At 33.9% G+C, this 50,948-nt stretch carries 55 protein-coding genes; 27 read left to right on the top strand and 28 right to left on the bottom strand.

Going from position 1 to position 50,948, the window contains the following annotated elements; genetic code table 11:
- Positions 1 to 566 precede the first annotated feature (566 nt).
- Together iscB and Q4Q55_RS03090 are read left to right on the top strand one after the other, a co-directional pair.
- Positions 567 to 1,826 carry an RNA-guided endonuclease IscB gene (gene iscB / locus Q4Q55_RS03095; RefSeq protein WP_303371356.1) on the top strand — a complete coding sequence of 420 codons (1,260 nt, stop codon included), beginning with the start codon at positions 567 to 569 and terminating at the stop codon, positions 1,824 to 1,826.
- Positions 1,827 to 2,056: 230 nt separating this feature from the next.
- Positions 2,057 to 2,191 carry a hypothetical protein gene (locus tag Q4Q55_RS03090; protein ID WP_303371355.1) on the top strand — a complete coding sequence of 45 codons (135 nt, stop codon included), beginning with the start codon at positions 2,057 to 2,059 and terminating at the stop codon, positions 2,189 to 2,191.
- 716 nt (positions 2,192 to 2,907) lie between these two features.
- Here Q4Q55_RS03090 and Q4Q55_RS03085 read toward each other — a convergent pair.
- On the bottom strand, positions 2,908 to 3,786 hold the full coding sequence (locus tag Q4Q55_RS03085; protein ID WP_303371354.1) for an ROK family protein: 879 nt from the start codon (positions 3,784 to 3,786) through the stop codon (positions 2,908 to 2,910).
- A 469-nt stretch (positions 3,787 to 4,255) separates the two neighbouring features.
- Between Q4Q55_RS03085 and Q4Q55_RS03080 the strand changes: the two genes are divergently transcribed.
- A complete protein-coding gene (locus Q4Q55_RS03080; RefSeq protein ID WP_303371353.1) occupies positions 4,256 to 5,815 on the top strand; it encodes a hypothetical protein in 1,560 nt (519 codons plus the stop codon).
- Between the two features lie 49 nt (positions 5,816 to 5,864).
- On the opposite strand, the gene Q4Q55_RS03075 is transcribed toward Q4Q55_RS03080, so the two are convergent.
- Entirely contained in the window at positions 5,865 to 6,380 is a 516-nt protein-coding gene (locus Q4Q55_RS03075; protein WP_303371352.1) for a flavodoxin family protein, read from the bottom strand.
- The gene (locus Q4Q55_RS03070; RefSeq protein ID WP_303371351.1) at positions 6,377 to 6,835 is read right to left on the bottom strand and encodes a flavodoxin; all 459 of its coding nucleotides are present in this window, start codon (positions 6,833 to 6,835) and stop codon (positions 6,377 to 6,379) included. The genes Q4Q55_RS03075 and Q4Q55_RS03070 overlap by 4 nt, the downstream gene beginning before the upstream one ends.
- 218 nt (positions 6,836 to 7,053) lie before the next feature.
- Between Q4Q55_RS03070 and Q4Q55_RS03065 the strand changes: the two genes are divergently transcribed.
- From Q4Q55_RS03065 to Q4Q55_RS03040, 6 genes are read left to right on the top strand one after another with little or no spacing between them, the layout of a single operon-like run.
- Positions 7,054 to 7,824, top strand: coding sequence for a uroporphyrinogen-III synthase (locus Q4Q55_RS03065; protein ID WP_303371350.1), 771 nt, complete (start codon positions 7,054 to 7,056; stop codon positions 7,822 to 7,824).
- Entirely contained in the window at positions 7,817 to 8,920 is a 1,104-nt protein-coding gene (locus Q4Q55_RS03060) for a glycosyltransferase (protein WP_303371349.1), read from the top strand. The genes Q4Q55_RS03065 and Q4Q55_RS03060 overlap by 8 nt, the downstream gene beginning before the upstream one ends.
- 4 nt (positions 8,921 to 8,924) lie before the next feature.
- Positions 8,925 to 10,019, top strand: a complete 1,095-nt coding sequence (glf, locus tag Q4Q55_RS03055) for a UDP-galactopyranose mutase (RefSeq protein ID WP_303371348.1) — start codon at positions 8,925 to 8,927, stop codon at positions 10,017 to 10,019.
- Between the two features lie 8 nt (positions 10,020 to 10,027).
- Positions 10,028 to 10,297 (top strand): signal recognition particle subunit SRP19/SEC65 family protein, encoded by a 270-nt coding sequence (locus tag Q4Q55_RS03050; RefSeq protein ID WP_303371347.1) that lies wholly within the window; start codon positions 10,028 to 10,030, stop codon positions 10,295 to 10,297.
- Positions 10,298 to 10,299: 2 nt separating this feature from the next.
- The gene (recJ, locus tag Q4Q55_RS03045) at positions 10,300 to 11,709 is read left to right on the top strand and encodes a single-stranded-DNA-specific exonuclease RecJ (RefSeq protein WP_303371358.1); all 1,410 of its coding nucleotides are present in this window, start codon (positions 10,300 to 10,302) and stop codon (positions 11,707 to 11,709) included.
- A gap of 60 nt (positions 11,710 to 11,769) precedes the next feature.
- Complete coding sequence (locus Q4Q55_RS03040) at positions 11,770 to 12,573, top strand: winged helix-turn-helix transcriptional regulator (protein WP_303371346.1); 804 nt, start codon at positions 11,770 to 11,772, stop codon at positions 12,571 to 12,573.
- Here Q4Q55_RS03040 and Q4Q55_RS03035 read toward each other — a convergent pair whose 3' ends face one another.
- Both Q4Q55_RS03035 and Q4Q55_RS03030 read right to left on the bottom strand, forming a co-directional pair.
- The gene (locus tag Q4Q55_RS03035; RefSeq protein WP_303371345.1) at positions 12,574 to 13,854 is read right to left on the bottom strand and encodes a DEAD/DEAH box helicase; all 1,281 of its coding nucleotides are present in this window, start codon (positions 13,852 to 13,854) and stop codon (positions 12,574 to 12,576) included.
- A gap of 28 nt (positions 13,855 to 13,882) precedes the next feature.
- Entirely contained in the window at positions 13,883 to 14,743 is an 861-nt protein-coding gene (locus Q4Q55_RS03030) for a radical SAM protein (RefSeq protein WP_303371344.1), read from the bottom strand.
- 85 nt (positions 14,744 to 14,828) lie between these two features.
- Between Q4Q55_RS03030 and cas4 the strand changes: the two genes are divergently transcribed.
- Entirely contained in the window at positions 14,829 to 15,521 is a 693-nt protein-coding gene (gene cas4 / locus Q4Q55_RS03025; protein WP_303371357.1) for a CRISPR-associated protein Cas4, read from the top strand.
- 2 nt (positions 15,522 to 15,523) lie between these two features.
- Positions 15,524 to 15,991 carry a thermonuclease family protein gene (locus Q4Q55_RS03020; RefSeq protein ID WP_303371343.1) on the top strand — a complete coding sequence of 156 codons (468 nt, stop codon included), beginning with the start codon at positions 15,524 to 15,526 and terminating at the stop codon, positions 15,989 to 15,991.
- On the opposite strand, the gene Q4Q55_RS03015 is transcribed toward Q4Q55_RS03020, so the two are convergent.
- The 7 genes from Q4Q55_RS03015 to Q4Q55_RS02985 form a co-directional block, all read right to left on the bottom strand.
- Positions 15,992 to 16,630, bottom strand: a complete 639-nt coding sequence (locus Q4Q55_RS03015) for a hypothetical protein (RefSeq protein WP_303371342.1) — start codon at positions 16,628 to 16,630, stop codon at positions 15,992 to 15,994.
- Between the two features lie 35 nt (positions 16,631 to 16,665).
- Complete coding sequence (locus Q4Q55_RS03010; RefSeq protein ID WP_303371341.1) at positions 16,666 to 17,064, bottom strand: RDD family protein; 399 nt, start codon at positions 17,062 to 17,064, stop codon at positions 16,666 to 16,668.
- 9 nt (positions 17,065 to 17,073) lie between these two features.
- The gene (hypE, locus tag Q4Q55_RS03005; protein ID WP_303371340.1) at positions 17,074 to 18,093 is read right to left on the bottom strand and encodes a hydrogenase expression/formation protein HypE; all 1,020 of its coding nucleotides are present in this window, start codon (positions 18,091 to 18,093) and stop codon (positions 17,074 to 17,076) included.
- Between the two features lie 102 nt (positions 18,094 to 18,195).
- On the bottom strand, positions 18,196 to 18,570 hold the full coding sequence (locus Q4Q55_RS03000; RefSeq protein ID WP_292745829.1) for a 30S ribosomal protein S8e: 375 nt from the start codon (positions 18,568 to 18,570) through the stop codon (positions 18,196 to 18,198).
- Positions 18,571 to 18,761: 191 nt separating this feature from the next.
- The gene (locus tag Q4Q55_RS02995) at positions 18,762 to 19,001 is read right to left on the bottom strand and encodes a hypothetical protein (protein ID WP_303371339.1); all 240 of its coding nucleotides are present in this window, start codon (positions 18,999 to 19,001) and stop codon (positions 18,762 to 18,764) included.
- Complete coding sequence (locus Q4Q55_RS02990) at positions 19,001 to 19,441, bottom strand: hypothetical protein (protein ID WP_303371338.1); 441 nt, start codon at positions 19,439 to 19,441, stop codon at positions 19,001 to 19,003. The genes Q4Q55_RS02995 and Q4Q55_RS02990 overlap by 1 nt, the downstream gene beginning before the upstream one ends.
- 128 nt (positions 19,442 to 19,569) lie before the next feature.
- Positions 19,570 to 19,914, bottom strand: a complete 345-nt coding sequence (locus tag Q4Q55_RS02985) for a hypothetical protein (RefSeq protein WP_303371337.1) — start codon at positions 19,912 to 19,914, stop codon at positions 19,570 to 19,572.
- Positions 19,915 to 20,114: 200 nt separating this feature from the next.
- Between Q4Q55_RS02985 and Q4Q55_RS02980 the strand changes: the two genes are divergently transcribed.
- Together Q4Q55_RS02980 and Q4Q55_RS02975 are read left to right on the top strand one after the other, a co-directional pair.
- A complete protein-coding gene (locus Q4Q55_RS02980; RefSeq protein ID WP_303371336.1) occupies positions 20,115 to 20,798 on the top strand; it encodes a DNA polymerase domain-containing protein in 684 nt (227 codons plus the stop codon).
- A gap of 37 nt (positions 20,799 to 20,835) precedes the next feature.
- Positions 20,836 to 21,528, top strand: coding sequence for a TIGR02253 family HAD-type hydrolase (locus Q4Q55_RS02975; RefSeq protein WP_303371335.1), 693 nt, complete (start codon positions 20,836 to 20,838; stop codon positions 21,526 to 21,528).
- Positions 21,529 to 21,547: 19 nt separating this feature from the next.
- Here the strand turns inward: Q4Q55_RS02975 and Q4Q55_RS02970 are convergent, their stop codons facing one another.
- Together Q4Q55_RS02970 and Q4Q55_RS02965 are read right to left on the bottom strand one after the other, a co-directional pair.
- Positions 21,548 to 22,321, bottom strand: coding sequence for an exodeoxyribonuclease III (locus tag Q4Q55_RS02970; RefSeq protein WP_303371334.1), 774 nt, complete (start codon positions 22,319 to 22,321; stop codon positions 21,548 to 21,550).
- Positions 22,321 to 23,862 carry a phenylalanine--tRNA ligase subunit alpha gene (locus Q4Q55_RS02965; protein ID WP_303371333.1) on the bottom strand — a complete coding sequence of 514 codons (1,542 nt, stop codon included), beginning with the start codon at positions 23,860 to 23,862 and terminating at the stop codon, positions 22,321 to 22,323. The genes Q4Q55_RS02970 and Q4Q55_RS02965 overlap by 1 nt, the downstream gene beginning before the upstream one ends.
- A gap of 117 nt (positions 23,863 to 23,979) precedes the next feature.
- Here Q4Q55_RS02965 and Q4Q55_RS02960 point away from each other — a divergent pair, with 117 nt between their 5' ends.
- On the top strand, positions 23,980 to 24,393 hold the full coding sequence (locus tag Q4Q55_RS02960; protein ID WP_303371332.1) for a C-GCAxxG-C-C family protein: 414 nt from the start codon (positions 23,980 to 23,982) through the stop codon (positions 24,391 to 24,393).
- A gap of 9 nt (positions 24,394 to 24,402) precedes the next feature.
- Here Q4Q55_RS02960 and Q4Q55_RS02955 read toward each other — a convergent pair whose 3' ends face one another.
- Both Q4Q55_RS02955 and hemB read right to left on the bottom strand, forming a co-directional pair.
- Entirely contained in the window at positions 24,403 to 25,281 is an 879-nt protein-coding gene (locus Q4Q55_RS02955; protein ID WP_303371331.1) for a triphosphoribosyl-dephospho-CoA synthase, read from the bottom strand.
- On the bottom strand, positions 25,278 to 26,282 hold the full coding sequence (hemB, locus tag Q4Q55_RS02950; protein ID WP_303371330.1) for a porphobilinogen synthase: 1,005 nt from the start codon (positions 26,280 to 26,282) through the stop codon (positions 25,278 to 25,280). Before hemB ends, Q4Q55_RS02955 begins: the two co-directional genes overlap by 4 nt.
- A gap of 108 nt (positions 26,283 to 26,390) precedes the next feature.
- Between hemB and aroC the strand changes: the two genes are divergently transcribed.
- The gene (aroC, locus tag Q4Q55_RS02945; RefSeq protein WP_303371329.1) at positions 26,391 to 27,485 is read left to right on the top strand and encodes a chorismate synthase; all 1,095 of its coding nucleotides are present in this window, start codon (positions 26,391 to 26,393) and stop codon (positions 27,483 to 27,485) included.
- Here the strand turns inward: aroC and Q4Q55_RS02940 are convergent.
- Positions 27,482 to 28,411 (bottom strand): MBL fold metallo-hydrolase, encoded by a 930-nt coding sequence (locus Q4Q55_RS02940; protein ID WP_303371328.1) that lies wholly within the window; start codon positions 28,409 to 28,411, stop codon positions 27,482 to 27,484. The genes aroC and Q4Q55_RS02940 overlap by 4 nt on opposite strands.
- A gap of 10 nt (positions 28,412 to 28,421) precedes the next feature.
- Positions 28,422 to 29,342 carry a DUF2121 domain-containing protein gene (locus Q4Q55_RS02935; protein ID WP_303371327.1) on the bottom strand — a complete coding sequence of 307 codons (921 nt, stop codon included), beginning with the start codon at positions 29,340 to 29,342 and terminating at the stop codon, positions 28,422 to 28,424.
- Positions 29,343 to 29,695: 353 nt separating this feature from the next.
- Between Q4Q55_RS02935 and acs the strand changes: the two genes are divergently transcribed.
- From acs to Q4Q55_RS02920, 3 genes are read left to right on the top strand one after another with little or no spacing between them, the layout of a single operon-like run.
- Complete coding sequence (acs, locus tag Q4Q55_RS02930) at positions 29,696 to 31,792, top strand: acetate--CoA ligase alpha subunit (protein ID WP_303371326.1); 2,097 nt, start codon at positions 29,696 to 29,698, stop codon at positions 31,790 to 31,792.
- Between the two features lie 60 nt (positions 31,793 to 31,852).
- Complete coding sequence (locus tag Q4Q55_RS02925) at positions 31,853 to 32,203, top strand: hypothetical protein (RefSeq protein ID WP_303371325.1); 351 nt, start codon at positions 31,853 to 31,855, stop codon at positions 32,201 to 32,203.
- Entirely contained in the window at positions 32,200 to 32,826 is a 627-nt protein-coding gene (locus tag Q4Q55_RS02920; RefSeq protein WP_303371324.1) for a DUF447 domain-containing protein, read from the top strand. The genes Q4Q55_RS02925 and Q4Q55_RS02920 overlap by 4 nt, the downstream gene beginning before the upstream one ends.
- A gap of 21 nt (positions 32,827 to 32,847) precedes the next feature.
- Here the strand turns inward: Q4Q55_RS02920 and Q4Q55_RS02915 are convergent, their stop codons facing one another.
- From Q4Q55_RS02915 to Q4Q55_RS02895, 5 genes are all read right to left on the bottom strand, one after another.
- On the bottom strand, positions 32,848 to 33,819 hold the full coding sequence (locus tag Q4Q55_RS02915) for an ABC transporter substrate-binding protein (RefSeq protein WP_303371323.1): 972 nt from the start codon (positions 33,817 to 33,819) through the stop codon (positions 32,848 to 32,850).
- A gap of 170 nt (positions 33,820 to 33,989) precedes the next feature.
- On the bottom strand, positions 33,990 to 34,928 hold the full coding sequence (locus Q4Q55_RS02910) for an ABC transporter substrate-binding protein (RefSeq protein ID WP_303371322.1): 939 nt from the start codon (positions 34,926 to 34,928) through the stop codon (positions 33,990 to 33,992).
- A 41-nt stretch (positions 34,929 to 34,969) separates the two neighbouring features.
- Positions 34,970 to 35,077, bottom strand: coding sequence for a V4R domain-containing protein (locus Q4Q55_RS02905; protein ID WP_303371321.1), 108 nt, complete (start codon positions 35,075 to 35,077; stop codon positions 34,970 to 34,972).
- Between the two features lie 7 nt (positions 35,078 to 35,084).
- A complete protein-coding gene (locus Q4Q55_RS02900) occupies positions 35,085 to 35,318 on the bottom strand; it encodes a hypothetical protein (protein ID WP_303371320.1) in 234 nt (77 codons plus the stop codon).
- A 124-nt stretch (positions 35,319 to 35,442) separates the two neighbouring features.
- Positions 35,443 to 35,733 carry a transcriptional regulator gene (locus Q4Q55_RS02895; RefSeq protein WP_303371319.1) on the bottom strand — a complete coding sequence of 97 codons (291 nt, stop codon included), beginning with the start codon at positions 35,731 to 35,733 and terminating at the stop codon, positions 35,443 to 35,445.
- Positions 35,734 to 35,988: 255 nt separating this feature from the next.
- Here Q4Q55_RS02895 and Q4Q55_RS02890 point away from each other — a divergent pair, with 255 nt between their 5' ends.
- Positions 35,989 to 36,657 carry a class I SAM-dependent methyltransferase gene (locus Q4Q55_RS02890; RefSeq protein WP_303371318.1) on the top strand — a complete coding sequence of 223 codons (669 nt, stop codon included), beginning with the start codon at positions 35,989 to 35,991 and terminating at the stop codon, positions 36,655 to 36,657.
- Here the strand turns inward: Q4Q55_RS02890 and Q4Q55_RS02885 are convergent.
- Both Q4Q55_RS02885 and Q4Q55_RS02880 read right to left on the bottom strand, forming a co-directional pair.
- Positions 36,608 to 36,808, bottom strand: coding sequence for a MoaD/ThiS family protein (locus tag Q4Q55_RS02885; RefSeq protein ID WP_303371317.1), 201 nt, complete (start codon positions 36,806 to 36,808; stop codon positions 36,608 to 36,610). The two genes, Q4Q55_RS02890 and Q4Q55_RS02885, sit on opposite strands and share 50 nt — an antisense overlap.
- A 9-nt stretch (positions 36,809 to 36,817) precedes the next feature.
- On the bottom strand, positions 36,818 to 38,038 hold the full coding sequence (locus tag Q4Q55_RS02880; protein WP_303371316.1) for a GMC family oxidoreductase N-terminal domain-containing protein: 1,221 nt from the start codon (positions 38,036 to 38,038) through the stop codon (positions 36,818 to 36,820).
- Positions 38,039 to 38,478: 440 nt separating this feature from the next.
- Here Q4Q55_RS02880 and larE point away from each other — a divergent pair, with 440 nt between their 5' ends.
- Together larE and Q4Q55_RS02870 are read left to right on the top strand one after the other, a co-directional pair.
- Positions 38,479 to 39,486, top strand: a complete 1,008-nt coding sequence (gene larE / locus Q4Q55_RS02875; protein WP_303371315.1) for an ATP-dependent sacrificial sulfur transferase LarE — start codon at positions 38,479 to 38,481, stop codon at positions 39,484 to 39,486.
- An 8-nt stretch (positions 39,487 to 39,494) separates the two neighbouring features.
- A complete protein-coding gene (locus tag Q4Q55_RS02870) occupies positions 39,495 to 40,250 on the top strand; it encodes a HesA/MoeB/ThiF family protein (protein WP_303371314.1) in 756 nt (251 codons plus the stop codon).
- 5 nt (positions 40,251 to 40,255) lie between these two features.
- Here Q4Q55_RS02870 and fdhD read toward each other — a convergent pair whose 3' ends face one another.
- On the bottom strand, positions 40,256 to 41,086 hold the full coding sequence (gene fdhD / locus Q4Q55_RS02865) for a formate dehydrogenase accessory sulfurtransferase FdhD (protein WP_303371313.1): 831 nt from the start codon (positions 41,084 to 41,086) through the stop codon (positions 40,256 to 40,258).
- A 216-nt stretch (positions 41,087 to 41,302) separates the two neighbouring features.
- Between fdhD and Q4Q55_RS02860 the strand changes: the two genes are divergently transcribed.
- The gene (locus Q4Q55_RS02860; protein WP_303371312.1) at positions 41,303 to 41,734 is read left to right on the top strand and encodes a hypothetical protein; all 432 of its coding nucleotides are present in this window, start codon (positions 41,303 to 41,305) and stop codon (positions 41,732 to 41,734) included.
- Here the strand turns inward: Q4Q55_RS02860 and Q4Q55_RS02855 are convergent.
- Entirely contained in the window at positions 41,731 to 44,214 is a 2,484-nt protein-coding gene (locus Q4Q55_RS02855; RefSeq protein ID WP_303371311.1) for an ATP-binding cassette domain-containing protein, read from the bottom strand. The two genes, Q4Q55_RS02860 and Q4Q55_RS02855, sit on opposite strands and share 4 nt — an antisense overlap.
- Positions 44,215 to 44,266: 52 nt before the next feature.
- On the opposite strand from Q4Q55_RS02855, the gene Q4Q55_RS02850 reads away from it, so the two are divergent.
- A complete protein-coding gene (locus Q4Q55_RS02850; protein WP_303371310.1) occupies positions 44,267 to 44,836 on the top strand; it encodes a hypothetical protein in 570 nt (189 codons plus the stop codon).
- Positions 44,837 to 44,860: 24 nt separating this feature from the next.
- Here the strand turns inward: Q4Q55_RS02850 and Q4Q55_RS02845 are convergent, their stop codons facing one another.
- Positions 44,861 to 45,880 (bottom strand): adenylosuccinate synthetase, encoded by a 1,020-nt coding sequence (locus tag Q4Q55_RS02845; RefSeq protein ID WP_303371309.1) that lies wholly within the window; start codon positions 45,878 to 45,880, stop codon positions 44,861 to 44,863.
- 192 nt (positions 45,881 to 46,072) lie between these two features.
- Here Q4Q55_RS02845 and Q4Q55_RS02840 point away from each other — a divergent pair, with 192 nt between their 5' ends.
- The 4 genes from Q4Q55_RS02840 to Q4Q55_RS02825 all read left to right on the top strand — a co-directional run.
- Positions 46,073 to 47,986, top strand: coding sequence for a histidine kinase dimerization/phosphoacceptor domain -containing protein (locus Q4Q55_RS02840; RefSeq protein ID WP_303371308.1), 1,914 nt, complete (start codon positions 46,073 to 46,075; stop codon positions 47,984 to 47,986).
- Positions 47,976 to 49,844 carry a sensor histidine kinase gene (locus Q4Q55_RS02835; protein WP_303371307.1) on the top strand — a complete coding sequence of 623 codons (1,869 nt, stop codon included), beginning with the start codon at positions 47,976 to 47,978 and terminating at the stop codon, positions 49,842 to 49,844. Before Q4Q55_RS02840 ends, Q4Q55_RS02835 begins: the two co-directional genes overlap by 11 nt.
- 80 nt (positions 49,845 to 49,924) lie before the next feature.
- Positions 49,925 to 50,335, top strand: coding sequence for a response regulator (locus tag Q4Q55_RS02830; RefSeq protein ID WP_303371306.1), 411 nt, complete (start codon positions 49,925 to 49,927; stop codon positions 50,333 to 50,335).
- A gap of 10 nt (positions 50,336 to 50,345) precedes the next feature.
- Positions 50,346 to 50,948, top strand: a 603-nt coding sequence (locus Q4Q55_RS02825; protein WP_303371305.1) for a response regulator, incomplete at its 3' end; no start/stop codon positions are given.

The following is a 50,948-nucleotide window of genomic DNA, read 5'->3' as shown; positions in this document are numbered from 1 at the left end:
AAATTTACCTTAAAAAACCATCATATATAAGTTAATATAATTTAAATCTAATAGAAATGCAATTATATTCTAAAAAACATAAAAATGATTGGTTTTTAATATGACAGCGGAAATTCTTATAATGAAGAAATTTCAAAAGACAACTTAACAATTATCAATGAAACTTTTGAAAAATTTAAAATAACAAATAAATCTAGAGTAAATGATTTTATGAAAGGAATTCACGGATAGGAACAGGAAATATCAAAACCGATACTTAATTCTGTAGAATCTTTACCAAAAGAAGAATTAGCAAACATGTTTAAACTACCACGGCTTGTAGAAGCCGTGGATTTTCTAGAATTTTCTGGAAATCCACTAGTTTAATAGACAGCGGCCCATATGGTCTACGTTACTCAAGAATATATTATAGGTACCGTGGAATGTTTAATCCCAGTTCCACGCTCTACGGTGTAAGTGGTTAAACATGGTTCTGAGATGGTAGGAACTGTGCTGCTCACAAATTTTTAAACCTTGAGATAACATTGTCGAGGGATAAAATTACTCAGGAATAGGAGGTAAACTTTATGTTAGTTTACATACTAAACAAGAATGATAAGGCTTTGATGCCTTGTAAACCAAGAAAAGCAAGATTATTATTAAAAGAAGGTAAAGCAAAAGTAGTTAATCGCACACCTTTTATCATACAATTAAGGTATGGTAGTAGCGGTTATACACAACCGGTTAATCTGGGTGTGGATGCAGGAAGCAAATATATAGGATTGTCTGCAACAACAGAACAAAGAGAATTATTTAAAGCTACTGTGGAGTTGCGACAGGATATTCCTAAATTGTTGGAGTCTCGCAGAAGCCTGCGCAGAAGTCGCAGAACCCGAAAATTAAGGTATCGTCCTGCAAGATTCAATAACCGTGGAAAAAAAGGAAAATTGGCTCCCAGCATCCAGCATAAAATCAATAGCCATTTAACTATCATTAAAAAGGTCTGCGGCTTTATTCCGGTGACAAACACTATTGTTGAGACTGCTGAATTTGATCCACATAAACTTAAAAATCCAGACATTCAAGGTTCAGAGTATCAGGAGGGTGATGCTATGGGTTTTTATAATGTTAAAGTGGCAGTTTTAAGCAGAGACAATTATAACTGCCAAATATGCCAAGCACAAAATACCCAACTACAAGTTCATCACATACGATTTAAAAGCCACGGAGGCTCAGATAGCATGGAAAACCTCACAACACTATGCAAAGACTGCCACGAAAAAATACATAAAAACGAACTAAAATTCAACAAAAAAGTCAAATCATTTAAACATGCATCACACATGAACATCATGAGGAAAAGATTGGTGGAATTGCTTAAAAATGAGTTTGATAATGTTTATGAAACTTTCGGGTATCTGACTAAATACCATCGCGAAAAACTAGGCATTAGTAAGTCCCATTGCAATGATGCATATGTAATCAGCCATAATTTCAATGCAGAACAATCCAATGTCGAATTCCTATATCGCAAAGTCAGAAGACATAACCGCCAGATACATAAAGCTAAACCAGGGAAAGGAGGCATACGCCAACGCACTCAATCACCATACATCGTTAACGGATTCAGAAGATTCGATAAAGTAATGTATAATGGAATAGAATGCTTTATCACAGGCAAACGCAGCAGCGGTTACTTCCAACTGAAAAAATTTGACGGCACTGTGATTAGTCAAGGAGTCAGTAGCAAACGATTAAGATTATTGGAACCTATTAAAGGTTGGTTAGTAGATTGGAGGGCAGCAATTCCTCCTCGACCTAAAGAGGTCGAGGTATCCTTGCCGTAAGACAGGTGAATCTTTAATCCATATCACCTCCCTGAAAAGAAAAGTTTCATCTGACTTACAAACAGTTGGAGGAGATATTGATGTTGCTATAATATCAAAAGGGGATGGATTCATATGGAAAAAAGGAAACAATATTTTGATACCAATTTAAATCCCCAATTTTTCAATAAATATGATTGCAAAAACTATTAATAAATTAAATAATAAACATTAAATTAAGTGATAAAATCATGATTTTTAAATCAAAAAATCTTCATGATAATCAGATATATGATGAAGCATATTTTAGACAATTAGGTAAAGATTTAGCAAAAAAATCTATTTCAAATCTTAAAAAAGAACTTAAAGAAATATCAGATATTTAACATTATATGATTTTAAAATCAACCGTTACAACTGTTTTTATTAGAAAAAGACAAAATATTTTAAATCAGTTTAAACCTTCAATTTTTTTGAAATGAATATAAATGGTTATTTATAAAATATAATTAATTAATAAGATGAAATGATAAATATGATAATTAAATCAAAAAACACAGAGAATATGCTTCTACCTTCTAAATCATATCTCTTCAACCTTGCAACTAAATTAGCTAAAGAATCTGCAGTTAATTTTAGAAAAGAAATAGATTTAATGGATGATTAATTTAACACATCCCTTCTGATTTCCACCTTACCCGTACTGAATTTCAGACTAATAATATAAATTCAAATCCAAAAATAAAAACCATTTCTTAATATCCTCTTTTCAAAATTATATACTAATCAATAAACTACAATTCATAAATATTAAAAAAAATGAGAGGATTAACATGATTATTAAATCAAAAAATAATGGAGATGCGCTCTTACCTTCTATAGAAGACTTAACAATGTGGGCATTGCATCTGCTAGAGAATCCTTGGCAAATTTTAGAAAAGAAATCGATTTAATGGATGATTAAGTTTTTATAGATTTTTACAGAAAATAAATATTTAATTACTATTAACATTCTCTCGGCGGACAGAATTAACAGATACTAAACTATTTTTAAATTATTTAGGTTATATCATATGAATTTCATGTATTTCATTTACTAAACTTAAATTTCCCAGTACAAATCATCAACAATTCTCATGGCCCCATAAACAGCGGCTTTTTCTTTCATCTCAGATATGCAGATTTCACTATCTTTAAATGCAACTTCCATAAAACCTTCATTAATTGTATCCAAAAGCAAGTCTCCGGCATTTGAAACTCCGCCGGAAATTATTATGACTTCCGGATCAAATGCACTGCAGATTACTGCAAGCAGCTTTCCAAATTTGAAATATATCTCATGAATTATTTTCAAGGCCACTTCATCACCGATTCTTGCCTGTTCAAAAATATCTTTGGCAGTGAATGTTTCAAGATCTCTTAATGAAGAATAATCATTGTTTGATTTTAAATAGTTTTTTGCTGTTTGTACAAGTCCCACAGCCGATGCGTTTTCTTCGGGAGTTTTTGAATCAAGATAGATATGGCCAATTTCACCGGCAGCACCATTATGACCTTCCACTATGTGACCATTGACTATCAAAGCCGCACCTATTCCTGTTCCGATTGTAACTAAAAACAGGCTTGTGTAATCTTTAGACTCCCCGAGTGCCTGCAGGTTCACGTCATTTAAAACAATTACTTTAATGTTGACTCTAGACTGAAGTAGACCGCCAAAATCACATCCTGACAGATTCAGATTAATGGCCTTCTCTACAATGCCTTCTTTTACAATGCCTGCTATGCCTATTACAATAGCCTTAAAATCAGTACTTTTAAGCTTTAGCTTTGCAATTTCATTTTTGATTTCATTTTCAAGCATCTCCAGTATATTGTCTTTTGGAGTCGGAACCCACCATTCGGATATTATCTCATCTGAAATGAAAACAGAAAAATTTGTTGATGTTCCACCCAAATCAATTGAAAAGGCATAATTTCTCATATTTAATAGTTTAAAATAATATTTTATAAAAAATATTCTGTTTATTTAGAACCCTCTGCATGTTGGAAAGTTCAAATATTCCCACCACATGAATCTGCAGAAAACACTGCCAAACCAACCCCTAAAGATTATAAACATTCAATTACATTGTCCAATTTGAATACTGTCCAACAAATGTTATTTTTAGATTTTATCAAGAATTTTACAATTTTTAAATTCAATCTTCGCCAGTGCATGTAATTACAAATTCATTTAAAATTTCAATATCAAATAAGAAAAGACACATTCAAAAGAGGAATTGGTCAAATTAACCGTTGGAAATGGAGAACCATTTTCAAAGCGTTTTTTAAATATAACCATCATTTGAATTTTCAAACTGCATACCTGATATATAACTAACAAATATAATTAAACAAAGTCGTAATTCTTATTGAAAATACTTAAATATGACTTTAGAGTTACTATTTTTATGAACAAAAAATATCTGATTGCAGCAATTGCAATTGTAATTATAATAGGAGTAGGCGCATTTGCACTGACAAACACGAACACCTCTTCGGGAGGCACATCAGTCAATGTTGATGCAAGTGCACTTGAAGATATGGGAAATCTCGTAGTGAATGCCAGTGAAGAATCCAAAGAAAAAGGATTAATTTCAGCTAGCACAAGCGATTTAAACTCTATTTTAGTAACCAACAACGGTAAATTAACATTGAAAAATTCAATTGTAAACAAAACTGGAGATACAGCTACTTCAGGTGATGATGCTGACTTTTATGGTGTAAACTCCGCAGTTTTAGTTAACACAAACGGAACTTTGGACATTTCAAATGTTGAGATAAACACCAACTCAAAAGGATCCAACGGTATTTTTGTAACAAATGCTGAAGCTTCAAGCAGTGGAGATTCCAGCCAAGGCAGTTCAGGTGATGCAAGTCAACCTCCAGAAGCTACCGGAGGAGACGCAGGACAAGGCTCAAATGACGGAGGACAACCTCCAGAAGCTACCGGAGGAGACGCAGGACAAGGCTCAAATGACGGAGGACAACCTTCAGAAGCTACCGGAGGAGACGCAGGACAAGGTGGGGGAGATCCATCAGGAGCAAGTGATGTTTCAGGAACAACTGAAGCAACAATAAATAATGTCAAAATCACAACACATTCCGACAAATCAAGAGGACTTGATGCAACCTACAACGGTAAAATTACAGCCACCAATGTTGTAATTAATACTGACGGTCAAAGCTGTGCTGCTCTTGCAACAGACCGTGGAGAAGGCCAAGTCCATGTTACAAACTCTGAAATCAATACAGGAGTAAGCAAAAACAGCGGCAGAGGGTCACCTTTAATTTATTCAACCGGAAACATTACCGCCGAAAATAGTAAAGGTACATCTTATGTATCTCAAATTGCATGTATTGAAGGTAAAAACTCAATTGAACTTACAAATTGTGATTTAACCGGTTACGCAGAAGGAAACCGTCAAGACGGTGATGAATATGTTGATTTGGGTGGAGTATTTATCTATCAAAGTATGAGTGGAGATGCAGATGTTGGAACATCTCTATTTACAGCTGAAAACTCCAAACTGTCAATAGCTGAAGACTCTTCAGTATATAAAGAAGCACCAATGTTTCATGTTACAAACACTGCATGTGTTGTTGACTTGAAAAACACTGAATTAAGCTTCGGCAGTGGAACATTCCTGCAGATAGCTGGCCAAAACCAATGGGGAACTACAGGCTCCAACGGAGGAGTATGTGAACTCAACACAGACAACGAAAAAATAGACGGTAATGTTATTGTTGATTCCATCAGTTCTCTAAACTGGACCATGAAAAATACAGAATTTAAAGGAGCCATAAATTCAACCGGAAACACAACAGTTAGTGTGGCTGATGGTTCTACCTGGACATTAACCGGAGACAGTTCCGTTTCAAGTTTGGCGGTATCCGGTGAAATTGACTATGGCAGTTACACTTTAACAGTCAACGGTCAGAAATACTCAAGTTCAAATCCTTACAAATAGAAAATTAGAAAGTGGAGGATTTATCCTCCAATAACTTTTTTTAAAAATTTTAGCAGCCAAAACCTGCATCATACACTTCTTTTAAAAGTTCAGGTTGGGATTTAGCATCCCCGATTACAGTAAAGACAGCTTTTTCTGTCGGATTTTTGGAAAAACTGATGAAATCCCTGATTCCAGTCAGTGCATTTCCGTTTGATGCTCCGGCGGAAGTTATGATATAATAATCTTTGTCTTCCAATTGGTTGAATATCGGATAGCATCTGTCAAAGAATCTTTTTAGAGTTCCGCACATGGAATAATAGTAAATCGGAGTTGCATATACAATAACATCGGCCTCCATCATCTTATCTAAGACTTCGGCAAGTCCATCTTCCTGAAAACACTTCATTTCAGGAGTTTTGCATTTCATGCATGCCTTGCATGAATGGAATCTGATTTCTTCGAGATTATACTTTACGGCGGCATTGTCACCGTCAAGGGCACCTCTTACAAATTCATCACATAATGTATCTGAATTTCCACCGATTCTTGGTGAAGAACTGATTACAATGACTTTTTTATTCATTCAATCCACTCCTTAGCTTTTGAAACATCACCCATGAATCTCATTCCTTTTGCAAAGTCAAGATCAGGATATGCATTTTGAAGGTCACTTACACATTTGTCGATTCCAGATCCTCCGGATGTGCAGAATGCCTTGATTGTCTTACCTATCAAATCAACGCTTTCTATAAATGTGTTTATTATTGATGGTGCTGTATACCACCATACCGGGAAGCCTATTACAACTATATCATATGCTGAAACGTCACAGATTTCGGCAATAGGTGGTCTGAATGATTTGTCGTTCATTTCAATGGTTGACCTTGAATTTTTGTCTGTCCAGTCCAAATCTGCAGGAGTGTAGATTTCCACAGGTTTAATTTCGAAAATGTCATAATCGTTTTCACCTGCAATCTTTTCTGCTACGTTTTTTGTAACACCGCTTGCTGAGAAATATGCTACCAATACATTGCTCATATTATCACCTGTTTGTAATTATGATTTTCATATTATATAATTGTTAACATTCGCAACAATATATATTAAACCCCTTACGACTTCTCAAAATCAACCAAAAAATCCAAAACAAAACAATTTAACAAGTTAAATCAATATTAAAAATTTTTCAAATTAACAAACATTATAAACCAATAAAAACAAAATATAAAACATTATAAATTAATGAAGGTAATGAAATGTCAAAACCTGTTGTTGCAATAACAAGGCCAAAAGATAGGGCAAAAAAGGCTTGTGAGATTGTTGAAAAATTGGGAGGCAGTGCGATTCTAGCACCGACACTTGATTTGGAGCCGGTCAACAGCGAATCTTTGAAAAATCTTGTATCAAAAAAAGACGAACTTGACTGGATTATATTCACATCACCGACAACAATCGTTTCACTTAATAAATTCCATCCGGAATTTTTAAAAAGCCTAAATTGCAAATTGGCAGTTATTGGAAATAAGACTGGAAAATTAGCTGAAAAAAATGGATTAACAGTTGATTTAATGCCTCAGGACTTCACTGCCGAAGGGTTGATTGAAGAGTTCAAAAAACGCGAGATTACAAACCAAACCATTGGGATTCCAAGAACTGCTTCTGCAAGACCTATCTTGCCAGAAGAGCTTGAAAAGCTTGGAAATAAAGTGATTTTGGCCGAAGCATACAAATCCCTGTTTCCGATGGATGACAAAACTGTTAAAGAACTGATTGACATGATTGAAAATAAGGAAATTGATGCCATCACTTTTACAAGCCCGCTAACTGTCGAAAATTTCTTCAAAATAGCCGACAACAAACAGGAACTTGCAAAAATATTGAATGACAATCTGCTCACAGTCTGTATTGGACCAATCACTGCTAATGTTTTAGAGAAATATGATATTGCCTACATTTACCCTGACACTTACACAGTTCCGGATATGATGGAATTATTATTTAAGACTTGGAGAGAAGAAAATGAATGATAAAATAAGCATTATTTTACCAATTTTTAATGTCGGACCTCATCTTAGAGGAGGGATTGACTCTCTAATAAACCAAACTATTGGAAATGAAAATCTAGAAATTATCATGGTTAATGACTGTTCAACTGATGGATCCGATAAGATAATCGATGAATATGCTGAAAAGTATGACTGTTGCGTGGCAATACATCATGAAACCAACAGTGGCGGAGCTCACACTCCCCGCAACACAGGCATTGAAGCATCCACCGGAGACTACATCATGTTCCTGGATCCAGACGACAGGTACACTCCGGATGCATGTGAAAGACTGTACAGTGCAATCAAGGAATATGATGTCGATTTGGCATTTGCCCGTTTTAGAAGAATATTCGAATATGGTGGCTATGTTCAAAAGTCATATTCACCGTATCTGGATGATTTGGAAAGTGCCTATCCTGATGAAACTTTTGAGTCTGCAAACTTCCTCGATGTTCCGGACGTTATTTGGGACAATGTTATCGAAAGAGTTCTTTACGGTAAAACATTGGAAATAACATATCCCAGAGACAAACCAGTAGACATCATACATGTGGACAATATCGAACAGGAACCGGATTTATTGAAAATGCAACCGTCAGTATGGTGTAAAATTTACAAACGAGACCTGATAATGGACAACAATATTCGTTTTAAACCGTATGTGACCGGAGACGACATGGCATTTACCCTGGAGGCACTGTTAAATGCAAAAGGTATTGTATACCTGAATAACTTCATCTCCTATGATTACTACATCCGTGACCTGCCGGATGACAAATCCATCACAAATACTGTTAATGTGAGACTTTTAGATGAACTTATGGAAGCTTATATCTACTGCAGAAAGAAAACTGAAAACTTTTCAAAAAACGTGCAGACAGTATCACTTAATCCTCACCTGCTTCACTGGATGCATACCTGGAAAAACTCTCCATTTACAAAAGAAGAGAATAAATTACTATTAAGTAAAGTTAACAAACTTAAAAAGATTCATAAAAGTGATTTGAAATCAAGAATGTTGTTAACATCAATGACAACAGCAATAGAATCCAAAATACAAATTTCAAAGGAGTAAAACAATGACTGATTATAATTATGTAATTGTTGGTGCTGGTCTGTCCGGTCTTACAATAGCTGAGAGAATAGCTAATGAATTAGATGAAGAAGTACTGATTATCGAGAAAAGGGACCACATCGGTGGAAACGTATATGATTTTTATGATGATGGACTTTTAATTCAAAAATACGGGCCTCATATTTACCATACAAATGATAAAAAGGTTCATGATTATCTTTCACAGTTTACCGAATGGAACGATTACGTCCACAGGGTCTTAAGCTATGTTGACGGAAAGCTCGTTCCAATGCCTATTTGTATTGATACCCTGAATGCATTATATGATTTGGATTTGGATGAAAAGTCCATGCGCAAGTGGATTGATGAGCACAAAGAGGACATTGATGAGGTGAAATCCTCTGAGGATGTTGTTTTAAAAAATGCAGGACGTGACATTTACGAAAAACTATTTAAAAACTACACAGAAAAGCAATGGGGAACATCAGCTGCAAATCTAAGTTCCAGCGTCATTTCAAGAATTCCTTTCAGATTCAACCACGACGACAGATACTTTGCAGACACTTATCAGGGAATGCCAAAAGAGGGATTTACTAAAATGTGTGAAAACATGATTAAATCCGATAAGATTCATGTTGGTCTCAAATCAGACTACAAGGACTACATCGATAAAATTAACTATGAAACCCTTGTTTATACCGGTCCGATTGATTACTTTTATGATTATAAGTATGGGGAACTCCTGTACAGATGCTTGAACTTCGTGTATGAAATCATTGATGAAGATTCATATCAGGATGTTGCAGTGGTCAACTATCCGAATGACCCATACTTTACAAGAATTACCGAATTTAAAAAATTAACCTGGCAGGATGTGGAAGGAAAAACCGCTATCATGAGGGAATATCCCGGTTTTAATGGCGAGAAATGTTATCCTTATCCAACTCAGGAATACCTGGACAAATTCAAATTATACGAAACTGAAATGGAAAAAGAAGAAAATGTCATCTTTGCTGGAAGACTAGCCAAATACAAGTATTACAATATGGATTTGGTTGTAAAAGATGCATTAGATATTTTTGAAAATCAAATTAGATAGGTGTTACTATGATTACTGTATGGCCACAATATTTAAATAAAAATTTAAGTCTTTCCGAAGGTCGAAAAATCGCAAAAGAGTACTGCGTTAGAGATCCCACAATCAAAGATATTGAAACCGCCCTCAAAAGACTTAATCTGAAATATGAAGTGCAAAAAGAATTTTCATATCCTGGAAAATGGTATGAAAAATCTGGAAGAATACTTGTTGAATGGGATAAGACCAAATTGGAGCTTATCCGCGAAATTAGTTTAAAAATAAAAGAAATTAAAAAATGATTATTATGGAAATACCACAATCAATGTCTGAACAATACCAAAAAGCAAAGGAAATCATTGAAAGCTCTGAAGATATAAAAATCTACTCACATATCGATTGCGACGGCATCTGTTCAGGCGCAATATTATCAACCATCCTTGACAGACAGAATAAAGAACATGACATAGAATTTGTTAATCTGGACGTATTGGATGATATAAATCTGGACCATGAACTTACAATCTTTTCGGATTTAGGTTCAGGCCAGAGGATTGACACAAATGCCAGTGAAAATCAAAAAATAATCATCCTAGACCACCACCCCCCACTGAGAAGCCTTGACTATGCAGATGATAAAGATTATACCTATCTTGAAATTAATCCCCTTCATCATGGTATAGACGGGTCATATTATGTTTGCGGAGGAGGATTGTGTTACTTTTTGGCTCGTGAATTCGGATATAAAGATTTAAGCTGGATTGGAGTCCTATCTGCAATTGGAGATATGCAAAATACAAAAACAGGACACTTTGAAGGTTTGAATAAAATAATTCAAAAAGATGCAATTGATGAAGGATATCTTCAGCTGACCGAAAGTGACATTAACATTTATGGAAGGAATACGAGACCTCTATTTGTTGCCCTTTCCTATTTCAGTGACGTCAGGCTACCGATTACCAACAACACTACCGAAACAATGGCTGTTTTAGAAGAGCTTGGCATTGATGAAAAACACAACAGAAAAAAATTAAATGAACTTACAATGGAAGAAAAAGGAAAGCTATATCAAAAACTTGTTGAAATGATTTCAAAAGTTGTTCCGGGACGATATGTTAAATATATCCCACAACTGATTATTGGAGATTCCTATACATTTTTAAATGAGGACGAGGACAGTTTTCTAAGGGACGGCTCCGAATTTTCAACAGCTATGAATGCATGCGGAAGAAATCATGAAGAAAAAATAGCCATGGAAGTTCTTAAGGGCGATAGAATTGAAGCATTGGATCAGCTTGAAGCAATCAGCAAAACTCACCGATATAACCTGGCAACATCAATTTCACAGATTGCAGAAAGCGACGATACGAATATCATCGAACTGGAAAACCTCCAGTACTTTGATGGAACTGGAATTAAACCTGAAATAGTTGGAACCGTAACCGGAATGATTCTGGGATATTGCAACTGGAAAAAACCTGTAATCGGATTTACACAAACCGATGCTGACGGTCTTAAAATCTCACTTAGGTGTTCAAGATTATTGTCCTATGACGGAATACACTTCGGGAGCATTATACGTGAAATTGCAAGTCAAGTGGGTGGAACAGGCGGCGGACATGCAATGGCATGCGGTGCTTACATACCGATTGACAAAAAAAGCGAATTTATTGAACTGTTCAATGAAAAATTAACCGGCAGAATTACAAATTAATTTATATAATAATAACTGAATAAATAAATATATCATATTAATTTTATTGGGATGAGAAATATGAAGGCGTTTAAAAAAAGAGGTGCGCTTACTCACTTTCAGATTTTAAGTGAGATATCAAAGCAAGATCCTCACCTTAAACAAAAAGATTTGGCTAAAAGTTTAGGAATAACAATTCAGGCTGTTTCTGAAAATATTAAAACATTAATGGAATTAGGATATATTACTTCAAAAGATGGCAGATCACCTTATAAAATAACTCAAGCGGGTATCGATAAAGTAAAACGAGATGCCATCAGCTTAAGGAAGTATACCGATTCTGTTTTGGAAACTATGAACCATTATAAAACCATATGGCCGGCCATAGCAAAAGAAGATTTAAAAAAAGAAGATATTGTTGGACTCTATATGGAAAATGGTGTTTTATATGCTCATAAAAAAGAAGAAAATGCAACAGGTGTTGTTTTAGAAGATGCTGAAGCTAATTGTGATGTGTCTTTAACTAACTTAACAGGTATTATTGACATGAGCGTTGGTGAAGTCACTCTCATTAATGTTCCGACAATTAAAGATGGTGGATCCAAAGCCTGTGATTTGGATTTAATTAAAACAATCTATGAAAATGGAACAAACAGCGGTCATAAAATAGATAAAGTCGCTGTAGCAGGTACTGTTGCGCGTGCTGTTACAAATAAACTTGAAATACCAATAGATATTGAATTTGCTGCACCGCAAGCGGCAGCCAATGCTGCACGTAAAGGATTGAATGTTATTGCCATTTGTGTTGGAGACATGAGCAAAGCATTTATTCGTGAACTCGAAAATGAGAAAATTAAATTTAATATTATTGATGGTGGAAAATAATTAATTTTCCCTAACCATTTTTAATAGACACGCAGCTATTTCCTCGCTGCTGAGATTTTGTGAAGAACTTTTTTTGATTATTTTTAAATATTCCTCCAAATCATCATTTTTAACAGAATTTTTAACCTTATCCATAATTATTTTGTTTTTGATTTCTTCGATTTCACTTTCAGTAGGAATATTCTTTTGATAAATCTTCATTTTTGATTCTTTTTTAATTGTGTCGAATGAATGAGAATCATGTGGAGCAACTAAAGTAAAGGCATAGCCAATGTTTCCTGCCCTTGCAGTCCTTCCAATTCTATGGATATATCCATCAGTATTTTGGGGAACATCATAATTGATTATGAAGTCCAAATTTGAAATGTCCAAACCTCTTGATGCCACATCTGTTGCAACTAAAAAGCTGACATTGCCATTGCGAAATTTATTCATTACTTTATCCCTTGTTTTTTGAGTCATGTCCCCATGTAAAGCTTCACAGGAGTATTGTCTGCTTTTCAAATTTTTAAATACGAAATCAACACCCTTTTTAGTGTTGCAAAAAATTAATGCTGATTTTATGCTATAAGCATCAAACAGCTTACACAGATCATCGAATTTATATTTATGATTTGTTTTAAAAGAATACTGTGTGATTTTAGGTATATTCTCTGTCTTGTTTTCAATTTTGATAAATTTTGGATTTTTCTGGTAATCCTTAGCGATTTTTTTGATTTCAGAGGGTATTGTTGCTGAGAAAAGTAAAGTTTGCCTTTGGAGAGGAACATTTTTAAGAATCGTTTCAATATCTTCCCTAAAACCCATGTCCAACATTTCATCGGCTTCATCCAATACAACACTTTCAATTCCAATCAAATCCAAATTCCCCCGTTCGATATGGTCAATCACACGACCTGGAGTTCCAACAATGATATGGACTCTTTTTTTTAAAACCCTTGTCTGTTTTCCAATAGGCTGACCACCATAAACAGCCAAAACCTTAAGCTTCTTAATGTATTTACTGAGTTTAACTATCTCTCCAGCTACCTGAACGCATAATTCCCTAGTCGGACATAATATAATAGCCTGTGGTGATTTATCCGGAATAAAAATCTTTTCCAATATTGGAATTGAAAAGGCAAGTGTTTTTCCGCTTCCGGTTTGTGCCTGTGCTGTAACATCACGAAAATCAAGTGCGAGTGGAATCGCCATTTTTTGAATTGGAGTGGCTTTTTTAAATCCCATATCATCAATTGCTTTTAAGATATTATCTGAAATATCGAAATCAGTGAAATTCATCATTTATAATATATTAAAAAACAGATATTTAAATCAATTTGGTCTGATAGGATTTTTGAGGAAATTCATGCAAATACTGAAATATTTCATTAGGATTGTTTAGGATATCGTTTTCAGAGGTTCTCTTTTTAAAAATCTCCATCAGTTTCTTGTTGTTTGGACTTTGAATGGAATAGCTGTCCCCATATTCCTTCATGTACTTTTCTTTTAATCCTGGGAAATTTTCATCAAGCTTGGAATAAAAATACTCCCGATTGCCTTTTCTTAATGTTAACCCCATCCCATAGCATATTATACCTTTAACATTACAATCAATGCAATAATCCAAAATTGAATTGATATTATCCTCATTATCATTAATGTATGGAAGTATTGGACATAGCCACACAACAGTTGGAATATTATTTTCCTTCAATATATTAAGCACTTCAATGCGCCTTTGTGTTGTGCATACGTTCGGTTCTATTATCTGGCACAAATCATCATCTGCAGTAGTTAATGTCATCTGCACAACCGCTTTTGTTTTTTCATTAATCTTTTTGAGTAAATCCAGGTCGTTTAAAATAAGGTCTGATTTTGTAATGCAGGTGAATCCGAAACCGTAATCATAAATTAATTCCAAAGTTTTTTTAACATGTTTCAATTGTTTTTCCAAAGGAATATATGGATCAGTCATTGCCCCTGTTCCAATCATGGATTGCTGTCTTTTTTTAAGTTCTTTTTTGAGCAGTTCCAAATAGTTTTCCTTAACTTCAATATCCTCGAATCTGTGATTCATTCCATAGATTTCACTTCTTGAATCACAGTAAATGCATCCATGAGTACAACCCCTGTATAGATTCATTCCATTATTTTTAGACAGGATGCTTTTAGATGTTACATAATGCATGAAATTACTTTATCAGAATTGATATATAAAAAATTGCCGAGAGTGAATGAAAAGTATTACATGTCAAAAACCACATATTAAAATTATGGAACAAAAAAACATTACCGAATATGGAAAAGAATATGAAATTAAAGAGCATCCTTCGATAAAAGGCATCCAAATAATTGAAGGAAAAAACAATTTCCCAATTAGCTGGCTCAACCAACAGGGATATTGTGAATATCAGATATATCTCCAGTACATGAAAGGCATTGAAACACAACCTACCGCCGCAATGACACATGGAAGCGAAATTCACCAGCAGCTCGAAGACATTTTCAAACAGGATGCTACACCCACCACCTTTGAAGATGCAGTCGAAGCTTCAAAGGAAAACGCATCAATGTCAAGAGAATGCTTTGTAGTTGCACCGGAACTTGGAATCAGAGGATATATTGATGAGATATGGATGAAACCCGATGAAATTGTAATAATAGATGATAAACCTGGCCGCACACCATATCAATCAACGATGAATCAGGTAAGGGCATATTGCCTTGCATTTAAAGAAATGACAAATGACACCCGAAAAATAAAAGCTGCTTTAAGAGAACGAGGAACAAACAACCTATTTTGGATAGAAGTATTCACACCGGAGGTTGAAAGGGAAATCATATTCACAATAAATAGAATGCACGGACTATTTGATGGAACAAAACCCTTCGTGCCAACTAAAAATGCGAATAAATGCAGATCCTGCAGATATAAAAGATATTGCGAACATTACAAAAAAGATTAAAAATGAACAAACGGAAAATCTCATTAATTCTGCTGGCAATATTCATAATATCAATCGGTCTAACGCTAGTAAATAGCCTATTGGAAGATACCAACACATCTGAAAACAAAACAGGCACATTGACAATTGCCAACCAAACAATACACTATGAAAATTTAGGAAAATGCGTTGAAGTAATTGACGGAAACACAATACAGGTTTATGGAATTGGTAAAGTTCAGTTAATTCAGGTAAAAACTCCACAAATTAATGAATCAGGATTCAGTGATGCAAAAAGATTTGTAGAGGAAAGATGTCTTGGAAAAAATGTGTATCTGGATATTGACAATGAACAGCCAAAAGACAAATACGGGAGAACCTTGGCAATAGTCTATACTGATTCAGAAGACATAAACAAAGAATTAATTGACAGAAATCTTGCAAAAATATCTTATTTTGAACCAAGTGAGTTTAAGAAGGGTGAAATATAATTAAACTACCCTATTTAAACCTAAATATATTTTATTTTTATTATAAATTTTTTCCAGTATTTCATTCCATTCATCAACTGTGATATGTCCTTTATTTGGAATCAGACTATCCAGTGAAGATTCATTCAGGTTTAAAATGTCTGCCAGAATATGTGCGAGAGTTTTTCCGGTCAATGACAAATCATATGGATCATATCCGGTTACTGCCAAAACCCATAATTTCTCTCGGGTTAAAGTCTTATACTCTGTTTTAAGTGAATCGAACCAACTGACGATTTTGTTTTCATCATTTCCAATGCCCTGTCCAATGGAAACATAATAATCTTCACCAATGAATTCAATTGAATCCAGGGCCTTTGATATTTTAGCTTTAAGTTCCGGAGAATCCAGACTTAGTTCAAATTCATTATTTTCAACAAAATCGCGAACATACTTTTCAAGTTCCTTTTTATTTTTAAAATATCCAATCGGCTCCAGCCTGTCGGAGTCAATATCGCATAAATCATAGATTAAATCTTCATCAACATCACAGATTTCATATCCTTCAAGTTTATGTGACCTGTATTCCTTAAAATCAATGCAATAATTCTCCAAATCCTCTTTGTTTAGATACCATAAAACCTGAATCTTTTTAATCATAATAATCAAAAAAAATAAAAAAAAGCTGAGCTCATCTAAAGCTCATCAACAACTACAGTTTTTGTAATACTGCACAATATCCTATCTTTATTTAAGACTTTGCCAATAGCCCAATCGAATATTATTGGAACCCAGTATATTTTAGTTAAATTACGTACAATAGCCTGAGCCCAATTAATTCTTGCACCGTTTTTTGACCTTACTTCCAAATACATTAAAGCTTTACCAACGGTAGCGCCTTTGATTTTCTCACAGGAAATAAAGTATAGCAATATTAATACTGGCAATACAACAGGGAAATATTGATAAACACTATATGTATCATAAGGATTCATTAAGAAGTAACATAAATATGATACAATCCACATGAATGATGACACTACGAAAAAATCAAGAATATATGCTATAACTCTTCTTGTAAATATGCTTGCCATTTTATCACCTTAACAAACTCTTGGAACCGGATCTGCGATTGGTGCTTCAAGAATTCTTTCACCACCAATAGGAGTATTCACTATAACATAATCTCCTTCAACCACTTCACCTATAATCGCGGCATTTTCACCATATTTTTCACTTTTAATTGCTTCAAGAACCGCTTCAGCTTTATCTGCTTTAACACCCATGACAACTTTTCCTTCATTAGCTACTTCAAATGGATCGATACCCAACATTTCAGATACAGCATGAACCTCTTCCTTTATTGGAATTGCATCCTGCTCAAGAACAATACCATTTCCGGATTTTGAAGCCATTTCATTAATGGCATTTGCAAAACCTCCCCGAGTAGGATCTTTCATTGCTGTAACTCCACCAATTTCTAATGCTTTTTTAATAATATTCCACATAGGAGCAACATCAGATTTCAAATCGGTTTCAAATCCAAAACCTTCCCTAAAAGACATTAAACTCATTCCATGATCACCTAAGCTGCCTGTGACAATTATCTTGTCTCCCACTTCCAATGTTGAATCACGAATGACCTCACCTTTTTTGGCTATTCCTATTCCTGTTGTCACCATAACAATACCATCAAGCTTATCTTGAGGCATTACTTTTGTATCCCCAGTAATTACAGCAACATCAACTTCTTCACAGGTTTCATTTAAAGATTTCATTATCTTATCCAAATCTTCAATCGGGAATCCTTCCTGCATGATTATTGCATTGGAAATGGCCAACGGACGAGCTCCCATTACAGAAACATCATTGATAGTTCCTGCAGCTGAAATTCTACCAATATCTCCTCCAGGGAAAAATAACGGGTCTATAGTATGTCCATCAGTTGTTACAACAATTTCATAATCGCCTAATGGGATAGATGCACCATCATCCAAATCATCTAAACTAATACCATCATTAACACTCTTTTTTGTGATATTATCCAGAATTGTGCTAGATATCAAGTTAGCCATCACTTCTCCACCAGCACCATGATTCATATTAATTTTATCATCTGACATTTTATCTCCTAAAAAATAACATTATATTATAAAATATGTGAAAAGAAGTATATAATTATTAGTTAAAAATTTAAAAAAAAAAGAGAATTTAAAGAAAAATCTTTAAATTAAAATTCCGTTAATAACACCGTCTTGACCAGGTCTGGATGTTACTTTAGCATTACCTTCAGGAGTTTCTACGATAGCACCTTTAGTAATGATGTTCCTTCTTACATAGTTAGGGTTTGCGGTGTTTTCGATTACTCCAAGGATGTCTACAACTTGGGTTTTACCATTAGCATCAGTAACATTGATTTTATTACCTGTAGCTAATCTGAGTTTTTCGTTTCCACCACGAGTTCTAATTTTTCTTAATTTTTTTTCATCCAATCTAGTTTCAGCAGGATCTCTTCCTAATTCTGATTTTCTTTTTCCACGGTTTGCAACATTTCTTGCACCGGATGGACTTCTAGTTGATTTTCCTTGAGAAATTGCCATTATTTCACCTAATAAATATAATATATAAATAATAATCGCGTCAATAAGACTCTTAAAAATTAAAACTGTAAGCAAGAAAAAATAACAGTTCAATTGTGAGAGCAACAAAGAGCCCTAAAGAATAATGATAATTAAATATTAATTTATCATTATATATAAATGTTTTATTTTTAAGGGCATAATTATGAATTTTACTTTTTATTGTTTAGAATAAAATTATCAATTAATTTATCAAAATCTTCTTCACTAAGATTTTCATCAGAAGCGGCATCAAGAATTTTCTGGATTTCATCTTCTGAAACTGAATCACCTAAAAAATCAATCAATAACTCTCTTAAATCCTCATCATCAATGTATGCTTCATTATTAGATGTAATGCTTTGGGAATTTCCATCCTCATCCAATATATAATATGGAACTTCTTTATTCATTATTCATCCTCATCATTTACAAATTCATAATAAACTATGTCGTAAGGATCATCATCGAAAAACCATTCATTAGGCTCAACAATCTCATCCCCATCATCTATAAATTCATTATCTTCAAAATCGGCGCCTTCAACTTCAATGACGATATTAACATCCCCATCCAAGTTTTCAACATCGATTCCCAACTCATCCAAATCAATGACAATTTCATCCTCATCGATTCCCTCCGGCACCACAATAACAATTTCATCACCGGAGTTAACATTAATTTTATCGTTATTCAAGATATCACCTTCATTTTCAACAACAATAAGTTCTTCATTTCCATCAAATAACTCTACTGAATTATCTTCATCGTTATTGGAAAATGAATTACCTTTTTCAAAGAATTCTTCGATGTTCAAATTACATTCCGGACAAATAAATCTTCTTTCAGCCAATTCAATGCCACATGAAGGACAAAAATTTATCTTGACCGTTTTAATGAAACCTCGCAATTGATATTATTAATATTTTTTAACTCATATTTAAAAGTTGACTACAAAAAAAGAAAAAGAGGACAATAATTCTAATAATTACTATCCATAAGATAATTTAATTCAGGCATTCCAAATCTGTTTTCAGATTTTATAGAGCATATCTTTAAATCTTCAATAAACATGTTGAAAGATAAAAATAGACTATCACAATCAAGGACTATCTTTATATCGGAATTTTCCAACATGCTTTTTGATATATTGAATACATCCGATGCTCCCTCAACGAATATTGAACATGGGACCTTATTTTTATCAATTGCTAAAAAAATCCCTTCCGAAATGCTATAGTCCGCACAATATTTATTTTTTCCGCCAATTTTACCAACAAATATATCGTTTATTTCGTCATAACTTGAAATTAGTCTTTTTTTCATAATATCGACCTCACACATATTATATTCTTTATAACTTATAATCAATGCCCAAGAGCATTTGAAAACTAATATAAAAACTTAATAAATAAAATAAACCGATTTAAAAGCAATATTATTGAAATAAAATTAGAAAATTGATTTGGAAAAGTATTATTAACATCAAAAATATATTATACCATAATAACAAAAAGGTGTTCCAATTGATAAAAGAAACAAAAGAACAGCTAGCTCTTGAAGCCGAAATCAAAGCTCAAGCCCAAAAATTCATCACCTATCTTAATTCAACCCTTCCTGAGAGTATGGAACTTGAATATGAAGGATTTTACAGAAGAGGATTTTTTGTAAGCAAAAAGAGATATGCAGTAATTGAAGATGGAGAAATTATAGCTAAAGGATTAGAATTAGTTAGAAGAGACTGGGCCCCAATTGTTAAAAGTACTCAGGAATCTGTTTTAATGGCAATTTTAAAAGAAGGGGATTCCGATAAAGCCATTAAGGAAGTTAAAAAAGTATTCAAAAGAATCAAAAATGGCGATGTCGATAAAAAGGAACTAATCATACACACACAAATCACAAAGCCTCTTGACCAATACAAACAGGTCGGACCACATGTTGTTGCTGCAAGGAAAATAGAGGAACACGGCATTAAAGTCACACGAGGGACCATCGTACAGTATATAATCGTGAAAGGAAAAGGATCCATTAGCCAGAGAGCCATCCCATATGAATACAGTGAAGGATATGAATATGACAAGGATTACTATATCAATAATCAGATGATACCTGCAATTGAAAGAATCATGTACTCATTCGGATATTCTAAAAAAGACCTGGAAGACATGGCACGCGGTGAAGTCCAGCAAAGTTTGGATGCATTTTTCTAAAAAAATTTATATACATTATAACCAAAATTAAGATTATATGATTAATAATGATGAACGTGTTGTTTTCTTTGATGTAGACGGCACACTACTTGACACATCTGATTTTGCTGAAACAGCAAGAAAAGCAGCTATTGGGCAGATGGTTGATAATGGATTACCATTGGATAAAGATGAAGCATATGGTGTTTTAAAGACCATAATCAGAGAAAAAGGATCCAATTATGGAAAACACTTCAATGTTTTAACTCAAGTTGTTTTAGGCCATGAAGATCCAATGCTTGTAGCGCTTGGAATGATTACCTACCATAATGTTAAAATGGCACTTCTAAGACCATTTCCAGAGACAATCGATACATTAATATATCTTAAAAGTCAGGGATATCGCCTAGCGATTATTTCAAACGGAATCACCATCAAACAATGGGAAAAATTAGTTAGACTCAATGTGCACTCATTTTTTGATGCAGTCATTACTTCCGAAGAAGTGGGCAAAAATAAACCGCACAAATTAATTTACGATGTTTCACTAAGAAAAATGAACGGTAACCCGGAAAAATCAGTAATGATTGGCAATAAATTTAAAGAAGATGCATTAGGTGCTGTAAATGCAGGTATGAGTGCTATTCTTGTAAATTCAGATATTACTGAAGAAGATAGGGACTACATAAAAAAAGAGAAACTTGACATAACAATTATTGATGATATTGGTGATGTGAAAACAATACTGTAATCACCAAAACCAACTATTTTTAAAAATCAAGCTCTAAAGTTACAGGGCAATGGTCAGAACCGTAAATTTCATCTAAAATTTCAGCAGATTTCACTTTATCCTTGATTTCCTCATTCACATAAAAGTAATCAAGTCTCCATCCGGCATTCCTTTCACGTGCACGTGTTCTATAACTCCACCAAGTGAAATTATTTTCACCTTCGTCAAACATTCTGAACGTATCAATGAAACCAGCTTCCTCCAATTCATCAAGCCATGCTCTTTCTTCAGGAAGATATCCTGATTTTCCTTCGCAGTTTTTAGGATTATAAACATCGATTGGATTGTGTGCTATGTTATAATCACCTGTAATTATAATGTTTTTACCCTGGTTTTTTAAATCTACAATCTGCTTTAAAAGCGCATTACAGAAATCAACTTTAAAATCAAGTCTTTTTGCATTCATTCCACTATTCGGGAAGTAAATGTTGTATAAAATAAAGTCAGGATATTCAATTCTTAAAACCCTGCCTTCACCGTCAAGTTCTTCAATACCTAATCCTTTGGTAACCCCAGCAGCTTCGACTTTAGAGTATGTCCCAACTCCACTATATCCTTTTTTTTCGGCTTCATTATAGTACTTGTGGAACCCATCAAAATCAGCTAATCTCTTAGGAATCTTGTCTTCAGTTGCTCTTACCTCCTGAAAATTAATAATGTCTGCATCACTACTTTCAAACCAGTCCCAAAACTCATCTTTTTTAGAGACGGCTCTAATACCGTTTACATTCCAAGAAACCAACTTGATTGACATTATAATTCTACCCCGTTATCAAGAGGAACTTCACGAAGCCAATTAATATCACTTTTGTAAAGCATACGAATATCCTCTACATCATACCTAATCATTGCCAGTCTTTCAATACCTAAACCGAAAGCCAAAGCCGGTTGGTCTATGCCTAAAGGTCTCAATACTTCAGGTCTAAACATTCCCGCACCACCAAGCTCAATCCAGCTTTCTTTTTCCTCCAGATAAATTTCGGTTTCAGTGGACAGGTAAGTGTATGGGAAATATGCTGGCCTGAATCTTACTTCAAAACCTAATTTCTTATAAAACTCCTTTAAGACTCCCAAAAGATTTTGATAACTGATTCCTTCACCACATACAAGTCCTTCCACCTGATGGAATTCAGGCAGATGTTTGTAATCGAAAGTCTCTCTCCTAAATACTCTCCCTACAGAAAACATTTTAATAGGAGGTTCATGCTCAAAAAGGTGTTTAGTGGATATTCCAGTAGTGTGAGTTCTTAAAACACTTTGACGAGCAATATCTTCACTCCAATCATATTGCCAACCGATTGAACCTGTATCAGCACCTGTTTCATGAGTTTCAGCTGTAAGTTTTACTAAATCTCCTTCCGGCAAATCACAGGTCAAGGGATTTTTTAAATAGAAAGTGTCCTGCATTTCACGGGCAGCGTGATCTTGCGGTTGGAAAAGAGAGTCAAAGTTCCAGAATGCAGATTCAACATATTCCCCGTTATCCTCAACGAATCCCATGTCCAAAAAGATTTCCCTTATCTCATCAATGATTACTCTTAACGGGTGTTTTTTACCTGCAAAAATTACAGGAGCCTCTGCATTAATATCATAAGGACGGTACTGTAAGCTTTTCCATTCCCCATCCTTTAATTGTTGGTGTGTTAATTGAGTAGCTTGTTTTTGTATGGTGAACCCTTCTTTTAAAATCGCTTCACCTTTAGGTAGAATAATGAAGGAATGTGAGGTTTCCTTTTTAACATTTAAAATATTTTTCCTACCGGTGAGCTTTTTGACACCATTCATCAAATCATCAGTGAAAAGTTTAACTCCATCCGCATTTGCTTTAAGGTAATCAAGGGTTTTTTCATCCACATCCATTTTGGATACAAAATCCTTTCCGAAATCTGTTATGGTAACCATTCCCTTATCAATGTTTGCCCAGTTTTTACGGCGTAGCCAACCTATAGCAATATTAGTTTCTTTTTTATCGACGCCTGTTTCATCGGATAAGTCTTTCATGTGAATGTGGTCTTTACTGGCCAGAACATCCAATATCCTACGTTCAGGAAGCCCTTTTTCAGCATATTCAACACCATCATCAGTCAATGAATATATTTCTTCAACATCCTTGTGCACTTCAATAATGTCTTTTGAAGCCAAAGACCCCGCTGCACTCATGACTGATTTAATATCCATTTCTGCATTTTTAGCTATATCCTCTGGAGTAGCATTTGGATTATCTCCTAGTTCTTTTAAGAATTTCTTTTCGTAAATATGCAATTCACTAATGGTTTTTTTAATATCCTCACTCATTCAAACACCATAATTTAAGATTAATAATATAATAATATCTGTCAGAAAACATTTATAAATATAGTGCTGATATTAAAAAATAAGAAATTATTTAACAAAAAATACAAAAAATATATTATGACACAAATTAAAGAAGCAATACAATTATTTGAAAACGGTTATATGTGCTCTCAAGCAGTATTTGCAGCATTCAGTGAAAAATTAGGACTTGATAAACATTTGGCTTTAAAGATTGGAGCATGTTTTGGAAGTGGAATGCGTAAAGGAGAAGTTTGTGGAGCTTGCACTGGTGCGCTTATGGCTTTAGGCTTAAAATATGGTGAAAATAAAGCAAAAAGTGATGATGTTTGTGAAAAGTTTCTAGATAAATTCAGTGCTGAAAATGGCTCATACATATGCAATGAATTACTAAATTGTGATATTACAACCCCTGAAGGGGTAAAATTTGCAATTGAAAATAATCTTTTTAAGGAATTCTGTCCAAAAATGGTTGAATCTGCAGCTAAGATTACAAAAGAAATAATTGAATAATTGAAATAATTATTCAAAATTTGATTTCAGATAGCTTACAAAAATAGAAGCCGCAGTTAAATCAGCGGTTGTTCCAGGATTATACTTATTTTTAAATAAAAAGTCATCAAATTCCTTAAGCCTTTCATCAAAATCAACATCATCCTTTAAATTAAGCAAATCCCTTGTCATCATAGAAATCTTCAAGGCTTCATCAGAGCCGTATTTTCTTGAAATTAGAGTATCTGGAACCTGTGACAATATAGTCAGGAATGTCAATACGCAAGCATCGTTTTGAGATTTCTCCTCTTTTAGTTTATGATATGTCGGATAACCTATCTCAAAAACGGCAGGCATATCAGAGGTCATTTCACGAGCCAGCATATCCCATGGAGCTGATATTTTTAATACATCAAACATGGTTTGATTATTTTCTCTCAATTCGTTTTTAGCATTGTCACTTGCCACATCATATTCATCCTGGTCACCCATTCCGCCTGCATCTGCAATGTTGATTGCATCATACAAATCACATGCATCATCAACAGAAGTATTGGCCATTAAAACTTTAATATTTTCACGAATATCATCAAAATCATCACTAATAGCCGCTGCAACAGCAATAGGTGTTGTCATCATGACTATTCCCAAATTGGTGTTATTTTTAATCCACCTATCTGTTTCGGCTACAGCCTGCAAAATGTATTTTCCAAGAAGAGGGTTTTCAACATCCACATCAGTGCATGCCTCACGAATGGTATCGCCTATTACAATCCCACTTATTACAAAGTCTTCGAATACCATATCATCATAGTCACGAGTTCTATGAACATTTCCCGGTTTCGGATATCCGCTTACCTCTAAGGCAGATGCAATCTGCGCAATTTTTGCGATTTCTGAAGGATTCATTCTATCAACTCATTTAAAAGCAAATAAGGTGCAAAGTTAGTGATTATCAAGTCTGCTCCAGCCCTTTTAATTGAGAGAAGGGATTCTAAAATAGCTCTTTCAGTCAAATATCCTTTTTCAATTGCTGCCATAATCATTGAGTATTCCCCACTTACATTATATGCGACCAAGGGAAGCATGAATTCATCGCGAACCATACGGACAACGTCAAGATACGGAAGTGCAGGTTTTACCATCAGAAAATCTGTCCCTTCAATTACATCCAATTCACATTCACGGATTGCCTCAATAGCATTTCCAGGATCCATCTGATAGGATTTTCTATCCCCCAAATGCGGTGATGAACAGGCAGCAACTCTAAATGGTTCATAAAATGCAGATGCATATTTGGCTGAGTATGACATTATCATCACATTTGTGAATCCATTGTCATCCAACGCCTGTCTGATTGCTCCAACCCTTCCATCCATCATGTCTGAAGGTGCAACAATATCTGCTCCCGCTTCTGCATGGGACAGAGCAACTTTTGCAATATATGGGAGAGACTCATCATTCAATATTTCGATTCCATCATCAGTATCATCATTATCCCTTATCATCCCACAATGACCATGAGAAGTGTACTGGCATAAACAAACATCACTGATTATAACAAGGTCTGTTTCTTTTTTAAGTTTTCTGATGGCCTTTTGAACAATGCCAGTTGCTGAGTAATCAGGAGAAGCTATCTCATCTTTGGTATCCTCTTTTGGTATTCCAAATACAATTATTGATTTTAATCCTTTAGATTCAAGTTGTTTTGCAAATTCAACACCCGCATCAAGAGAATATCTGAATTCACCTGGAAGTGATGATATTTCTTCTTTTTGCAATCCCTGAAGCTCTTCTTTAAAATAAATCGGATAAATCAAGTCTTCTTTTTGAAGTTTAGTTTCACGAACAATATCTCTAATTTTTGCATTTTTTCTTAATCTTCTCATTCTTGTAGTTGGAAATTCCATAATAATCACTTAATTAAATATCTTAACTTAGAATTATTTAAAATTATTACCAAACAATAAATAATTAAAACGACAAATATTTCAATAATTATCACAAAGAGGCTGAAAATGTCAAATTCAATTGGAGAAAAATTTAAAGTGACAAGCTTTGGAGCTAGTCACGGTAAAGCTTTAGGAGCTATTGTTGACGGATGTCCTGCAAATCTTGAATTGAGCCAGGAAGATATTCAAAAGGAACTTGATAAAAGAAAACCTGGAACCAGCAGTGTTACAACACCTAGAAAGGAATCAGATGAAGTACAAATATTGTCTGGAATTTTTGAAGGTAAAACCGATGGAACACCAATTACAGGAGTTATCTTCAATAAAAATCAGCATTCCAAGGATTATTCCATGTTTAAAAATACCCCTCGCCCTTCTCATGGAGACTTCGGTTGGATGAGCAAATACGGAAACTATGACTATAACGGCGGAGGTCGTGGAAGTGGAAGAGTTACTGTCGGCCATGTAATCGGCGGGGCAATAGCTAAAAAACTCCTTAAAACACAGGATATTGAAATAATATCACACGTTACCCAAATTGGAAACATTAAAGCTGAGCCTCAGGAATTCAGTATAATCAGAGAAAATGTTGAAAAGAATCCTGTCCGTTGCGCAGACCTAAAAGCGGCCAGTGAAATGGAAAAATTAATTATTGATAAAAAAAGCGAAGGAGATTCTGTTGGAGGAATTGTAGAAACAATAGCTGTTGGCATCCCAGCAGGTCTTGGGGAACCTGTATTTGAAAGATTGGACGGGGATCTTGCAAGAATACTGATGAATATAGGTGCGGTTAAAGGAGTTGAAATCGGTCTGGGATTTGATGTGGCAAATCATACTGGCTCTGAAATAAATGACGAATATCATATTGAAAATGATAAGATAACTACTAAAACCAACAACTCCGGAGGAATAATTGGTGGAATGAGCAATGGAATGCCGATAATTTCAAGAATTGCTGTTAAACCTACCCCTTCAATTTCAAAATGCCAAAATTCCATTAATTTAGAAAAAAGAGAAAATGAAAAAATAGAAATTAAAGGAAGGCATGACCCCTGCATTTGCCCTAGAGTGACAATAGTGGCTGAGTCAAGCACTGCAATTATCTTAGCAGACCATATGATTCGCTCAGGATTCATCCATCCAGCAAATTTGGAACTTTAATTCTTATTTCTTTTTATTATTGAAAGCTCATCAAATTCATTATTTTTAATGGCAGTCTGATAAGAATTGCGCCTTTCACTATTATATAATGTATGACTGGTGCTATGGTTTTGAGATTCCACATCCTTAAGGGATATCAATCTGAATCTTTTAGGATTGTTGTAATTAACATTGAAGGACAATCCATCAAATGCGGCTATTACCTTAACGCCGGTTTCTTTTGAAATCTTTTTAGCTTCAGTGACCGGATTTGAGGAAATCATCTTAAGACCCAAATGAGTCATTACTGCAACTTTCGGTTGCAATTCATTAATCAAGTCAATGAAATTGCGGGAGCACATGTGCCCATGAATAGACCTGTTTCCCGGTCTCAATACACTTGATATCAAAATGTCCGCACCTTTATGATAATAAGGCAATTCATCAAAATATCCGGTATCTGAAGTATAAGAAATTTTAAAGCCGTTATAATCTATCTGAAAACCAACACCTGCAGGATCGCCGTGAAGGGTTTTTGTTCCTTTAACTTTAATGCCGTTTACTTCACTGACCTCATCAGGTTTCAAAACTATTGTATCCGATTTGGATTGATGGTAAGAAGAAATACATGGACCCCATTTTTCAAAACCGTTTAACACACTTGTACTTCCAAAAATGGTTCCATAACTTCTGGTCATCCCTCTGGTCATTGCCTCTATGAGAATTTCCGCATCATTATAATGATCAGTGTGTGCATGTGAAACAAAAATACCGCTTAAATTTCGAGGGTCAAAACCAAACTGATAAGTTCTTATGAGAGCTCCAGGCCCCGGGTCAATATGATAATTCTTTCCATTAAGATTATCAATCCTAAATCCCCCAGTCATTCGTCTCTGAGATATGGCAGAAAATCTGCCACCCCCACTTCCTAAAAAAGTTAATTTCATTTAAATCCCATCATAATGAACATAAAATAACGTCACATTTTAGAGGAGACTTATTCTTTTTAATGCATAACTCCTCATTATCAATTGTGACTTCATCCCCTATTTTAACATCACTACTTTCTGTAAACATTATTACATTTTGACCCGGTGCTGCCAATTGTTTCCAATTTCCGTCCAATGCCTGTGTTTTAGCATTTAGTTGAACATATAAAATATTTCCATCAATATTTACGATTTTACCCACATCACCTTTGTCGATAATTTTGCTAGCCATTTCTATTTCAATACTCTGTTGGACAATTTGTTCTGTTAGATTCTGTCTGAATTTAACTAACACCTTAACATCATTGTCAATTGTTATGTTCAAATGTTTTTGAGCTTGAGAAGAATTATAATGCGGACCCTGTTTCAATATATCGCAGTTAACACCCACAGTAGGGGTTTTTGATGAAACTTCCTTAATAACTTCTTCAAATACTTCGCCTTTGGATTTTAAACTTGAAGAAGGTTTGAATTTTCTTGAAATTAATGTCTCCGCCATTTTTTTAGCAAAATTATTACCGAAAATTACAATTCCGCTTTCACCGGCTTTACGTGAAGAGACCTCTGAACCCAATAGTTCAACTAATTGATAACCATTAGTAGTTCCGTAAATTCTTCTGCGTTTTGTTTCAAACGCCCCTTTAGTGCTTACTTCCCCCCTCACACAGTTGCCGACAATTTTTAATTTGCTAGCATCATCTGTAATTTTTACAGAAATACCAAGTTCACTAGCTCTTTTATTGAATTCATCATCAGAGCTAATTTCACCATTATACAATTCTTTTTCTAAAACTTCTAAATTTTCTTTATCACCGAAATAACCTATTTTTCTTTTATCTGCTGCCATTACACAGCCTTTCTTTCCAATGTAAGCAATTATTAAGCTCATATAATTCCCCTTAATTTCATATATTATAATATTTGAAATTATAATATCAAAAGTTTATTATTTATATATAATTATAATTATCCTACATTATAAAGTTTAAGCGAAAATATCCAATATCCCTAAAAAAATTTTAAATCTAAAATGTTTTATTTTTTTGAAAAAAGTTATTTATAAATTCAAAAATTAAAAAAACAATTACATATATTATCGTATCTTATTTTATACAGTCTTTAAGCGAATATTAAACAATATATTTAAATATCATATAACATATATTATAATTATAATAATTGTTAATTATTTATCATTATAAATTAATATAATGTTAACAAAAATTATTAGGAGAGAAACTTATGATCGATCTCAATAAGATGTTTAAACCTGAATCCGTGGCTGTTATTGGTGCTTCCAATACACCAGGAAAAGTAGGATACATCATTGTGGACAACCTAATCAATGATGGATTCGAAGGAGAAATATATCCGGTAAACCCAAAAGGCGGAGAGATTTTAGGTAAAAAAGCTTATGCAAACATTACCGATGTTCCGGGAGATGTTGACTTAGCAATTATAACAATCCCTTCCGTATTTGTAAACACTGCCGTTAAAGAATGTGGTGAAAAAGGCGTTGAAAATATGGTAGTTATTACTGCCGGATTTAAGGAAGTCGGTGGAGAAGGAGCTAAATTAGAAGCAGAATTAACAGCACTTGGTGAAGAATATGGAATAAACATTATTGGACCAAACAGTTTAGGAATCACTGATTCACACACACCATTAAACGGGTCATTTTCCCAAATGATGCCTCCGACAGGAAATATGGCATTTATTTCCCAAAGTGGAGCAATGATGGTGGCTATTATCGATTGGAGCGTAACTTCCGGAATCGGATTCAGTAAAGTAATCAGTTTAGGTAACAAAGCCGGAGTAAGTGAAATTGAATTATTGCAATATTTAGCGGAAGATGATGAAACTAAAGTAATCATTTGTTATCTTGAATCCATTTCTGATGATGAAGACTTTGTAAGAACAATGAGAGAAACTGCTCGTAAAAAACCTATTATTGTACTTAAATCCGGTTCAAGTTCAGCAGGAGCAGAAGCAGCATCCTCACACACAGGTGCGCTTGCAGGAAGTGACCTTGCATTTGATACCGCATTCAGACAATCAGGAATTATGCGTGTAGAAACAATGGCAGAATTATTTGATTTGGGATTAGCATTCTCCAAAGCCCCACTTCCAAAAGGGGACAATGTAGCTATCATCACCAATGCAGGTGGTGGAGGAGTACTTACAGTAGATGCTATGGAAAAAGTAGGTTTAAACCTCGTTAAATTCGATGAAGAAACCACTGCCAGATTAAAAGAATGTGTTACTGATGAAGGTAGTGCTAAAAACCCTATTGACGTATTAGGTGATGCCCCAGTTAGCAGATATAAAGAATCTTTAGAAATTGTATTGAGCCAGGATGAAGTTGACAGTCTAATTATCATGGTTTGTCCTACCGCATCAGCAGATCCTGATGGAATTGCAAATGCAATTTTAGAAGAGAGAAAAGAATTTGACAAACCGATTATTGTTGTTAACATGGGTGGACCATCATTTGAAGCTGCAAATGAAGCCTTAAGGGACAACGGAGTGCCAACATACGTATTCCCTGAAACTGCCGTAACTGCACTCGAAGCAATGACAAGATATGCTGAACTCGAAAATAAGGAATATGATGATGTCATTGAAAAAATCGATGATATGGACAAGGATGCAGTAAAAGCAATATTCGACAAAGTTAAAGCTGATGGAAGAGATACTCTACTTGGTAGTGAAGCATATGCAGTGGCTGAAGCATATGGAATTTCAGCAGCACCAATTAAATTATCAACAAGTGCTGATGAAGCAGCGACTTTAGCCGAAGAAATGGAATTCCCTGTTGTGCTTAAAATTGCATCAGATAAAATTTTACACAAATCAGATATTGGTGGTGTAAAAGTAGGAATTTCAACAGCAGAAGAAGCAAAAGCAACTTATGACGAAATTATTGCAAATGCAAAAGCTGCACACCCAGATATTGTTCCAGATGGCGTGGAAGTTCAAAAAATGATGGACTCCGGTGAAGAAGTGATTGTTGGTATGATTCGTGACAAACAATTCGGACCAATGATTGCATTCGGTATGGGTGGAATCTATGTAAACCTCATCGAAGATGTTTCATTCAACCTTGCAAAAGGAATGAGTTCTCAAGAAATTGAAGAACAAATCGCCTCAACCAAAGTATCCAAATTACTTGAAGGATACAGAGGTGAAGCACCTTGCGATGTTGAAGAAGTCAAAGAAGCTATTAAAAGAGTGGCCAGATTAACCTTAGACTTCCCAGAAATATCCGAGTTAGACATTAACCCAATCTTTGTTTACGAAGAAGGTTCATCTGCACTCGATATTAAAATCAAATTATAATTTCTCAAATTGAGAAATTTACTCTTTTTTTATTTCTTATTCAAAAATTTAGTGATTGCCATGAATGGTGAACTTGACTTAGAATTGTATACTATTTCTTTAATAGCATTAAATAATGCTTTAGAAAATTTAGAAACCCCTGAAATAAAAACAACTTTTGAAGAAATCTCTGGAAATTTCAAAGAATTATATGAAGACATCATCACCGATTTAAACCGGGAAGAAATTCAATTCAACGAATATTACTTATTCTTTGAAAATGGAAAAAATACATTTCCACAATATATTGAAACTCTAAAACAGATTAAAAATGATGAAATTAAAGGCAGCTTAGATTCATTAATTAATGTATTCGAAAATCTGAACAAAATCGCCAGTGCCTTTCCGGTACAACAGGAAATGATAAAATGAATGAAACTTTAGAAAAAATAGGAATAAACACAGATGAAAGATATGAATGCATTTATACCACAATTGATGGTGATGGCAATAAGAACTCCGCAGCCATTGGTTTAAAGTATTTTGGTGAAGATGACATTGGATGCAGGATATTTGAAGGTTCACAAACATTAAAAAACATTCAAGAAACTAAAAGATATGTTGTTAACATCACCCAAGATCCTATGATTTTTACTAAATCAACATTAGATAAACTTCCAAAGGAATATTTCACTGACGATGAGGATATTGCAATTCTAAAAGATGCAGGGTCATATATCATTGTTAATGTAGTTGACATTAACGAACAAAAAGCTGAAAATACACCAATTGACAATGACCAAAGCATTTTCATGATTAAAGGTAAAATCGAAAAAGTCGTTGTTAATGATGAAAGTATTAAAGCATTTAACAGAGCATTTTCAGGGATTATCGAATGTCTAGTTAATGTTTCAAGATATAAAATCGTTGATGATGAAAAAAGAGCCGAATATATGGGCAGAGTTATTGAAAATGACAGAATGATTTCAAGAATCGGGAACAAACAATCAAAAGAAGTCATGGAATTAATAAAAAAAGAATATGAAAAAAATTAAAATAAAAGCATAGTTATTTAACTATGCTTCCCAGTACAATTTGTCTTGAGATACAGTACTGTTTAGAATACCAATGTCCACTTCAAGTTTTTGGAATGCATCCACATCTGATTTGAAATCTTTATCAATACCTGAAATGAATGGGAAACTTTCAAGTGAAAGAGCTTCTAAATCAGAATCAGAAACAATATCTTTAGGTAATAATTTTACTACTTCAGAAGCATTACCTGCTTTAATATTGTCATTGATGAATTTAGTAGCGTTTTCATGAATAGCTATAATTTCTTTAGTTTCATTTTCATGGTTTTTAATGAAATCATCGGATGCAACTACAACACAGCATGGGTGGTCTGGTAAAATTCCAGAAGAGTTTTCTAACACAACATTATTTGTGTCATTTGCTGCGATACTTACATAAGGTTGGAAAGTAATAATTCCATCAATTTGTTTGGTTTTTAAAGCATCATTCATTGAAGGAACTTTCATAGCAGAAATATTCAAATCATCAGTAGATAAATTATTTTGTTTCAAGTAATATGAAAGTAATACATATTGAATGGAAGCTTCACCAGGAGTTGCAATTGATTTACCTTTTAAATCAGCAGCAGAAGTAATATTAGAATCTTTAGTTACAATAATTCCACTACCTTCAGTTTGAGCAGAAGAAATAACTTTAACAGGAACTCCTTTAGCTACAGAAGATAAAACAGGAGCAATCCCAACATATCCAACATCGACTTCACCACTAGCCATAGCAGTCATCAAGTCTCCACCATTGTTGAATTGAACAAGTTCGGTTGTAATATTCTTTTCAGCGTATTTACCTTGAGCGTCTGCAACGAAAAGTGCTGCATCGTGGTCGGAAGGTAAATAACCTATCTTTACAGTGTCGTCTCCTCCGCCTAAAAAGTCGAAGAGACCTGCACTAGCTGAGCCCATTACAAGGAATGCGGCAAGTGCCAACACTAAAACAAAAGTAATTTTTTTATTCATTTTTAATCTCCGTAAATTAAGTTAACTTATTTACAGTATTACTTTAAAGTGAATACTATATATAAATTGCCTCTTAATTTTATTAACAATTGTTATATTTTGAATCCCTATTTAAATAATTAACTTTAAATGATATAAATATTTTGTAAAAAAAAGAGGTCAAGGTAGAATTAACTACTTTCCCAGAAAATCTTATCTTCAGAAATTGGCTTTTTCAATACGCCCAAATCAACTTCCAGATTCATGAAGTCCATTACATCTTGTTTATAGTCGTCATCCAAACCTGAAATCAATGGGAAACCTGCCAATGCCTTTTTCTCCACTTCAACATCACTTACAATATCACTAGGCAATAGGCCTGCAGCTTCGTCAGTGTTATTGTTAATGAATTCTGTTGCATTCTTGTGGATTTCCAAAATTGTTTTTGTTTCATTTTCATGGTTTTTGATGAAGTCATCGGATGCTACAACAACACAACATGGATGATTTGGTAGAATTTCAGATGAATCAACCAATACTTCTGCACCGTTTTGCTCAGCAATTGACACATATGGCTCAAAGGTAATCATTGCATCAATCTTATTGGTTTTTAAAGCATCATTCATTGAAGGAACCTTCATGGCGGAAACCTTAACATCATTGATATCCATTCCGTTCTGGTCAAGATAGTATGTAAGAAGCATGTGCTGGATTGAAGCTTCACCCGGAGTGGCCACTTTTTTACCTTCCAGGTCATAAACTGAACTGATATCAGAGTTTTTTGCAACGACAATACCTGATCCTTCAGTTTGAGCTGCTGAAATCACTTTAACTGGAACTCCCTTTTCGATTGAAGAGAGAACAGGTGTAATTCCAACATATCCAACATCGACTTCACCACTGGCCATTGCAGTCATCAGGTCCCCACCATTGTTGAACTGAACCAGTTTTGTGTTGATTCCGTTTTCCTGAAACTTGCCTTGAGCGTCTGCAACGAACAACGCCGCATCATGGTCTGAAGGCAAATAACCGATTGTTACAGTATCGCTGCCACCACCCATCATGAAAAATACAGCTACAACAGCAATAACGATTACTGCTATCATAATTGCGATAATCTTATTATCCATTTTATCACCAAATTACTATTTGACTGAAAAAATATTTAACATTACGGTTCAACCTCAAACAGACAGAAATCATCACCCATAGAATAACATTTTGTCTCTACAATGTTAATGTAAAAGTCAAAAAAGTTATAGAATAATGATTCAAACATGCCAACCTCAAGATGGCACTCCGAAAAGACCTGTTTTTTCGAGTTTTACAGATTCGAATGAATGCATGCAGATTATTCGTAAGTTATTTTTAACTTCAAAAGTTAAAAAGCCCAAATTATTGTCCGCCCAGTATTTAGAAATATTATAGAGAAACTTCTCAAAATCCCTGTCATATACCTGCGTAAATATATAATCCCCAATATAATTTCCAATAGCTTTCATTATTGGATTAATCTCCATCCCATACTCCATCAAAATAGTTTTAAATGTATGCATCAACATTAAGTTGTATTCAATTTCTCCCTCACCAATAAATCTTTGAATTAACTTTTTTGTCCTGACCTTTGATTTGATATTATTTGAGTCAATCGAAGCCCAACATCTTCGAATTCGGGAAAAAAATTTTCTTTCTATTGTCACTCGGATCAGCTTTATAGCCGACAATACCTTCCTCTCTTAAATCTTTTAGATGCAATGAAACTACAGCTTTTGACTTTGAAGTGCTTTTAACAATCTCATCAAAGTTCATTTCGTTTTGCCGAAGCAAATTAAGTATTTCGTATTTCATCGGACTTTTGATAATGTCTATATTAACCATTTCTCGATTTTTAACACTTTCATTAATTAGTATCTGAATTGGGTTAGACGTTGTCATTAAGCCAACCTCCGCATGGATTTAGTAAACTTATATAATTACTTTAATATTATATAAACCTTTGTTTTTTGCTTTAAAATTAGTTTTAACTATTATTGACAATCAATTTTTTAAAAAACAAGTTTTAAAATAATTAAAAAAAGAAATTAATTAATATTGATAAGAAAAAAATAAGTAATTATCAATCACCGACAATTATATTATAACTTTCATCACAAATATCCAATTATACAAAAATTATTAAATGTTTTGATTATGGTAGCTGAAAAAATTGATCAGTGCATGAAGCCCCATGGTGATGAGGGCATCGAAACAATAAATAGAATGAATGAAAATCACGCAGACATCTCTGAATTTGCATTCGAATGCGTTAATGTTGAAGAAAATGATAGCATTTTAGATATTGGCTGCGGTGGCGGAGTAAACATTGAAAAGTTCCTTAAACTGACATCAGAAAACGTTGACGGGCTTGACTATTCAGACATTTCAGTGGCCGAATCCATTAAGAGAAATCATAAAGCTGTTGATTTGAGAAAATGCAAAGTTATTGAAGCAAACGTTTGTGACATGCCAATTGATGATGAAAGCTACGATTTGATTTCTGCTTTTGAGACAATTTACTTCTGGCCAGATATTGAAAATACATTTAAGGAAGTTTTAAGAATCCTTAAACCAAAAGGACAGTTCATGATTGCTCAGGGAACTGACGGTAATCATCCTGATGATGAACTCTGGTTAAATACAGTTGAAGGAATGAGCCTATATACCGCTCCAGAATTAGAGAAATATTTGCTTGATGCTGGTTTTAGTAATGTTAAAGTCTTTAAAAAAGAAAATGATTATATTTTAGTGGTTATTGCAGAAAAAATAGCAATTAACCACCATAGATTATTTGAACCAAATGAATCTCATCACCATCATTGATTAGACTTTCTTCAATTGTCAAATCACCGTTTTGCTTTGCAACGACTGTTTGAGCAGACAAGCCCAATTCACCCAATAAATCATTAATTGTAAAATTTTCTTTCAATTCTCTTGTCTCATCAATATCTTTAAATTTCAAATTGAATTCCATCATATCACCTTAAATATTTTGATTAACTATTTTTGCCACTTTTTTAGCTATTGCAACGATTGTTAATATCGGAGGCCTTCCTGGAGCTTCAGGTATCACGCTAGCATCCGCAACATACAGCCCTCTGATTTCACTTTCGAAGTTGTTGTCCAAAACTTCACCTACTGCAACAGTTCCTCCAGGATGCGCACCCTTAAGGGATGTTGCGACAATTGAATCTTTTAGAACTCCCATTTTCAATAATATTTTTATTGCCTTTTCATAACCTTCTTTTATCAAATCAACGTCAACCTTTGTTAGCATCTTTTCAATATTTCCATCAATATCTATTGTTCCAATGCATGTATCAGCAAATTTGAGCATCAATCCCACCACATCTTTGTCATGGGCATCAATCCCTTTCTGCTCCATTAACGGAAGTAATTGCATGGAATAGTGAGGTGACAAAAAGTACGGGCCAAATTCTGCCTTAATTCCCATCAGCAATTCATTTTTTAGATTTGCATCCTTCAAATATCCCCCTATTGTCGTGAAAATATCAAAAAATATTTGGCCACCCACATTGGCAATACCTGAATTTTTTAAAATTATCGGACTGTTCAGGGCACCAGCTGCAAGAACTACTTTTTTTGCTCTGAAAATCTGTTTTTCGTTGTTTTTATTGATTCCAACAACACCCACAACTTCATTGTTTTCATGCAATATTTCAAACACATTGAAATCGCAAATCAAATCGGCACCATACTCCAGTGCCTCTTTGACAAAGTAAGTGGCATCCCATTTTGCATCAAATACACAACCGTTTACGCACTTACCGCATAATTTACATTTTTCAAAATTAATAAATTTTGGCATTGGTTCAACAACATATCCCAATTCCTCACCAGCATTAGAAATCAGCTGTGTTGAATGGCCCCATAGCTTTTTTGGAAAATATGTGACATTCAATTCACCGCTGGCTTCGAGAAGCTCTTCAAAGATATCTAAATTTTTGTCTTCAAACTGCTGTATTATTGAGTTGGAATAGCATCCGCTGCATGAAAAACATGCATTTCCTATGGAGGATGTTGTTGTTCCACCAATTTCTTCAATGTTTGTCAGTTCCAAAGGATATGTTAGGAATTCATAGTTTTTCTTGTCTTCATCTGAAAGATTATTCTTTAGTTGAATTTTTTTGGTTTTCATGTGAGCTACATAGCTTCCCTGCTTATGATTTGAGCCCCTTTCCAAAATAAGAACTTTTCTTCCGATAATTGATAAATCCTTGGCTATTGTTGATCCTCCAGCACCTGTTCCTATTACAATAACATCGTAAATTTCAATACCTCCAAATTATATTAACAATTGTTATATTATCTTATCCCAATATAAGTTTTTCTAAAGAACATCAAATGAAATGTAAAACTGTTCAAATAGGAAAATAGTGACTATTCCAATTACAAAACATTTAAATATCAAAATTACACAATTCATATTTATGGAAAAAATAACTATTGTTATATAGTTAAAATTTTCGAAGGGATTCAATGTTTTTCCATAAGCTCGGGTGAAAATCTTTCAATTGTTTTATAATCTCCAAAACAAAATATTAAAATAGATTATAAAAACTCCTTTACAAAGAACATAAAAGAGCATCAAAAGATGCTCTTAAATTTTTAAAAGATGATAAAATGAGCTTAGAAAATAAAATTAATGTTGTTTGCAATATTTTGAAAGATAAAAAGGTCGCAATTGGTTTTTCAGGCGGTGCAGATTCCACTTTAATAGCTTACCTATCTTCCAAAGTCGCAGCGGACACATTAGCGATTACTATCGATAATCATTTGCTTCCGACAGGTTTTGTTGAACACACCAAAAAAACAGCAGAATCATTTGGAATAAGGCATGTAATAGTCGACATTGACTTTTATAAACATGAGAACTTCCTGGAAAATGATTCAAAAAGGTGTTATAACTGCAGAAACATGATGTATTCAAAAATCGAAGAAGTGGCTCTTGAAAATGGCTTTGATTACATTTGTGATGGAAACAACATCAGCGATCTGGTTATTGATAGACCGGGAATACTGATTACCTACAAAATGAACTTCAATACCCCATTCATTGAAGCAAAACTTACTTCAAAGGAAATTCACAAATATTTGAATGACAATAACATTCCATATTCAAGATCAACAACCTGTCTTGCAACAAGACTTCCAACAAATACACGAACCACTCATGAAAAAATCGAGAAAATCAGATATTGCGAAGATTATATTTTGGCAAACACGGATTGTGAAATCGTCAAAGTTAGGGCTTTGGGTGAAGTTGGTATTATTGAAGTGGATGACATTAATCAATTATTAAGTGAGGATAAATTTATTAACATTAACGATGAATTAAAAAGCAAAGGATTTAAAAAAGTTGCACTAAATTTATCACAAATCGATGATGATGAATACATTGACATTGACTATGGAGAAAGTTCATTTTCATATCAGCTTCCGTTTACAGTAAACCTTGAAAATACAAAAAAGCAACTTGACGAAGTCATCATTGCAAATGAGGAAAAAATTGAAGTCGAAAATATTGAAATTTTTGAAAATGGACTGATAAAAGGTCATGACCTGGAAAGTCATGAAATCGCATTAGACAGATTTATGGAAATATTGCAAAAATTAAGAAGAAACGTTTAGGTGAAAAAATGCCAACAAGATATATAGGTGATGGATACTGGGAAATTGCTTCCCGTCAGATGAGTATAGTAACAAGAAGCGAACAGGAAAGATTTAAAGATGCTAAAATCACAGTCATCGGCTGTGGAGGAATAGGTGGAGAGACCATTGAAATGCTTGCAAGAATGGGTATCGGCGAACTTGTCCTTGTTGATAAAGATGCATTTGACCTGTCCAATTTAAACAGACAGACTTTAGCCACACTTACTGATTTGGGCCTTGATAAAAGTGCCGTTGCCGGTGAAAAAGTCAGACTGATAAACCCTTATGTTAAAGTCACCATATTTAACGAACATGTTGACCAGACAAATATTGACAAAATTATTGGCGATTCAGATATAGTAATCGATGCACTCGATAATGTTCTGACAAGAGTAATCGTATCAAGAACCGCTAAAGAAAAGGGAATCCCATATATCCATGGTGCAATTCACGGAACAATGGGTCAGATTACAGTATTTTTACCTAACAGCGATAAAAGCTATGAAGAAATGTTTAACTTGCCTTCAATCGGAAAGGAATTAAATGATGAAACAATTGACGCTTTAAAAAATGTAACTTCAGGAGTTCCGCCTGTTATCGGACCTACACCAAACTTAATAGGATGTCTTGAAGCATTTGAAGCTTATAAGATAATAACCGGAGTCGGTAAAGTCACCGTCGCTCCGAAAATATTAACATTTGATTTACTGGATTTAGGTTCATTTTCACTGGATGAACTTTAAATCATCTATTTTTCCAGATTTACCCTTTCAGGGGCAGTGAATATTGTAAACCTATTGTCCCTGACAAACCCGACCATCGTAATGTTACCTGCACGTGCCACATCAATACCTGAGGATGCCGGCGCCGCATTTGAAATGATTATCGGAATTCCAACCCTGATTACCTTTATCAGCATGTCTGCAGGCATCCTTCCACTGTATGAAATGTAGCATCTTGAAAAGTCATAACCCTCCCTTGAAGCTGCCCCAATTACCTTATCAACCGCAACGTGACGGCTGACATCTTCACGGATAATAATCTTATCTTCAAATTTCAATTGTGCCACATGCACCCCTGCAGTTTTCTGCCAGATTTTTGCCTCATCAGTCAAATGTTTTATGTCCCTGACAATTTGGGTTGCATCCACATTCAAATCTGAAGTGTTGGGTTCTATTGTCTTTAACTCTGATCTGATTCCTCCGGCATTGTCTGAATTTACCCCCTGATATTCCAGCAGTCTGCATACGCAAGCATGTTCACAGTTTCCTTTTCTCTCCTGAACAATACCTTCCTGTTCAAAATCCTCTTCAGGATTGTGGGCTAGCTTTGTTGATACCAATACATTTGTTCCATCCAATTTGATGGATTCAATATCAGAATAATCCTTAATCAATCCTTCCCCTAAACAATATCCTATTGCAAAGTCCTCCAAATCCTTCGGATAAGTTGAAAACTTTCTTGGAGGCAGATAATCTATGAATAAGTAAGTATATTCGTCATCGACACTGTTTTCCTTAATTGTTTTGTATTCGCCGTTTTTCCATTGAATAACATCAGTTTGTCTTAAGAATTCCATAATACAACACCAAGTAATAATATTAACAATTGTTATATTTATAATTATATTAAAACATTATTTTAATATGCAGATACCAATATTGATTTAAAAGTGTTAAATTGCTTTAATTTAGAATTAAAACACATATTAAGTACAATATATACTTTCAGCCAAATATCGTTGCAACCAAAGAAAAAAAATGGCAGGGAAGTTTTAAGTACTTTAATATACAAAATGATTACACAAGAAGAATTATATGAAAATAAAGCAATTGATTTGCTTATTTTACCAGATATGGATATTGACATACCTATTAAAGCATTAATGAGCATTATATGTTACATAATAGTTCATACCAATTTCCCAGATTCAGATTTGAAAACTGATATTATTCTTTGTGAAATCATGCAACTAAATCGATTCCTCACAAAAAATAAATTGTCAGAGATGGTTAATATGTTAAAACTGGAAAGAGAAAATCCTGAAATAATGAGAATTATTTCCAAATATGGCCAAGGATTTGATACCATCTACTTCGATGGAAAACAAGATGGAAAACTAGAAGATGCTAAAAATTTCCTTTCTGAAGGTGTTGATGAGGAGATCATCATCAGATGCACAGGCATCTCCATCAATCAACTTAAAGACCTTAAAAGAAAAAATTAACCCCTCCCATTAACTTTTTTAAACAAATCCTTTTCAGCTAAATATTTACCAGTCAGACTATTTTTAGATTTCATTATATCCTCCAAACAACCACAAGCCAAAATTTGTCCACCATAATTATTATCATCTATTCCAATATCAATAATATAGTCTGCATTAGCTATTAAATCCAAATCATGCTCAATAACAATTACAGTTGCCCCCATGTCAATCAAATGGTCAAAAACACCAATTAATACTTTAACATCCAATGGATGAAGTCCAATAGTCGGTTCATCAAAGATAAATATTGAATTTTTCTGAGATTTTCCAATTTCAGAAGCCAATTTTAGTCTTTGTGCTTCGCCGCCGGATAAACTTGGAGTTGCCTCACCTAAAGTCAGATAACCTAATCCCAAATCAGACAGCTTTTGCAATTTGGAAGTGACTTTTTTAAGACCAAATAAATCTTCCAACGCTTCATCAATTGTTAGTGACATGATATCCGCAAGAGATAACCCGTTATATTTTGTTTTTTCAATATTTTCATTATATCTTGAGCCTTCACAATCATGACATGTCATTTCCACATCAGGCAGGAACTGCACATCCATAGATACGCTACCAGTACCGTTACAGGTTTCACATCTCAATTTTCCAGTATTATATGAAAAATCAGCAGTTTTATATTCATCTGACAATTTTGAAAATTCCCTCCTTAATTCATCGAGGACTTTAGAGTAGGTTGCAACAGTACTTCTTACATTTTTACCAATAGGAACACTGTCAATTAAGTCTATTTTTTTAATATCTTCACATTCTATGTCTTTAACACCGACAGGCAAATCTTCACCATTAATGTAAGCTTTTACTGCAGGATAAAGTGCTTCTAAAAGAAGAGTTGTTTTTCCACTTCCCGACACACCACTTACAACCGTTAACCTGGATTTGGGGATTTTTATATCCATTTCTTTAACATTATGGATTTGCGATGTTTTAATTCTGATTTCACCATTTTGAAAAATATCCCCTGATTTGTCCCTAACAATAACATTTTCAGAATTTGTTATGAATGGAGCTATCTGTGAGGCTGAATCATCAACAATTTCATCTAAAGTACCCTCAGCAATGATATTTCCCCCATCCGCACCTGCAGCCGGACCCAATTCAATCATATAATCGGCAATCTTCAATATTTTAGTATCATGGTCAACCAATATAATTGAATTTCCATCTTCCACAAGTCGTTTAATGACATTAATCAGTCCTTCAACATTATTGGGATGAAGTCCTATTGAAGGCTCATCCAAAACGTATAATACACCAGTTGTATGATTTCTCAAGGTTTTTGCGATTTGAACCCTTTGAAGTTCACCGGTTGACAGTGTATTTGAAGGTCTGTCAAGTGAAATGTAGCTTAAACCCAAATCAAGTAAAATGTTTGCATTGTCCATGAACTCTTCTGAAATAGCTTCAGCCATTTCTTTTAAATCAGAAGGCAGATTATCAATAACTTCCGGAATCCATAAAACCAATTCATTTAAAGTCATCTTACACGCTTCAGAAATATTAATTCCACCTAAAAGAGTTGAATTGGCTTTGTGATTTAATCTTGTTCCGTTGCAGTCACTGCAGACTTTTGTTGTTAAAAATTTATTGATTTTAGTTAATCCTTTTTCGGTTTTTGCATTTCTCAAGGCTTCTTCAATAGCTTTGTGAGCATTTCTGTACTCTGCATTCAGTTCAAATAATTTCCCATTTTTAGATGGGATGTTAATGTATTTTTTAACTGGCAGCCCATTATAGACTATATCTTTTTCATTATCAGTTAAGTCTTTAAAGGGAACGTCAACTCTAACGCCGAGTTCTCCTGCAACATGATACATCCATGAAATACCGAACTGATTCCATGCTGCAACTGCACCCTCTTCCAGAGTTTTGCTTTCATCCAAAACAAGTTTTGTATCATCCACATCTCTGATAAAACCTGTTCCACTGCAGGTCGGACATGCACCATCAGAGTTAAAAGCATATTCTTCAGCTGAAAGCCCATAGAATTCTTCACCGCATTGTGAGCATTTTATTGGTATTTCACGAGCCACATTTAAAGTTGCATCCTGCAAGTGCCCATTGGGACAGACATAATTACCACATCTTGAATATAATAATCTTAAAGAGTTTAAAAGTTCAGTTGAGGTTCCGAAAGTGGATCTGATATTGGGAACACTCGGTCTTTGGTGTAAAGCCAGAGCCGCTGGAACATATTGAAGCAAATCAACTTTTGCTTTTTGTGTTTGTGTGATTCTTCTTCGGGTGTAAGTGGAAAGGGCATCCAAATATCTTCGTGATCCTTCAGAGTAGAGTACTCCCAGTGCAAGAGATGATTTGCCCGAACCTGAAACTCCACTAATAGCTACAATTTTACCTAAAGGAATGTCAACATCAATATTTTTTAAATTATGAACACTTGCTCCACGAATGATTATCATGTCATTGTACATGATTAAATATATTAAAAATTAGAAGTAATATAATTATTTAATTAGATTAAACATGGAATTGATTACAATGTTTACCTATCCCCGAATATTAAAACGAAAAGATTTAAAAAAAATTTCAAAATATCCCTGCGATGATGAAATAAAAGATGCTTACATCAAATATTTATCAAATTACTCATTTAATGAGTTTGTCAAATATTGTGAAGATAATTCTGGTGAAAATCTAGAAGATTTAATTTTTAAATTTACTGATTTACAATTAGAGAAATTTGAACCAAATTCATTGATTTGGGTTTCACATGTGATGATTAATTTCATGATTTATTTTAACGTCAACTTAGATTATAATGAGTTTTACGATGCCTATGCGTCAGCCCTGCAATTGACTGTCCTATCCTGTGCCATGGAAATGACAATCAGCAAAATTCCTTTTGAGGAAGTTACCTTTCCAGAACATTCAAAAATCTGTTTTGAAAAATTATTCGATAAATGTCCTAATTTTAAATTTGATTTAAAAAAAGATTGTACTCTAGCTTATAACTCATATAACACAAATTTCGATTTTGAAAGCGAAGAAATCTACTCAAAAATTAAAGCACATTTTGATGAATGTGGATATTAAAAAAAATAGTGAAAAAAAAAAGAATTATAATAATTCTTTTCTTAAATCGATTGTGTCTTTTAAATCAGGCCCAGTTGAAATGATTGTTACAGGAACTCCGGTTTCAGTTTGTATATCTTCAATGAAAGCCTTTGTTTCAGCAGACAATTCATCATAGTTCTGTACACGAGCACAGTCAAATAACTTGTCAACACATGTTAAAGCTATTTGAGTTGCACCGTTGATTCTGCATGATTCCTTTGCAAGTTCCATATCAAAGTAACCGATTCTTCTACGCCTTCCGGTAACAACACCATATTCTTCAAGACCTTTGCTTTCTGCCTCTTCCTGTGTCATTTCAGTTGGGAACGGACCTTCTCCAACACGGGAAATATAAGCTTTGAATACATCTATGACTTCATCGACTTTAGTTGGTCCAACCCCCACATCTGCAGCAAATGTGGATGCAGTGGTATCTTTACTGGTTACAAATGGATAAGATCCATAATAAAGAGAAAGAGCAAAACCTTGAGATCCTTCAATAAATACATCTTCACCATTATCAATAGATTCATTGACCTCAAAAGACACATCAGCAATATAATCTTCAAGTTCCGGAGCGTCTTTGGCCAAACCGATAGTTCTCATTACACGATCGGAATTAGCTGGTCCGCATCCAGACCCTGTACTTCCTATTTTTTCAGCCAAATGTTTTGAGCTTTTATCTCTTGACATGTGGTCTTCATTAATTATTGCACATCTAGGATCAACACACATCCTTTCTTTTACATTATATTTTTTTAAGTCTTCAAATTCTTTAAATAACACATCCGGATTTACTAAAACTCCTGCTCCAATCATGAGTTTAGCGCCGGTGTGCACAAAACCTGATGGGGTTAATCTTAAACCGTACTTCTCTCCATTGAATTCAACGGAATGCCCTGCATTTGGCCCGACTCCTGCACGAGCAATTATCTTCGGTTTATCAGTGTCACAAAGGTAAGTAATACATTTTCCTTTACCTTCATCACCCCATGCTCCACCAACTAAAATACTACAAGTCATTTAATAACTCCTTAAAAATTAATATAATATGAAAATTAAGAAAATTTTCGTAACACTAATATTATATTTTTACTAATTAAAAAGCTTTTCCAAAATTGCATTTTAATCAATATTTTAGAAGAATTCATATAATATAAATATTATATTAAACAAAAATATAATTCATATAATTTATAAACTTAGGTAATTCACATGCATGTTGAAAAGCAATTTAGAGAACTAGAGCAAATTGAAGAAATAAGAGTTTATAATATTGATATAAGCGAAGTATTTCAGGAAGCTCCTCAAGTTAAAAAACCGGATAAAGTTCGTTTTAGCAATGTCATGAAACATGTGCCATCAGACATTAACGTTTTCCTACCAATAGACGATGGTGAAGATTACATTGTTGAACGGATAGGTTGGAATTTACTTGAAAGACTGAATTTGACATCAAAATCTGTTGAAGGACGTAAATTAAGCCAGGTTTCTCCTTTTTACTATGAATTATTTAAAGATGCTTATAAAGAGGTTATGGAAACTGGAAAAACAAAAGCTATGAGAATGTTTTACTATCAAAGTGATAGAATACAAACACTCACAAACATTCACATAATCTATGACGAAGGCGAAATTTATGCAATTTCTGATATGAAAAAACCAGCTCCTGACGTGAGCAAAACTCCGGAAGAACAGCAAAAAGAAGACGAAGAGAATAAAGCCACATTAATCGAATACTTTTCGCAGACTGGAAGTTATTATAAAACTCATGATGAATTTACATGGACTCCGGGCATTTATAATATTATTAATCGTTCAAAGCAAACAACTGACGCCTATTATAATATTATTTTTGATTTGGTGATTCCCGAAGATAAACCATTAGTCGAAGAACTACTCCAAACTATGAGTCCTGAAACAGACACTTACGAAAATATCATTCGTATAAAAACACCTGGTGGACATATCAAATATTTGGATACCTATCTTTATTCAAAATTTGATGAAAACGGTGAAGTAATAAGTCATTACGGTTTATTTAAAGACATCAGCATTGATTCTCATAAACACATGACCAGGCCAGTGGACTTTATGCTGAACGGATTCAATCATAACTCCAAATTATCATTACTCGTAGAACCGTTAAGTAAAAGGTACGAATTTAGTGAAGGATTTTACAAAATGATTGAAATTCCAAAAGAAGAGTACATACACAGCAAAAGCATAATCGACAATATTCTTGAAGACAGTGCCAAAAAAGAAATTGAAAAAATAATTGCCGGTGCAATCAAAGAAGTCAATATTGTATTTACATATGATGTTCATGGTGATGGAGAAAATCTCAAAATATGCGAATTATTCATTGAACGTTTTAACTATGGTAATCAGGAACACAGTATAGGGTTCTTAACTGATATTACTGTTTCACGTCAAAAACAACAGGAATTAATAAAATCAAATGCAACCAAAAACATTTTAATTAAAGAAGTGCACCACAGAGTTAAAAACAACCTGCAAGTGTTGAACAGTTTCTTAAATCTTGAAAGAAGAGAATATGGAGATAATCCTAATCGTATATTAGATAATATGCAAGCGCGTTTAGCTTCACTCGCATTACTCCACGAGAAAACATACAACACAGAGGACTTCATTAACATTAATCTTGAGGATTACATGAAAGATCAAGATTCAACATTGGAAATGCTATTTAAAGCAAAAGACATTGACTTTACATCCGAAGTGGATCCGGAAATCCACCTATCAATAGATGTGATAACACCATTGCTTTTAATAGTTGACGAACTTACCATGAATGCAATAAAGCATGCATTTCCGGATCCCAACATGCCAAATAAAACAATTTCCAAAAAAATTGATTTCATTGATGAACACATCTGCAAATTAATTTTAAAAGACAATGGAGTTGGATTAAAAGACCCTGATGCATTAATAAATCATAATTTGGGTTGGGAGATAATTAATAATTTAACTAGACAAATTAATGGAGAACTTAAGATTTTAGACTGTGAAGTTGGAACTGGATTTGAAATTATTTTCCCAGTTAACTTTGATCATACTATTGAATACCACAAAAGCCTATGGGCAGGTGAAACCGATGAGAATTGAAAAAACATACCGGAAGTTAGAAGATACTGAAGAAGTTAGTATCTATGATATAAAGGAAAGTGAGTTATTTCAATATGTTCCGCAAGAATTTGAAATACCGTATACTCCTTTCGAAAAAACCCTAAATCATCTGGGCAACGATTTAGACATCTTCATTCCATACAATGATGGTGAAGATTTTATTGTTCATAGATTAGGATTAAGCGCTCTTGTTCGGGGACATATTAAACAGAGTGACGTTGCGGGACGTTTGCTCAGTAAAACCTCTCCAGGTTTTTATAACATTTTAAAAGAACCTTTAAAAGAGGTTTATGAAACTCATAAAACTAAAAAAATGAGATTCTTTTATCATTTCCACGAAAAATTAGCGAGATTTTCAAACGTTAAAATCATTTTTGATATGGAGAAGATAATTATTATCTCCGACCATAGGGATAATCGTGACACAAGTTTGCATGTTCCCGATGAAGAGTACGATGAAAAAGCTAATTTAATCGAATACTTCTCACAAACGGGAAGTTATTATAAAATTAATGATAGGTATTCCTGGACACAGGGTATTTATAACATCCTTAACAGGGGAAGAGAAGAAAACGATGAGTATTTCAATATTGTCTTTGACTTAATCATCCCTGAAGACAAGCCATTGCTTGAAAAGATGCTTAAAGAAATGGACAATGGAAGAACCAACTACGAAAGCATAATCAGAATTAGAACTGATGATGGTGTTTTAAAATACATTGAAGTCAATCTTTATTCAAAATTTGATGAAAATAACCACCTAATAAGCCGTTATGGTTTAATGAAAGATGTTAGTACTGATTCCAGTAGGAAAATGACAAGGCCTGTTGATTTTTTACTTAAAGGATTTAAAAACAATAAAAAGTTAGCTTTGCTTATTGAGCCATTAAATACAAAACAATATGAGTTCTCACAAGGTTTCTACCATCTTATTGAAGCATCACCTGAAGAGTATTCTCATTCCCGCGCAGTTATTCAGCATATTGTCGAAGAAGATGTAATAAACAATATTATTCGATTAGCGGATGGGCAAATCAATGAACTTGATGAATCATTTACATATAATGTAAAAGGAGATGAGAACAATCAGAAAATATGTGAAATATATATTGAAAGGTTCGAATTCGGATCCGAGACACACAGTATTGGGTTTTTAACTGATGTTACTGAAGAGCGAACCAAACAATTGGAATTAATGGAAGCTAACGAACATCAGAAAGTACTGATTAAAGAGGTTCACCACAGAGTTAAAAACAACCTGCAAGTGCTTAACAGTTTCTTAAACCTTGAAAAAAGAGCCTATAAAAATAAACCTAATGTGATTATTGACCATATGCAATCCAGACTATCCTCTCTTGCAATTCTTCATGAAAAAACTTACAATACCACTGACTTCAAAAATATTAATTTAAAAGAATATATTGAAGATCAGGACAGTCAATTAAGAAGTTTAATTGGTTTGAGAGATGGTATCGAATTTGAATCAGAGGTCGATGCGGATTTAGTTTTAACCATTGAAGTAATTACGCCATTGTTACTCGTTATTGATGAACTTACAATGAATGCTATCAAGCATGCATTCCCTGATAAAACTAAACCGGACAAGAAAATTATTAAAAAGATTAAAAGGATTGACACTGAAACCGCACAGGTTATACTTCAGGATAACGGTGTTGGAATCGAAAATCCTGATAAAATTACCAAAAATCTTGGATGTGAAATTATTAAAAACCTTACCAAACAATTGGATGGTCATATTGAACTGTTCCAACATGAAAACGGAACTGGATATAGGTTAACATTCCCAATATACATGGAACATACAATTGAAGGATAAGTTTCTTATTAAAATAAAAATACTTAAAATTTAAATAAAATGAATACAAAAATAGTGAATTATTAATAGAAGGTAAAATTATGAATGAAAGAATATTAGTTGTTGAAGATGAAGCAATCACCGCATTAGATTTGAAATACAGTTTAGAAGAATTAGGTTATGATGTAATTGACACAGTTGATACCGGTCAAGATGCAATCGATGTTGCTGCTGAAAAAGTACCTGACGTTGTTTTGATGGACATTAAACTAAAAGGAGATATGGAAGGAATTGAAGCAGCAGAGATTATTTCAGAATTAAGAATACCGGTAATCTATTTGACTGCGAACACTGATACAGATACTTTTGAAAAATCCAATGTTAAAGGATCTTACGGATTCGTTTCAAAACCATATGATATTAGCAAATTAGATAAAACTCTTAAAATCACAATAAATAGAGCTAAACTAGAAGAAAATAAAATTAATGATGCTAGTGGTTTTACAAATTAATTAGATTCAAATGACCGAGTTACAGTTAATCCGTGGCAAACCTAAAATATTTGCCATCAGCTCCGAAGAGATAATGCTATCTCAAATAAAAAGTTATGTCGAAGAGTACAATTATGAATATGTTGGGTCTGCATTTGAAAAGGAAGACATATTCAAAAAAATCGACGAATATTCACCTAACTTGATATTTTTAGATACTGAAGAAGAAAACTTAGATTTGCTTCAAGTAGCAACCGATTTGGAGATTTTTAATATTCCTGTAATTGTTATAATTGGAGCTCTTTTTGATGAAACAATTGATAAATTGTTAACAAGTAATCCTTTTGGTTACTTGCTCAAACCACTTGAAAAAGATGAATTACAAAGAGCAATGGCTGTTTCACTTAAAAAACATGAACAAAATCTGTTAAGTGTTCAGACAGCACAGCATAAAATACAAGAAAAAAATGTTGAACTGCTGATTGAAAAATCAGACTCCAGTTTCTTATTAATTCTTTGTGTTGCATTGATTATAATAGCAATTTTAAGCAGAAATGCTACATGGATGCAGTGGGTGCTGTTAATTCCTACTTTAGCTATGCTTATTAATGCTCTTGTCAGTATTAAAAAACAA

It is taken from the genome of Methanobrevibacter sp., assembly GCF_030539555.1.
Lineage (GTDB): Archaea > Methanobacteriota > Methanobacteria > Methanobacteriales > Methanobacteriaceae > Methanocatella.
The sequence above is the reverse complement of the archived record's forward strand: the minus strand, read 5'-3'. Positions and strand labels throughout refer to the sequence as shown.

Coding starts and splice junctions, on each gene's coding strand:
- Q4Q55_RS02995 (WP_303371339.1), bottom strand. CDS start 19,001: ATGAATAAAGAAGTTCCATATTATATATTGGATGAGGATGGAAATTCC.
- Q4Q55_RS02960 (WP_303371332.1), top strand. CDS start 23,980: ATGACACAAATTAAAGAAGCAATACAATTATTTGAAAACGGTTATATG.
- Q4Q55_RS02965 (WP_303371333.1), bottom strand. CDS start 23,862: ATGAGTGAGGATATTAAAAAAACCATTAGTGAATTGCATATTTACGAA.
- Q4Q55_RS03075 (WP_303371352.1), bottom strand. CDS start 6,380: ATGAATAAAAAAGTCATTGTAATCAGTTCTTCACCAAGAATCGGTGGA.
- Q4Q55_RS02845 (WP_303371309.1), bottom strand. CDS start 45,880: ATGACTTGTAGTATTTTAGTTGGTGGAGCATGGGGTGATGAAGGTAAA.
- larE (WP_303371315.1), top strand. CDS start 38,479: ATGAGCTTAGAAAATAAAATTAATGTTGTTTGCAATATTTTGAAAGAT.
- Q4Q55_RS02940 (WP_303371328.1), bottom strand. CDS start 28,411: ATGAAATTAACTTTTTTAGGAAGTGGGGGTGGCAGATTTTCTGCCATA.
- Q4Q55_RS02890 (WP_303371318.1), top strand. CDS start 35,989: ATGGTAGCTGAAAAAATTGATCAGTGCATGAAGCCCCATGGTGATGAG.
- aroC (WP_303371329.1), top strand. CDS start 26,391: ATGTCAAATTCAATTGGAGAAAAATTTAAAGTGACAAGCTTTGGAGCT.
- Q4Q55_RS02905 (WP_303371321.1), bottom strand. CDS start 35,077: ATGTTTGAATCATTATTCTATAACTTTTTTGACTTTTACATTAACATT.
- Q4Q55_RS02835 (WP_303371307.1), top strand. CDS start 47,976: ATGAGAATTGAAAAAACATACCGGAAGTTAGAAGATACTGAAGAAGTT.
- Q4Q55_RS03040 (WP_303371346.1), top strand. CDS start 11,770: ATGAAGGCGTTTAAAAAAAGAGGTGCGCTTACTCACTTTCAGATTTTA.
- Q4Q55_RS03030 (WP_303371344.1), bottom strand. CDS start 14,743: ATGCATTATGTAACATCTAAAAGCATCCTGTCTAAAAATAATGGAATG.
- Q4Q55_RS02955 (WP_303371331.1), bottom strand. CDS start 25,281: ATGAATCCTTCAGAAATCGCAAAAATTGCGCAGATTGCATCTGCCTTA.
- cas4 (WP_303371357.1), top strand. CDS start 14,829: ATGGAACAAAAAAACATTACCGAATATGGAAAAGAATATGAAATTAAA.
- Q4Q55_RS02900 (WP_303371320.1), bottom strand. CDS start 35,318: ATGGAGATTAATCCAATAATGAAAGCTATTGGAAATTATATTGGGGAT.
- Q4Q55_RS02975 (WP_303371335.1), top strand. CDS start 20,836: ATGATTAATAATGATGAACGTGTTGTTTTCTTTGATGTAGACGGCACA.
- Q4Q55_RS03000 (WP_292745829.1), bottom strand. CDS start 18,570: ATGGCAATTTCTCAAGGAAAATCAACTAGAAGTCCATCCGGTGCAAGA.
- Q4Q55_RS02840 (WP_303371308.1), top strand. CDS start 46,073: ATGCATGTTGAAAAGCAATTTAGAGAACTAGAGCAAATTGAAGAAATA.
- Q4Q55_RS02850 (WP_303371310.1), top strand. CDS start 44,267: ATGGAATTGATTACAATGTTTACCTATCCCCGAATATTAAAACGAAAA.
- fdhD (WP_303371313.1), bottom strand. CDS start 41,086: ATGGAATTCTTAAGACAAACTGATGTTATTCAATGGAAAAACGGCGAA.
- Q4Q55_RS03035 (WP_303371345.1), bottom strand. CDS start 13,854: ATGAATTTCACTGATTTCGATATTTCAGATAATATCTTAAAAGCAATT.
- Q4Q55_RS03080 (WP_303371353.1), top strand. CDS start 4,256: ATGAACAAAAAATATCTGATTGCAGCAATTGCAATTGTAATTATAATA.
- Q4Q55_RS03085 (WP_303371354.1), bottom strand. CDS start 3,786: ATGAGAAATTATGCCTTTTCAATTGATTTGGGTGGAACATCAACAAAT.
- Q4Q55_RS02915 (WP_303371323.1), bottom strand. CDS start 33,819: ATGAATAAAAAAATTACTTTTGTTTTAGTGTTGGCACTTGCCGCATTC.
- Q4Q55_RS02860 (WP_303371312.1), top strand. CDS start 41,303: ATGATTACACAAGAAGAATTATATGAAAATAAAGCAATTGATTTGCTT.
- Q4Q55_RS02855 (WP_303371311.1), bottom strand. CDS start 44,214: ATGTACAATGACATGATAATCATTCGTGGAGCAAGTGTTCATAATTTA.
- Q4Q55_RS03015 (WP_303371342.1), bottom strand. CDS start 16,630: ATGATTAAAAAGATTCAGGTTTTATGGTATCTAAACAAAGAGGATTTG.
- Q4Q55_RS03070 (WP_303371351.1), bottom strand. CDS start 6,835: ATGAGCAATGTATTGGTAGCATATTTCTCAGCAAGCGGTGTTACAAAA.
- Q4Q55_RS03090 (WP_303371355.1), top strand. CDS start 2,057: ATGATTTTTAAATCAAAAAATCTTCATGATAATCAGATATATGATGAA.
- iscB (WP_303371356.1), top strand. CDS start 567: ATGTTAGTTTACATACTAAACAAGAATGATAAGGCTTTGATGCCTTGT.
- Q4Q55_RS03065 (WP_303371350.1), top strand. CDS start 7,054: ATGTCAAAACCTGTTGTTGCAATAACAAGGCCAAAAGATAGGGCAAAA.
- Q4Q55_RS02970 (WP_303371334.1), bottom strand. CDS start 22,321: ATGTCAATCAAGTTGGTTTCTTGGAATGTAAACGGTATTAGAGCCGTC.
- Q4Q55_RS02885 (WP_303371317.1), bottom strand. CDS start 36,808: ATGGAATTCAATTTGAAATTTAAAGATATTGATGAGACAAGAGAATTG.
- hemB (WP_303371330.1), bottom strand. CDS start 26,282: ATGGAATTTCCAACTACAAGAATGAGAAGATTAAGAAAAAATGCAAAA.
- Q4Q55_RS02910 (WP_303371322.1), bottom strand. CDS start 34,928: ATGGATAATAAGATTATCGCAATTATGATAGCAGTAATCGTTATTGCT.
- Q4Q55_RS02830 (WP_303371306.1), top strand. CDS start 49,925: ATGAATGAAAGAATATTAGTTGTTGAAGATGAAGCAATCACCGCATTA.
- Q4Q55_RS02985 (WP_303371337.1), bottom strand. CDS start 19,914: ATGAAAAAAAGACTAATTTCAAGTTATGACGAAATAAACGATATATTT.
- Q4Q55_RS03020 (WP_303371343.1), top strand. CDS start 15,524: ATGAACAAACGGAAAATCTCATTAATTCTGCTGGCAATATTCATAATA.
- glf (WP_303371348.1), top strand. CDS start 8,925: ATGACTGATTATAATTATGTAATTGTTGGTGCTGGTCTGTCCGGTCTT.
- acs (WP_303371326.1), top strand. CDS start 29,696: ATGATCGATCTCAATAAGATGTTTAAACCTGAATCCGTGGCTGTTATT.
- Q4Q55_RS02935 (WP_303371327.1), bottom strand. CDS start 29,342: ATGAGCTTAATAATTGCTTACATTGGAAAGAAAGGCTGTGTAATGGCA.
- hypE (WP_303371340.1), bottom strand. CDS start 18,093: ATGTCAGATGATAAAATTAATATGAATCATGGTGCTGGTGGAGAAGTG.
- Q4Q55_RS02870 (WP_303371314.1), top strand. CDS start 39,495: ATGCCAACAAGATATATAGGTGATGGATACTGGGAAATTGCTTCCCGT.
- Q4Q55_RS03050 (WP_303371347.1), top strand. CDS start 10,028: ATGATTACTGTATGGCCACAATATTTAAATAAAAATTTAAGTCTTTCC.
- Q4Q55_RS02925 (WP_303371325.1), top strand. CDS start 31,853: ATGAATGGTGAACTTGACTTAGAATTGTATACTATTTCTTTAATAGCA.
- Q4Q55_RS02920 (WP_303371324.1), top strand. CDS start 32,200: ATGAATGAAACTTTAGAAAAAATAGGAATAAACACAGATGAAAGATAT.
- Q4Q55_RS03060 (WP_303371349.1), top strand. CDS start 7,817: ATGAATGATAAAATAAGCATTATTTTACCAATTTTTAATGTCGGACCT.
- Q4Q55_RS03010 (WP_303371341.1), bottom strand. CDS start 17,064: ATGGCAAGCATATTTACAAGAAGAGTTATAGCATATATTCTTGATTTT.
- Q4Q55_RS02895 (WP_303371319.1), bottom strand. CDS start 35,733: ATGACAACGTCTAACCCAATTCAGATACTAATTAATGAAAGTGTTAAA.